Source organism: Arthrobacter sp. TB 23, assembly GCF_000294595.1.
In the GTDB taxonomy this organism is placed as follows: Bacteria; Actinomycetota; Actinomycetes; order Actinomycetales; family Micrococcaceae; genus Arthrobacter_D.
Map to the genome: position 1 here is coordinate 1 of NZ_ALPM01000069.1, position 48,378 is coordinate 48,378.

Genomic DNA, 48,378 nt, shown 5'->3' on the forward strand with positions numbered 1-48,378 from the left:
CCCGCGCCGGAGCGGTCCCGAGCCGCTGGGGTGCCATCCGCAGCGCCCTGACCGCAGCAACTGCTTCGAGCGCGACGACGACGGGAGCCTCCGCAGCGAACTGGCGCAGCAGGCGAGCGCCCTGCGTGGCGAAACCGGCGTGCTCCTCAAGGCCCAGCGAGACGTTGATCCCCGGCCCGTTCACCGGCGTCGCCGCGGTACGCAGGATCGACAGCACATCCTGGGCGACGTACTCGGCAATCATGAGGCCAGAACTTCCCCGGGGACCCGTCGAGAGGAAAGACGGGAGACTGCTCAGCTCCGGTCGGAACAGGTGGGACAGCCTGGCCGCGGACAGTGAAATCACCGGGTAGACAGCCGTTCGGGTGCTGTCCAGCGCCGCCGCCAGCATGGCCAGATGGAATTGGCCGTGATGGAACAGGCCGTCGGTGGTCATCAGCGGGTTCTCCGCCGCACCGTTCAGCTCGGTTTCCAGGATGGAGCGCAACCGCTGGAGGGCATCGAGCGCCGGGGCGTGCACCTGGGGCAACGCCCTGAGGGCGAAAGGATCCTGCAGCCTGGCCGGCGCGGCCGGCGTATCGGGCCCGGTCAGGCGCCGCATCGCCGCCGCCACCGCCACCTGGTGCGGGTGCACCCTCGCCCGGTGAACCGCCTCGGCATACGGTTCGTCTGAGCCCTCCAGCGCCAGCATGGTCAGCGACGCCACCACCAGCGCACTCTTCATCAGCTGCTCCATGGCAACGGCACCCTGCGTCGCTGTGGCGAGGGTCAGTGCGCTGGAGCTCATGAACGGCAGCGAATCGGTGTCCTCGAACTGCACCGGGGCGATTCCCCCCAGCCGCCACGGCCGGTCCCCACTCAGGGTCAGTGCCAGCTCAGCCATGGCCGCCAGATCCCCGGTGCCGAGGCCGCCCAGACTGTGAATGGTGGCGACCGATCCATTGTCGAGGGCTTGCAGCAACCCCTTCACGACACCGGGACTGATACCGGACCCGCCGGCGAGGAACTGGTTGAGCCGGATTGCCATGGCAGCACGAACCGTGGTCTCCGCATCGACTCGACCAGCCCCCGCACAGTGGCTCAGCAACAGGCGCCGCGCATGAGCTGCCCGCCGCTCAGACGGCGACCGGCCCGGCTCCACATTCAGGGCGCGATTTGCGCCGACGCCGGTATTGGCGCCATATACCCGCCCCGATTCGCGGGCCTGAACCAATTGTTCTTGGGACCGCTGCAGGCCGTCGATAATGCCGTCGGGAACCTTTACCCGGGAGGAACCAGTTGAAATAGTAATAAGATCGTCAAGTGTCAGCGAGGCGCCGTCCAGCACCACCCGGTCGATGTTGTCCTCGGAAGTCATGGGTGAACCGTCGTCCTTTATCTATCGATATGTAAGTCTTCTCACATATCGGGGTGACTGTCTATTCATTCGCTGAAACTATGAATCAACTTATTCACTGCCTGCTATTGAGGCTGGTGCCAAGGAAACTGGAGAGCCACCGTGATTACGTTCGACAAGGTAAGCAAGACTTTTCCGGATGGCACCCTCGCCGTCGACAACCTGAACTTTGAATTGCCCACCGGCAAGATCACCGTCTTTGTGGGCCCCTCCGGCTGTGGCAAAACCACCTCACTGCGCATGATCAACCGCATGATCGAGCCGACCGGCGGCCGCATCCTGATCGATGGTCAGGACGTCACCCAGCAGGACGCGGCCCTGCTGCGTCGGTCCATCGGGTACGTCATCCAGCATGCGGGTCTCTTCCCGCACCGCACAGTGATTGAAAATGTCATGACCGTGCCCAATCTGATCGGAACCGACAAGAAGAAGTCGCGGGCCACTGCCATGGAGCTGCTGCTTCGGGTGGGGCTCACCGAGAGCATAGCCAACAAATACCCGGTACAGCTCTCGGGCGGTCAGGAACAGCGCGTGGGAGTTGCTCGCGCCCTTGCCGCCGATCCCCCCGTGATGCTGATGGACGAACCCTTCAGCGCCGTCGACCCCATTGTCCGCGCCGGCCTGCAGACCGAATTCCTGCGGCTGCAGGGCGAGCTGGGCAAAACGATTGCGTTCGTGACGCACGACATCGACGAGGCCATCAAGCTCGGTGACATGGTCGCCGTCTTCAGGGAAGGCGGGCATCTTGCCCAGTACGCCGCCCCGCAGGAGCTGCTGGAAAACCCGGCCAACGACTTCGTGGCCGATTTCGTGGGCCGGGACCGCGGCTTCCGCAGCCTGTCCTTCGACTCCTCCGAGGTGCTCGAGCTGGACCCCGTGGATTCGGTACGGGTGGGCAATGAAGTGCTGGTCCTCGACGACGCCGGGCGCCCCCTTGGCTGGGCCGGCCCGGGAATCGCCGACGAAAACTCGCCCCTCTCGGTCGCTGGCACCTTCACCGCTGCGGATTCCCTGCGGGTGGTGACCGACCTGGCGATCAGCTCTCCCGTCGGCATCGCGGTCCGGGTCAATGCATCGGGTGTGGCCGACGGCGTCATCCGGCATCCGAGCCTGGTCCGCCAACTGGATGAACGACGTCGGCTGCGCGCGGGGACCACCGCATGATCGACTACATTTCCGGCAACCGGGAGATCATCTGGACCGCCTTCCAGGAGCACCTGTATCTGGCGTTGATCCCCGTCATCCTGGCGGTCTTCATCTCGCTGCCACTGGGGTATCTGGCGGTCCGCTACAAGAAGCTCTACTACCCGCTGGTCAACATCAGCAGCATTCTCTACGCAATCCCTTCGCTGGCCCTGTTTCTCCTGTTGCCACCGATTATCGGTACCGGCGTCCTGTCCCCCCTGAACATCATCATCGCGCTCACCGTTTACAGCGTTGCGCTCATGGTCAGGGTGGTGGCCGACGGCCTGAACTCGGTTGATCCGGCCATCACCCAGGCCGCCACCGCCATGGGTTACCGCCGGGTCAAGCGCCTCCTACGGGTGGAACTGCCGATCGCCCTGCCGGTCATGCTGGCCGGACTCCGGGTTGCGACGGTTGCGAACGTGAGCATCGTCAGCGTTGGTGCGCTCATCGGCGTCGGCGGGCTGGGTGCCCTGTTCCTCCGCGGGCTGCAGCTCGATTACCTGGCACCGATCTGGGTGGGAATCATCCTGTCGGTGCTGCTGGCGGCCACCTGCGACATCATCATTGTGCTGGTTCAACGACGATTCACGCCCTGGGTGCGTGCGGGAGGACGAGCCTGATGGACTACCTCGAATATCTGCTGGATCCCGAGCACTGGGATCTCGCCATGAACGGGAACATCCCGTCACTCGTCGTCGAGCACCTCTATTACACGGTCCTGACGCTCGTCATCGCCGCACTGATCGCCATCCCGGTGGGGTTGTACATCGGCCACACGGGCAGGTTCTCGTTTGTGGCGATCAACGCGGGGAACGCCGGCCGGTCACTGCCGACCCTGGGCCTGATCATCCTGCTGGTGACGGTGATCGGCTTCGGGCTGCTGCCGGTGGTGATTGCCCTGGTGATCCTCGCCATTCCGCCCATCCTCACATCAACCTACGCGGGGCTCCGGGCGATCAACCCCGCGTCGGTGGACGCCGCGAAGGGGATGGGCATGCGGCCCATCCAGATCCTGTTCCGGGTCGAAATTCCGATGGCGTTGCCGCTGATCCTCAGCGGTCTGCGCAGCGCCACCCTGCAGGTAGTCTCGACCGCCACCGTCGCCTCCTATGTTGGCCTCGGCGGATTGGGCAGGCTACTGGTTGACGGTCTGGCACTGAATCAGTACGACCGGGTGATTGCCGGCGCCGTCGTCGTCGCCCTGTTGGCCATCATCCTGGACCTGATCGCTTCCGGTCTGCAGCGGCTGATGGTATCCCCCGGCGTATCCGGGCGCGCACTGACCCGGTCCTCCAACAAACCCGTGACCACCCCCGCGGAGACGTCACCAGCGCCTGCGGGATAAGCTTGTAAAACCTGACCGAAAGGCACGACCCATGATTAAGAAACGCTCAACCAAACTGATGAGTAGCGTTGCGCTCTTCGGAGCAGCGGCCCTCGCTCTGTCCGCTTGTGGCGGCGATCCGCTTGAGTCCGACGCCGGCGGAGAGTCAGTTGACGCAGAGACCATCGCGATTGGCTCAGCAAACTTCCCCGAAAGCGAACTCCTCGCCGAGATGTATGCGCAGGTGCTGGAAGCCGAAGGCATCGAGGTGGAGCGTAGCTTCAACATCGGTGCACGCGACCTGTACCTGGCGGCGCTCGAGGACGGGTCGATCGACCTGCTCCCCGAGTACAACGGTGCACTGTACTCATCCCTCGTGGAGGGTGGCGCCCCCGAGGGTGTGACCAGCCCCGAAGAAGTGTACGACGCCATGGTTGAGGTGCTGCCCGAGGGCATCATCGCACTGGAACAGTCCGAGGCCGAGGACAAGGACACCCTTGCGGTTCTCCCGGAGACCGCCGAGGAGCTCGGCCTGGAAACGATGGACGATCTGACCGACATTGCTGGTGAGCTCACGCTCGCAGCCGGTCCCGAATTTGTCGAGCGCTACCAGGGGCTGATCGGCCTTGAAGAGGTTTACGGCATCGTGTTCGCCGAGTTCCGTCCCCTGGACGCCGGTGGACCGCTGACCCGCGAAGCACTTTTGAGCGGCGAAATTGATGTAGCCAACATCTTCAGCACCGACTCGACGATTGAGACCGAGTCTCTGGTGGTCCTCGAGGACACCCAGAACCTGTTCCTGTCCCAGAACATCGTGCCGATCGTGCGCGAGGCCAAGGTGACCGATGCGGTAACTGAATCGCTCAACGCGGTGTCGGCTGCCCTCACCACCGAGAACCTGACCGAGTACCTCGCACGGGTTCAGGTCGACAAGGAGTCCAGCGCGACTGTCGCCACGGCCTTCCTTGAAGAGTACGACCTGCTGTAGGTAGCGATTGCCCATCCCGGCTTCGGCCGGGATGGGCCTTGCTCTTTCTGTCAGCCCTTTCACCCGAGCGCCCTGAAAGTAAACCAGTGACCACACAGCGCTCGGCCGCCACCGCGGCAGTCATCAACCTGCTCCCCGGAGTATTGGTTATGGCCGCCGCCGTCGCCCTCTCCCTCTTCATTGCCAGCCTCCAGGGCTTCATCGGCGCCCTGGTGGTTGCCCTCGCCCTCGGCCTGCTGGTCCGCAACACCGGGCTGTTCCACCCGCGGATCCGGCCCGGCATTCAACGGGCCACCAAACGGTTCCTGCGGCTCGGCGTCGTCGTTCTGGGCTTGCAACTCTCCCTTCCCGAGATCCTGGGCCTCGGGTTCCCCGTCCTCGCCCTGATCATTGCGTCGGTGTTTATCAGCTTCCTGTTCACGCGGTACATCGGTGAACGGCTGGGACTCAGCCGGGCCGCGTCGACCCTGATGGCGGCCGGGTTCTCCATTTGTGGCGCGTCGGCGATCGCTGGCATGCAGAGCATTGTGAACGCCGACGACGACGAAGTGGCCAGTGCCATCGCCATGGTCACCCTGTATGGGTCGGCCGTGATCCTGGGGCTGCCGCTCATCAGCAACCTGCTGGGGCTCTCCCCTGAAACGTTTGGTATCTGGTCCGGGCTCGCCGTCCACGAGGTGGCCCAGGTGGTGGCGACCGCCAGCACTGCGGGGGCTGTGGCGCTCGCCGTCGCGACCGTGGTGAAACTTGGCCGGGTGGTGCTGCTGGCCCCCGTGGCTGCGTTTGTCTCCATCGGTATCCGGCGGGCCGAGGGCGCCCAGCCGTCAGTTCCGGGGCGGGTGGCGCCGATCGTGCCGCTGTTCGTGGTCGGATTTCTGGCCCTGGTGCTCCTGCGCTCCACCGGGGTGGTCCCCGAGCCCGTTCTGGACGCCGCCTCGCTGACGGCCACCCTGCTGCTGGCCGCCGCGATGTTTGGCCTCGGCACCGGGATCGACATTCCACACCTGGCACGCACCGGCGGGAAAAACCTTGCGCTGGGCGGCATCTCGACCGTGTTCCTTGGCGGCATCACCCTCGCTGGCGCAGTACTTGTCACCGCCTAGGTTCTGGCCTGGTCCGTTCCTGAGTCCCACCCCGGTTTTTTAGTGAGGAACCTGGACATCGGAGGCAAGATTTCCCTCACCGATGTCTAGGTTGACCTGACCTGTCTGGGTTGCTCACCATAACGACGGCGGCGCGAGCTGCACTGACCTAGCGGAGGCCCGTCTTGCGACTCAGGGCCAACTCGATCAGCTCGTCGATCAGCTCCGTATAGGTGAGACCGGACTTGGCCCACATCTGCGGATACATGCTGATTGGCGTGAAGCCCGGCATGGTGTTGATCTCGTTGATGATCAGACCGCCGGACGGGGTGTAGAAGAAGTCGACCCGGGACAGACCCTCTGCACCGACGGCGTCGAACGCTGCGGCGGCAAGCGCCCGGACCTGCTCGCTGGTGGCTGGCGGCAGGTCGGCCGGGCAGCTCAGTTCGGCGGCGGCGCCGTCGACGTATTTGGCTTCGAAGTCGTACCAGTCGTGCTCCCCTGGCTGGACAGCGATTTCCCCGGGCAGCGACGTCCGCGGTTCGTTGGTGCCGCGACCCTGCAGCACAGCAACCTCGATTTCCCGACCGATGATGCCCGCCTCCACGAGCACCTTGGGATCGAACTCCCGGGCAGCCTCGATGGCGGCGGCAAGATCAGATTCCGAAGCGACCCGCGTGATCCCCATCGAGGATCCGGCGCGGGCAGGCTTGACGAAGGAGGGAAACCCCAGGGCCGCCGCTCGCCCGAGGCACCCGTCACGGTCGTTGGCCCACTGCCGGTCAGTGATGACCTCATAGGGTCCCACCGTCAGACCGGCGGCGGCGAAAACCACCTTCATGTAGTGCTTGTCCATGCCCACAGCAGAGGCCAGCACACCGGCGCCAACATAGCGGATGTCGGCCATTTCGAGCAGGCCCTGCAGCGTGCCGTCCTCACCGAATGGGCCGTGCAGCAGGGGCACGACGACGTCGATCCCGCCGAGGCTGCGCGGCATCTGTTCGGCCGCGGTCACCATCAGCTCAGTGGATGCAAGGTTCTGGCCAGCCCCTGACGCTGCCAGGACCAGGGACTCGTCAGAGGTGTGGACCTCGGGAAGCGTTGCCGAACGAAGGGACCACTGGGACGGGTCACCCGACACCTGAACCCACTGGCCGTTCTTGGCGATCCCTACCGGAATGATCTCGTACTTATCCCGGTCGATCGCCTCGAGCACGCCGGCCGCGGTGATGCAGCTGACCGCGTGTTCACTGGATCGTCCACCGAAGAGCACGAGCACCCGCGGCCGACGCGTCGGATCAAGACGGGCGGTTTCAGGGGGAACAACAGTCACAGTCAGCCTTCGGATTTCAGTTCGCGGGACAGTAGACGCGCCCCCAGGTCATGGACGGAGACGGTGCCCTGAAGTACCGCCACCACGTTCTCGGTGATGGGCATATCGACTCCCAGTTGGCCCGCAAGATCAAGGACGGCCTGAGCCGATTTGATCCCCTCGGCCGTCTGGTTCATCTTCCCGGTGACCTCATCGAGGGTCAGTCCGTGGCCCAGCAACCGGCCAGCAGTGTGGTTACGGGACAACGGCGAGGAGCAGGTGGCGATCAGGTCGCCCATCCCGGCGAGGCCGGCCATCGTCTCAGCTTCCCCACCCAGAGCCACAGCGAGCCTGGTGGTTTCCGCGAGTCCACGGGTAATCACTGAAGCCTTGGTGTTATCGCCCATCTGCTTGCCTTCGCAGATTCCGACGGCAAGGGCAATCACGTTCTTGACGATCCCGCCGATCTCCACGCCAACCACGTCGGGGTTGGTGTAGGGCCTGAAGTATCTGGCGGTGCAGGCGGCGGCAATCCACGCGGCCACTTGCTCATCCGGACAAGCCACCACCGATGCGGTGGGTTCCTGACGTGCGATTTCCAGCGCCAGGTTAGGCCCCGAAACGACGGCAATGCGGTCAGCTGGCATCTCCAGTTCGGCAGCAATGACCTGGCTCATGCGGGCATCGGAGCCCACCTCGAGTCCCTTCATCAGCGAGACCACCACCGCGTCGTCGCGCAGGAGGTGTTTCCACGCCTGGAGCTGGGGCCTCAGCGACTGGGCGGGAACGGCGACGGCGACCAGTTCAGCGCCGTCGAGCACCTCGGCAATGTCGGTGGAACAGGTGATGTTCTCGGGCAGCACCGTGTCGGCGAGATACCTGCTGTTGCGCCTGGTGGTGTTGATCTCCTCGGCCACGTCCTCGCGGCGGGCCCACAGGCGCACCTGCGTACCGTGTGGGGCACCGGCGTCGGCCAGGATCTTCGCGAAGGTGGTCCCCCAACTGCCGGCGCCCAGGACGGCGACGACGGCTGGCGGTGTCCGGGTCACGAGTTCTCCTCAGGCTTGCTCTCGAAATTCCTGCCGGTGCTTTTCTGGTGTTTGTCCGCCGGGTTCCAGCGTTCGGTGGGCGGTGCTTCCTGACGCAATTCGGCGACCAGCGCGGTCAGCGCGTCGAGAATCCGCTCGGTTCCGGTGTCCAGCACTGTCTTGGTGATGGGCTTGCCCATGAGGTCGGAGAAGTCGACCGGGTCCCCAACCACCACCCGGGAGGTCTTCCGGGGAAAGAGGTAGAAGCGTTTCGCGTACCGGGGAAACACCTCGTGGGCTCCCCAGTGGGCAAGCGGGACGATCGGAGCGCCGGTCTGCAATGCGAGCCGCGCGGCGCCGGTCCGGCCCTTCATGGGCCACATGTCGGGATCCCGCGTCAGGGTGCCCTCCGGGTACACCACAATGCCGCCGCCGGAGCTGATTGCTTCACGCGCTGCCTCAAGCGATCTGTTGGCGCCGGCAGTGGTCCGATCTACCGGTACCTGCCCGGTAGCACGGAGGATCCAGCCCATGACCGGCACCTTGAACAGCGACGCCTTGGCAAGGAAATGCGGTGTCACCTTCTGATTGAACAGAAAATGTCCGATCACCACCGGGTCAATCTCGGTGATGTGGTTGGGGCACACAATGAACCCGGTGTCCCGCGGCAGCTTCTCCGCACCCGACCACTCCTTCGACATCAACGTGTTCATGATGGGACGCACTGTGACGGAGAGCACGGCGAACGTGGCGCGGGACCTTCTGGATTCAGTCATAAACGAGTGCCGCGAGCCTAGCGGCCGCCCTCCACCGATGCCACAGCAGCGTCGGTCACAGGAGCGTCGGTCGCAGCGGCGTCTGATTCAGCAGCGTCCGTCACAGGAGCGTCCGGTTCAGCAGTATCAGAGGAGATATCGAAATCGGCTCCCAGGCCTTCGAGCTTGTCCTGGAAACGTTCGTAGCCGCGGTTGATCAGCTCGATGCCGGTCACCCGTGACGTGCCCTTCGCCGCGAGGGCGGCGATGAGGTGGCTGAAGCCGCCGCGCAGGTCGGGGATATCAATGTCCGCGCCATGCAGCTGCGCCGGACCGGAAATGACCGCCGAGTGGAGGAAGTTCCGCTGCCCAAACCGGCACGGGACGCTACCCAGGCATTCGCGGTGTACCTGGATGTTGGCACCCATCCGGATCAGCGCATCGGTGAAGCCGAAACGGTTCTCGTAGACGGTCTCGTGAACAATCGACACGCCCTCCGCCTGGGTGAGGGCGACGACGAGCGGCTGCTGCCAGTCGGTCATGAACCCGGGGTGCACATCGGTTTCCAGGACCAGTGGGGACAGCTTTCCGCCGGGATGGTAGAAACGGATGCCGTCGTCGTCGACGTCGAACGCTCCACCGATCTTTCGGTAGGTATTCAGGAAGGCGGTCAGATCGAGCTGACGCGCACCCTCAACATAGATGTCACCCTGGGTGACCAGCGCTGCTGATGCCCAGGATGCGGTTTCGTTGCGGTCGGAAATGGCCTTGTGGTTGAAGCCACTCAGCTCGCTGACGCCCTCGATGCGGATGGTGCGGTCGGTCTGCACCGTGATGATCGCGCCCATTTTCTGGAGGACGGCGATCAGGTCCATGATTTCGGGTTCGACGGCGGCACCCTTGAGTTCGGTGATGCCCTCCGCCCGGGTAGCGGTCAGCAGTACCTGCTCGGTGGCACCGACGCTCGGGTACGGCAGTTCGAGCTTCGCGCCGTGCAGACCCTTGGGCGCCGAAATGGAGATGCCACCGGGACGCTTGTCCACGACGGCGCCGAAGTTGCGCAGCACCTGCATGTGGTAGTCGATCGGGCGGTCGCCGATTTTGCAGCCGCCCAGGTCGGGGATGAAGGCTTCCCCGATGCTGTGCATCAGGGGGCCGCAGAAGAGGATGGGGATGCGTGAGTCGCCGGCGTGGGCGTCGATGTCCTTGGACTGGGCCATCTTTGCGCCCTTGGGGTCCATGCTCAGGTCACCGGTGACGGGGTCCTTGGTGACCTCAACGCCGTGGAGCTTCAAAAGGCTGGTGACAACCTCGACGTCCTTGATCTCAGGGACATTCCGCAGGACCGAGGGAGCATTACCCAGCAGGGTCGCCACCATCGCTTTGGGCACCAAGTTTTTGGCTCCACGAACGGAGACCTTGCCGGTCAGAGGGACTCCACCACGAATGGTCAGCACGCTTCCCATGAACACCTATTTTCTTCGATTTGCACACAACAGAGATTGCCCCCAAAGCAGCAATTGCCTCCCGCTAAGCATAGGAGCATGTCTAGGAAGACTGAAATAGACTCCCCGGGGCTACTGTCGAAAACTCTCGATCTGCACCATTCATTCCCCGCCGTTCCGCAGGAAAGGTCCGCCGCCGATGACCTTGCTCACCGTCGGGCGTGCCTCAGGTGCGCATGGGGAGGGTCTTCGGCTTCCACGCCGGGCGGGAGGCCTCATATCTGGTGATGGTTTCCTCGTGGGTCAACGTCAGACCGATGTCGTCGAGGCCCTCCAGCAACCGCCAGCGGGTGTAATCATCGATCTGGAACGGAGCCGTCACGCTGCCGCAGCTGACGGTGCGTTCCTCCAGGTTGACGGTGACCTCGGTGCCGGGATGATTCTCGAGGACCTTCCAGATCAGCTCAATGTCATCCTGGGCCAGCTGCGCCGCGACCAGACCCTGTTTGCCGGAGTTGCCGCGGAAAATGTCGGCGAACCGGGACGCCAGCACGGCCTTGAACCCGTAGTCCTTCAGCGCCCAGACCGCGTGTTCACGAGAGGAGCCGGTACCGAAATCCGGCCCCGCGACAAGGACCGAACCGGCGCTGAACGGAGCCTGGTTGAGGATGAAGTTCGGGTCCTTCCGCCACTCGGCGAACAGGGCATCCTCGAACCCGGTCCTCGTGATGCGCTTCAGGTACACCGCCGGGATGATCTGGTCGGTGTCGATATTGCTCTGGCGCAGCGGCACGCCGATTCCGGTGTGGGTGATGATCTTTTCCATGGGAAGCTCCTAGGCGGCGTTCGCGGCTGAGGCAACGACGTCGTCGTGCTGGCCTGTTGTGGCGGGCGGCAATGGCTCGAGATCGGACGGCGAGCTGAGGGTTCCGCGGACCGCGGTGGCGGCGGCGACCACCGGGGACACCAGGTGGGTGCGGCCACCCTTGCCCTGCCGGCCCTCGAAGTTGCGGTTCGACGTCGATGCGCACCGCTCCCCCGGCGCCAGCTGGTCCGGGTTCATGCCCAGACACATTGAGCAGCCAGCGAAACGCCATTCCGCGCCGAAGTCCTTGAACACCTGGTCCAGGCCCTCGGCCTCGGCATCGAGGCGAACCCGGGCCGACCCGGGAACCACCATCATGCGGATGTTCGGGTCCTTGACCCGGCCGCGGATGATGTCGGCGGCAATCCGCAGGTCCTCGATCCGGCTGTTGGTGCAGGAGCCAAGGAACACGGTGTCCACCCTGATGTCTTTCATGGGGGTGCCGGCGTCCAGTGCCATGTACTCGAGGGCACGTTCGCAGGCCGCCTTGTCATTCTCGTCGGCGAAATCGTCAGGGGACGGCACGGCCTGCGACAGTGAGACACCCTGGCCGGGGTTGGTACCCCAGGTGACGAAGGGCTCCAGCTCATCGGCGTCGAGGAACACTTCGGCGTCGAACACGGCGTCGTCGTCGGTACGCAGCGTCCTCCAGTTCTCGACGGCGGCATCCCAGTCCTCGCCCTGCGGTGCGTGGGGCTTGTCTTTCAGGTACTCAAAGGTGGTGTCGTCCGGGGCGACCATGCCGGCACGGGCGCCGGCCTCGATGGACATGTTGCAGATGGTCATCCGCGCTTCCATGGACAGCGCACGGATGGCAGAGCCACGGTATTCGAGCACATAGCCCTGCCCGCCGCCGGTGCCGATCTTGGCGATGACCGCAAGGATGATGTCCTTGGAGGTCACACCGGGCTTCAGGGTGCCCTCGACCGTGATGGCCATGGTCTTGAACGGCTTGAGCGACAGGGTCTGGGTGGCCATCACGTGCTCCACCTCTGAGGTGCCGATGCCGAGCGCCAGGGCACCAAACGCCCCGTGGGTGGAGGTGTGCGAATCGCCGCAGACCACCGTCAGGCCCGGCTGGGTGAGGCCCAGCTGCGGGCCGATGATGTGAACGATGCCCTGTTCAGCGTCGCCCAGTGAATGCAGGCGCACCCCAAACTCTTTGCAGTTCGCGCGGAGGGTTTCGATCTGGGTGCGGCTGGTGAGGTCAGCGATCGGCTTGTCGATGTCCCAGGTGGGGGTGTTGTGATCCTCGGTGGCAATGGTGAGGTCCGGCCGGCGCAGCGGGCGACCCGCCAACCGCAGCCCCTCGAAGGCCTGCGGAGAGGTGACTTCATGGACCAGGTGGAGATCGATGTAGAGCAGGTCCGGCTGGGATTCGGCACCCTGCACCTCGCCCTTGCGCACAACGTGTGCGTCCCAGACCTTCTCTGCGAGCGTGTTGCCCATGACCGGTTTCCCTTCGGAGCTCTTCTACTGACGTCTCGGACGGATGCATCCCAAAAAAGTTACATCCCAGACAGTTGCCCAGACAGTTGCATCTCAAATGCTGAGACGGCAATATCATCCTATGGACAATATTAGCGGTGTAGGTGTGATAGACAAAGCGGCGACCGTGCTCGACGCCCTCGAAGCGGGTCCCACCACCCTGGCGCAGCTCGTGGCGGCAACCGGGCTGGCCCGTCCCACTGTGCATCGCCTGGCGCAGGCCCTGGTTCATCACCGGCTGGTCAGCCGCGATATTCAGGGCCGCTTTGTGCTCGGCAGCCGCCTGGTTGAACTGGCTGCCGCTGCCGGTGAGGACCGGTTGATTGCATCGGCGTCCCCCGTCCTGCTGCACCTGCGGGACGTGACCGGTGAGAGCGCGCAGCTGTTCCGTCGGCAGGGCGAGTGGCGTGTTTGCGTGGCGTCGGCAGAACGCCCGATCGGTCTCCGCGACACCATCCCGGTGGGCACCCAGCTCTCCATGAAAGCTGGCTCCGCGGCCCAATGCCTGCTGGCCTGGGAAGACCACGACCGCCTCCTCAAAGGATTACAGGAAGCCCGGTTCACCCCGACGGTACTGGCCGGAGTACGACGTCGGGGCTGGGCCCAGAGCCTCGGCGAACGGGAGGCGGGGGTTGCCTCGGTTTCAGCGCCGGTCAGGGGGCCATCGGGACGGGTGATCGCGGCGGTGTCCATCTCGGGACCAATGGAGCGGTTGACCCGTCAGCCCGGACGCATCCACGCTCAAGTGGTCCTCAACGCTGCCCAGCAGCTCACCCACGCCGTCGGCAAAACCGCCGACTGATCGCCTCGAAGCCCGCACCTCGATAGGGTGTGGCATGACTGAGGGTGTGGCATGACTGAGGGTGTGGCATGACTGAGGGTGTGGCATGACTGAATATGCAATCTTCCTCCGTGGAGTCAACGTCGGCGGAATCATCCTCAAAATGGCTGACCTGCGCGCCGCCGTCGAGACACTCAACGTCAGCAGGGTGACAACGCTCCTGGCGTCAGGCAACGTCACATGTACCACCGATCTGGCAGCTGATGAGCTCAAGGAGTCGGTTGAGAGGCTGCTGCGCGTTACCTTCGGGTATGACGCGTGGGTGGTGATCATCGAGGCCGGCAGGCTGCGCGAACTGGTGGAGGCCTGTCCTTTTCCCGCCGACGACCCCGCTAACCACACCTATCTCACCCTGTCCTCGGATGCGGCTGCGCTCGCCGATCTCGTGGAAGCGAGCGCAGGACTTGAGCCGGGCCTGACAGTGCTGGGTCCCGAGGCCGCCACCTGGTGGGCGCCGCGTGGTGGAACCCTTGAGTCTCCACTGAGCAAGCTGACCGCCAAGCCGCGGTTCAAGAACTCGACCACCACCCGGAATCTGAGGACCCTGCAGAAGGTACTTGCGGCCTTCAACGCCTAGCCCGGTCAGGTTTAGCCGGGTCAGGTTCAGCCGGGTCAGGTTTAGCCGGGTCCAGTCCTAGCCCCGGCCGCGAGCTGCGGTGACAGCCTTCCGGAACCCGTTGTACCTGGTGATCTCGGCCTCGACCGGAGCCACCACGTCCCGCGCGGCGACCTGGGCCACCGCGGCGTGGAGCCGCCGTCGTGCGCGGCGTCCCCGCGAACCAGCCGACACTTTGGCTGCAACAGCAGAGAGCAACGACACCGCGATTCCCAGTACCGCTCCCCCGATCGCCAGCAGCGTGGGCAGCGGGAAGCCCTCAACCATCGGCGTCTCGGGTGCTGGGAGCTGCAGGAAGCCCAGCGCGGCGAGCACGCCAAGCCATCCCAGCCCGGCGACAGCCGTAGCGAACAGCAGCCATTGCAGCAGGCCGATCACCGGCCACCACCAGGACCGTGTACCCCAGCGAAGGTCGGTTTGCGCGATGGCCTGGTCCAGTCCGTCGGCGAGTGATTCGTTCGCCCCCTGGGCTGCACCGCGGATCTGCTCGCGCCAGGGTCCGCTGACCGTTTGGGCTGCAGCGTCGGCGTACTCCCGCAGTGCCCCGTCCATGGCGGCGCGTTGCGCCGGTCCCGGGGTGGGCAGTGAGGTGCGATTGACTGCTGCGTTCACATCCGACCGGCGCAGGTTCAGGCGACGCAGCGGGTCGGGCCTAAGCTTGCCCAGCCAGCGGGTGACCGGCCACCCCGTCGCGGCGTGGGCGTCCCGCCGGTAGGAACCTACGACCGCATCGACCACCGTCTCGGTGCCGACGGCTCCAGCCAGCCGCTCCACCAGCCGTGACCGTGCCGCTTTGGGCGGCAGGACGGCGTCGGTCGGTCCAGCGTGCCCGGCCAGCTGCGTGGCAGCCGCCGTTACATCCGCCGTGAGCCGCGCAGTGGCAGCCTGCCGACGTTTTACCGTCTGCCCAATCTCCGTCACGAGCTGGTCCAGTCCGGCGCCGGTGGCAGCCGAGACCGGGTGCACTGCCACGGAGGGGAGTCCCTCGTCGGCCAGGATCCCGCGCAGCGAAGCCGTCACCTGGTCCACGTCATCCCCGATCAGGCGATCGGTCTGGTTCAGCGCCATCATGGTGACGGCGCCGTGGGTGGACATGCGTCGGAGGAAGCCGTGGTGCAGGGCGGCGTCGGCGTATTTCTGTGGGTCGACCACCCAGAGCAGGACGTCGACCTGCCCGGCCAGACGCTCCACCACCTCGCGGTGGCTTGCAGCGGTGGAGTCGAAATCTGGGAGGTCCAGCAGGATCAACCCGTGGCCGTCGTCCGCGGAGGTTCGCCCCCCGAAGGCCAGCCGCGAGTGATCGGGCAGTTCGTGCCGCTGGGCCACCTGCAGCCAGTCCAGGAGCGGGCCGCTGCCCTCGGATTTCCAGAGCACGGCGAGGGGTTCGGAGGTGGTGGGTCGGCGTGCCGCCACCCGCGCGACCTCGGTCCCGGTCAGCGCGTTCAGCAGTGAGGACTTGCCACTGCCGGTGGGGCCAAAAATGCCGACGACGGTGTGGGCGGCGGACAAGGAGCGGCGGCTGCTGGCACGGTCCAGCACCTCGTAGGCGGCCTTCAGGTCCTGCTCGGGGAGGCGCCCCGCGGCCAGCTCCCGTGCGGTATCCAGAGCTTCAAGCTGGTTCTGGACTGCTGACTCGGCCAGCTTGCCCTTGTGCCGGCTCACCGGCCGTGTCCTTCATCAGCGTGGCCGGCGTCGTCGTTCCCACGGTCAGGGGCATCGTCGCTGTTCAGGTCAGGCTTATCCGAACCGCGTGAGTCAAGGTCACGGGCATAGGCCCGCAGGGTGTCGGCCGGGAGCTGCCGGGCTACCGGCTCCAGCAGTGTGAGGTAGCGCTGCTGTTCGGTGAGAAGGAGCGACTCACACCGGCGCTGCAGGTTGTCGCGGGCAGATTTCGCCAGCCGTCGGACAGCGTCCTCGCCGAAGACTGCTTCGAGGAGTTTCTGCCCGACGACGGCGGAGCCACCTGCCACCCCGATCTCCAGTCCGCTCAACCCTGCGGTGGAGGCGAACACCACCACCATGAGAGCGACTGCTACGCCGTTCACGCCGAAGGACAGCATCCGGGCAGTGAAGCGCTTGTTCGCGCCCTCGGAACTGACCAGGTCCAGCAGGTCCTTCTGCCAGGCGCGGATCTCCCGCGCCACGGTGTCCGGGAAGTCGTCGCCGCGTGGCGGTAGCCCGGTGAGCAGTTCCCGGCCGGCGTCGCCGTCCCGCCAGGAATGTTCAGTCTTCTGTGCTGCCTGCGCCGCCTGTTCCACGATGACAGCGTGGAGCCCGGTCTCGATGGCCGTCTCCACGGTCACCGCCCGCGTCGGCCGACCGGTGAGGAACGAGCCCATGGCGTCGCGCACCCGGCCGACCCGCGATTCAAGGCCCCGCATGAACTCCCCCGTGCCGACAAAGTCCTGCCAGCGCGCCAACACCTCACCGCGGAGCAGTGTCCCGTCCTGGGTGGATTCGAGGATCCCCTGGAGGGCGTCGTCGTACGCGCGGGTCGCCGCATCGCGCAGCCGGAGATATTCGGTGTGCTGCTCGTCCTGAGCGTCGGCTGCGTCGTGGACCCGTCCCGCCACAGAGCGGACTGCCCCGTAGAGGGTGCGGCGGGCAATTTCCTGCCGGCCGGTGGCGTCGGCCGCCAGCGCCCGCAGCCACCGGCGGATGGGGTCAACCGCATCTGCCGGGAGCATTCCCGCCGGGTCGAGCGGCAGCTCCGGGATGATGAAGATAGGCGCGTGGCCGAGATCGGCGTTCGCCAGCAACGTGTGCAGGTCGCTGCGGACTTCCTCCTCCACCCCGGCGGGGACCCGGTCCAGGACTACGGCGAGGAGGATGTCGCGTGCCGCAGCATCGGCCAGCAGTTTCCACGGCACAGCATCGGCGTAACGGTTCGCGGTGGTGACGAAGACCCACAGATCAGCCGCTGCGAGGAGCTGGCCGGAAAGCCGCCGGTTCTCGTCGGCGATCGAGTCGAGGTCCGGGGCGTCCAGCAGCGCGAGGCCCAACGGAATCATCGGGTCGGGCCGGAGCAGTAAGGCCCCTGCACCAGCGGCCAGGGTATCGGCGGGCTGTTCGGTCCCGGGTTCGACGGCGCGTACCCGGCTCAGTGTGGCCAGGACCCGTTGGTCCGAGAACCAGTGACCATCGGCCGGGTGATGCAGCAGGACTGGTTGCCGGGTGGTGGGTCGGATGGCCCCGGAGCGGGTGACTGGATGTCCCACGATGGCGTTGACCAGGGTGGACTTTCCGGCTCCGGTGGATCCGCCGACGACGGCCAGCAGCGGGGCGTCAAGGCTGAGTAACCTCGGAAGTACATAGTCCTCGAGCTGGGCCGCGGTTGCCGACGCGTTGAGCTGGGCGCTGTCCGCGCCATGCACCGCCAGAGGAAAGGACAACCCACGCAGCGCCTCCCCTGTCTGGCGTAGCGTCGCCAGAAGCGGCTGGGCATCGGCGGCAGGAAGGGTGTCAGTCACCACCCCATTCTGCCGTACGGCTCAGGGTGCCTGCGGTAGGGCAAAGAAAAACCCCCGGAATCCATAGGATTCCGGGGGTATCTGTGACCCCAGCGGGATTCGAACCCGCGTTACCGCCGTGAGAGGGCAGCGTACTAGGCCGCTATACGATGGGGCCAGTACTGTGTGCTGTCTGGCCTGCGCCAAACGAGCTAGATGATTGTTTCACATCTGATAGATCCGGCCAAATTGTCCGGATCTAACGCTGGGGTACCAGGACTCGAACCTAGAATGTTGGTACCAGAAACCAGTGTGTTGCCAATTACACCATACCCCAATGGCACATACCGGAGCGCTCCTGACGGAGCATCCGGGCCGCGGAAACCGCTCTGCGCCGAGAGATCACTTTACCGGATGTGCGGCAGTAACTGCAAAACGCCCGCCAGTGAGGTGATCCGGCGACCTGTGAAGTCCCCGGTCCCGGCGTCACGCCGGTCCAGCCACACCCCGATCAACCCCGCAGCGTCGGCGCCCTCGGCGTCGACCACCCTGTTGTCTCCCACATAGAGGGTGCGCTCCGGCAGGGTGCCCAGCTGCCGTGCACCTTCCAGGTAGATCGCCGGATCCGGTTTTGCCACGCCAACCGTGTCGATCCCGACGAGGACCTCGAACCGGGACAACCCCGACCGGTTGAGCTTGGCGCGCTGGTAATCGTGCACATTGTTGCTGACCGCCCCGTAGGGGATGCGTCGGCTCTCCAACGCGTCCAGGAGGGGGACGACGTCGTCGTACGGTGCGAAGTGCAGGGGCAGCGTCGCCTCATACGCGGTGTTCCAGTGGCGGGCAGCCTCACCCTCGAGTGGTTCCTCGACGAAGGCAGCCTGCGCATGCCGGACCCGATCCAGCCGCTGCTCGGTGAAGGTCAACTCCCCCGCGAGGAACCGGTCATAGGAGCCCAGCGGGTCGTGGGCGTACAACCGCTTGTACTCGGTCCAGTCCGCGTCGCTGAGATGCGCGAGGGTGTCCGCCCCCACATGGTGGAGGGTCCTTCCCATCGCGGTTTCCAGATCCACCAGGGTGTCGTCGATATCGAACAACACCCCGGCGATGTCCGGGAGGTGCTCCATGATCAGCCGGCCACGCTTCGGAAGGCGGCGATCCGGGCCAGCGAGGATTCCTTGCCGAGAATGACCATCGATTCAAAGAGCGGCGGCGAGATCCGCTTGCCGGAGACGGCTGTCCGGACCGGGCCGAAGGCCAGGCGTGGCTTCATGCCCAGTTCTTCGACCAGGGCCTGACGGAGCGCATCCTGAATGGTCTCGGTGGTCCAGTCGTCGAGCGGCTGCAGCGCGGCCTGCGCTGCGTCGAGGACTTCCCCGAGGTTTGCTGGCAGACCCTTGCGGGCGTCGTCGGCAATCTCGATGCCGGCGTCGGCGGTGAAGAGGAAACCCAGCATGTCCGGGGCTTCGCCAAGGAGAGTGATGCGCTCCTGGATCAGAGGAGCAGCCTCGATCAGGATCTGGCGTTCGCGATCGCTCAGGGTCTCGCCGAGGAAGCCCGCACCCTGAAGGTAGGGAATGATCCGCTGGCGGAAGTCTTCGGCCTCGAGCAGGCGCACGTGGGTGCCGTTGATCGCCTCGGCTTTCTTGAGGTCGAAACGGGCTGGGTTCGCCAGCACGTCGTGGACATCAAACTTCTCCACCAGGGTGTCAACAGTGAAGATGTCCTCATCAGCCGACAGGCTCCAGCCCAGGAGTGAAAGGTAATTGAGCAGGCCTTCGGGGATGAAACCGCGTTCACGATGCAGGAACAGGTTTGATTCCGGATCGCGCTTGGAAAGTTTCTTGTTGCCCTGACCCATGACATAGGGCAGGTGCCCAAACAGCGGCATGTAGCTGGCTACGCCGATGTCGATCAGCGCCCGATACAGGGCAATCTGGCGAGGGGTTGATGAGAGGAGATCCTCGCCCCTGAGCACATGGGTGATGCCCATCAGTGCGTCGTCCACCGGGTTGACCAGGGTGTAGAGGGGAGCACCGTTGGCACGGACCACTGCGAAGTCGGGGATGCTCCCGGCACGGAAGGTGATTTCACCGCGCACCAGGTCGGTGAAGGTGATGTCATCGTCGGGCATCCGCAGCCGCAACACAGCACCACGGCCCTCACTCCGGAAGGCCTCCTGCTGGTCCTTGGTGAGGGTGCGGTCGTAGTTGTCGTAGCCCAGCTTCACGTCCCGACCCGCTGCCCGGTGGCGTTCCTCAACCTCTTCGGGCGTGGAAAAGGACTCGTAGAGGTGGCCGGCTGCCCGCAGCTTGGCGATGACGTCCTGGTAGAGATCGCTGCGCTGCGACTGCCGGTAAGGGGCGTGGGGTCCGCCCACCTCGACGCCCTCGTCCCAGTCAATGCCGAGCCACTTCAAGGCATCCAGCAACTGGGTGTAACTTTCCTCGCTGTCGCGGGCCGCGTCAGTGTCCTCGATCCGGAACACCATGGTGCCCCCTGTGTGACGGGCGTACGCCCAGTTGAACAGGGCGGTGCGGATCAGTCCGACGTGCGGGGTTCCAGTGGGTGACGGGCAAAACCGCACACGCACAGGGGTCTGATCGGTGACAAGGGGGATCTCAGCAGCATTAATCATGATGGGTCCAAGTCTACGGGGCTTTGGTCCCCGACCCCGAGCGAAGAGCTAGCCCGCGACGAACCACCAGGCGCCGAAGATCAGCACCGCAACAAGGGCGCCGACTCCGAGCTGAACCCGAAGCGGTGTCTTTGGCCGGAAATAGCGAATGGGCAGGACGGCGGCTGCACCGAACCCCAGCGCTGCGAGAGCGGAGATCCACATCTGGGGCGCACCACCGATGGAGGCCGCACGGGCCAACACCAGCGGCAATGCACAGGCCGCGATGGCAAGGTAGCGCCCCAGCCGGCGGCGCTCGGCGCTCGGGCTCCCCTTTTCCACCGGACCCCGCGGCACCCGCCTCATGGTCAGCGACGCGCCGGGTTGGACAACCGCCCGATACCCTCGATCTCGACTTCGTAGGTCTGGCCTTCGCTAATGAGCCCGACGCCGGCTGGTGTCCCGGTCAGGATCAGGTCACCTGGCAGAAGCGTGAAGGCCTGGGATACGTAAGACACCAGTTCCCGTACCCCCCAGATCATCTGGCTGGTTGAGCCGTCCTGCTTGAGTTCACCGTCGAGCCGGCCGCTGACCCGCAGATTCTCGGTGTCCAGTGCTGTTTCGATCCAGGGCCCAACGGGGCAGGAGGTGTCGAAACCCTTGGCGCGCGCCCACTGGTTGTCGGTTTTCTGGGCGTCTCTGGCGGTGAGGTCGTTGGCACAGGTGTACCCGAAGACCACTTCGTCCACCCGATCCAGCGGCACGTCCTTGCAGATCCGCCCGATCACGACGGCAAGCTCGGATTCGAAGGAGATTTCGTCGGAGAAGGCCGGCAGCGCAATTGGATCGCCGGGGCCGATGACTGAGGTGTTGGGCTTGAAGAACATCAGTGGTGCTGGCGGAACCTCGTTGCCGAGTTCCTTGGCATGCTCCGCGTAGTTGCGGCCGATCCCCACGATCTTGCTGCGCGGGATTACCGGGGCGAGTAGACGGACATCAGCCAACTGGTGGCGGACGCCGGTGAGTTGCACACCTGAGTAGAAGGGGTCGCCAGCCATGACTGCGATCTCTTCCTCGCCTTCCTCTCCCTCAACCACTCCGAATGCTGGGTCACTGTCAACGACAAATCGGGCTATACGCATGAATCCCACGTTACCGTGACCTGAGCGCCTGTGCAGGAATCAGGCGCTCAGCGGAGTAGCAATTCCACAGTGAATTGCCCCGGACAAGCAAATGACCGTGAACCTGTCCCCAGTGGGCAAGTTCACGGTCATCAGGCAAACACTCAGCGCACGAGCGCGCTAAATGTCATTGGCGGAGCTTAGTGAGGCCAGTCACCAATGTGAGGCCAGTCACCAATCTTGGTGATGGTGCTCTTGAACCCGATAGCAGCGTCGGCAGCAGTCGCTGTGGAGACACCGCCGATTGTAAACACGGCTACAACCAGAAGGGAGGCAAATAATCTTTTCATACGAGAGTCCTTTGCTTATACGAGAAAACGTGAGGCACCGAACCTCACGTAGTTTTATCAGTATACGAACTAAAAACAAAAAACCAAGCGTTTGGAAAGATGAACTTTTGGGAGCATTACTCGCCGAATATCCCCTAAACTTATGCAGTCGGGTCCCTTCCCATCGAGGGAACTCCGCTGCACCACGCGAGGTCCACTCATAACTGTACGAAGGGGCTACCAACCCATGGCAACAAATCAGCCCGGCGACCAGCTGTTGTACGAGCTGCGGGCCAGAGAAGCATGGAGCCAGCGGGACTATGAGAGAGCCCGCGTCATCGCCGGTCAGGCCGTTGACCTCGCGCTGAAAGATAACGACGACGTGGCCTGGTGGAATATGGCTTTCCTACAGGCTGAGTGCTTGCGCGCGGAAGGCGCCCTTGAACAATCGGTCGAATTGGCACAGAAACTTCGAGATCATTCCCTTACCAGCCAATCGCCCTCGCTGGCGGTAAGAGTACTTACCCTGCTTGCTGTCGGCCTTCAGGGTTTGGGTCAACTCCCCGAGGCGGTTCGTCAAGCCACTGCTGCAGTAGAAATGGCAACCGATGCGGTTGATGCTCCTGAACTGCGCGTCGAAGCCCATCAGGCATTGATTGCCTCGCTCGCCGAAAGCGACAGACTGGACGAGGCCTGGACCCGCTGTCTCGCGCTCTCGGTACTGCTCTCCACCGAGATGCGGTCCCAGACCGCGGGGAAAGCCCACTGGGCTATCGGCAACGTAGCCTTCATGCGGCGCGAGGTGGCAGACGGCACTAAATTCCACTCATTGGCCGCCGCACACCTTTCCCCAAACAATGACCTCGACCTGTGGGCCCGGTTTAACCGCGCCTCAGCAGCGAAGCGGCTTGCCGCCGGCGTCGTTGACGCTGAAACTCTCGAGTGCATCGAACGCGCTGAGACCGCCAGCTCAATTGTGGGCGGTAACGACCGTGACCAGCTGGAGCTGTCCCTGACCCGGGCTCACTGGCTGGTACTTACGGGCCAGCTCAACGCGGCAGTCAAGCGCCTCAAACCGATCTGTGCCGACAGCACCATCCTGGCTTCGCAGACTGCCGGTGAAGCAAATTTGTTACTCGGACGTGCGCTGGCCGGGCGCGGCGACGACATTGAGGCAATGAATTACCTCGACGCCGCCAAGGCGAACTTCATCCAGTCCGGAGCCCACGATCGGGCGGCGCACGTCGCAGAATTGATCGAATCCCTCATGCAGCCCGAATCAACCACTACCTAAGAGCCAGGCTTCCGGCCTTACGGGGACTCGCTGCGAGTTGCCGTCGGGGTGGGTGTTGCCGACCGGGTGGGCCCTGAGGCGTCTTCATCCTCAAGACCCTCGAGAAGCTCAATGACGTCGTCGTTTGACAGCCGATCCCACGGAGATCCAGCCGAACCCTGCAGGGCAGCTTCCGGGCTGTCGCCCTGGCTCCACCACTTGCATTCGAACACGTGATTATCGAGCTTGACGAGATCACCGCTCTCATACACCTCTTCCGGATCCCATTCGTCGACGGTTCCGGCGGGAACGGTTGGCGCGGAGACTGGTTTTTCACCCGGCAGAACTGGCCCGATCAGCGTCCACGGCGTCTCATCGGCTCGCAGCACTGGGTTGTCCGGTGTGGAATCTTCGTTCCACCATTTGGCCACATACACGTTGCCATGCCAGACCACTCGCTGCTCAGCCACGTAGGTGGCGTCCTCGGACCAGATAGGGTACGGGCTGGTCTCGGGATTGTCCTCGACCAGTTCCGGAGTGGGTTCGGGCGAGGCCGAAGTGGTGGCGATGGTCTCGGAAGTTCCCTCGAACTCCTGACCCAGGAGCTGCGCGAAGCTCTGGCCGTCCTGGTCAATTCCGCTGCACCCAACCGAGACCACAGTCACGTCGGCGTAGTTGTCGCTGCAGGTGGCATCACGGTTCAGGGACCACATGGACATCCGGCCAATACCCTTTTCGACGGCGAAGGCGTTCAGACCCGCAGCGTGATCCAGCGAGAACACCTCGCTGACGACGTCGTTCTGGCCGATCATCGGGGTGAGGCCGAGCTTGGTCCAGAGCGCCTGCGGACCGAGTGGCAGATCAGCGCGGCTGTACAGAGTGGACAGCTGTGAGTGGGTGGCTTCGGCGGCGGCAATCGACGCTTCAAGCATGCTCATTGTTTCGGGCCGGCTTTCACCGAAGTCCATGGTCATGATGTTCACCCCGGCGAGGTCCACTTCGCCTTCGAGCATTTGGGTGACTGCGGTGGTCCCCGGCTCGGTCAGGCCCGTCGGAGCAACCGGTAATGTCAGCCAGACGTTCAGGGGCTCATCGGCCGCCAACCGTTCCTGCTGCAGCAGCGCGATAGCCTCAGCCCGCCGCTCCCCTGCTTCGGTGTCGAGGAGGTTCTCGCCCTCGACGTCGAGGTCAATCGTGGAGAGATTGTACCGCTCGACCACTGAGGCGTAGGCATCTTTCAGATCATTGACGTCGGTGCAGGAGGTAGCCAGCTCGTCATTGAGCAGACCACCGAAGGACACTGCCACTTCCCCGCCGCTCTGCAGCAGACGGGCGATCCGACGATCCAGGTCCATGGTGGATTCGGCTTCATCAAAGGAGTACGCCGCACCCCAGGATGGTTCACAGGGACTTTCCGGGTCGGCAACGACGAACGACAGAACGATACTGCCGCCCTCTTCGGTCTGCGGGCGTTCAAAGGCGTAAAACGGAGTGGCAGTCGCATCGACGTAGCCGGCGAACCAGGAGCCGCTATCTTCGGCGGCCCGGGCGTCCTCAAACCGGCTCCAGCCGGTGACGGATCCGGCAACCACCGCTGCCACGACACCGATCACCAGCACGAGTCGAACAAACGAGAGTTTCCGACCCGGAAAGTGCCTTGACAATGTGTTCTCCCCAGGGTCGTGGCCCCCGCCAACCGAGGGAAAGTTGAAATGTAAACTGTTACGTCACTAACACACTATAGTGTCGAATCGTAGTGCTAGTGTTGCACCGTCATAGGACGACTGCATCCGGCGTACCGCCGCTGCGTGGAGTCGCTCAATGATCGTAGATCATCCCACTCGTCGGGTGGAAAGGCGAAAGCCATCTGCGATGGGAGCGGCAAAGTCCGATCCTGCAATCGAGTCGCTGGGGAGCGAGATGAAGGATCACAAAGTGGCTGCTGCCTCTGAGCAACAAAGTAAAGAATCAGTCCCGGCCGCGCGCAAGCGCCAGTGGGGTGCCGAGAAGCGGTCCGAGCCGCTCTCCATCGTCCACCCCACGCCGTCGCGTCGAAAGATCGCGCTAGGCCGCCTGGCCATTGTGGCCACCATGGTTGGGTGGGGCTCCTACGTTGTCACCACCATCCTGCGACAGCTCATCGACAACCCCACCGCCGGCTTCCGCTTCCAGTTCGAAGCGGTGTCGTACCTGATTGTCGTCACCTTCCTCACCTTCTCCGCCCTGCTGTACCTGGTGGCACGCCAGGGTGCCCTGTACCGGTTCCGGGACCACAAGCGGGTGCCGCGCGGCGAGCTTGACCGCCACTTCGCCCACTACGACGAGGGCATCACCGTCCTGGTGCCGTCCTACGCCGAAGAGCCACAGGTGGTGCGGGCAACCCTCTGGTCGGCTGCGCTCCAGGAGTTTCCCGACCTACGCGTTGTCCTGCTCCTCGATGACCCCCCGCACCCCACCGATCCGGTGGTGGCCGAACGCCTGAAAATCACCCGCGAGCTGTCTGAGGGCATCGAGTCCCAGTTGCTTGAGCCCTCCACCCGTTTCAACGACGCGTTGACCAGCTACCGTGAACGACTTATGTCGCCGGGCCCAACCGGAGTGGACGAACTCGAAGTCCTCACCAACGAGTACATTGCAGCGGCCACCTGGCTGGAAGACATGGCAGCCCTCGAGCGGGTTGAAGACCACGTGGATGAGTTCTTCGTCGACCTGGTGCTGATGGGCCTCGCCCGGGAGCTCCGCCTGACGGTGCTCGGCCTCACCGCAGCGCGTGCGCAGGGCGAGCAGCCCAACGAAGACCGGGTCACTGAGCTGTACCTCCGGCTGTGCCGCATCTTCACCGCCCGGCTGGAAACGTTCGAACGCAAGATGTTCGCCTCGTTGTCCCACGAAGCCAACAAGGCGATGAACCTCAACTCCTACATTTCCCTGATGGGGAAGCGGTGGCACCGCGAGGAGTCCCCGAGCGGAACCATCCTGCGCCCAGCCGAAGGCCCCGCCCAGGTGGATCTGGACGTGCCAGACTCCACGTACCTCCTGACCCTCGACGCGGATTCGCTACTCCTCCGGGACTACTGCCTGCGTCTGGTCTATCTGCTGGAGTCCCCCGGAAACGAGCGGGTCGCAGTAACGCAGACCCCCTACTCCTCCTTCCGCGGAGCCCCGACCCGAATTGAACGAGTCGCCGGCGCGACCACCGACATCCAGCACATCCTGCACCAGGGCATGTCCTACTACGGCGCCACCTTCTGGGTGGGTGCCAACGCCGTGATCCGCAAGGAAGCGCTGATGGACATTCTCGAAGTCGAGGATGTTGGCGGGTTCGAGATCCACACCTACATCCAGGACCGCACCGTCATCGAGGACACCGAGTCCAGTGTTGACCTCGGTGCCCACGGGTGGACGCTGGTCAACTATCCAGAGCGCCTTAGCTACAGCGCGACTCCCCCGGATTTTGGCTCCCTGGTGGTCCAACGACGCCGCTGGGCCAACGGCGGGCTGCTGATCCTTCCGAAGCTGTGGAACCAGCTGCAGGACCGGCGCTACCGCCGGGACCGGATCCTGGTCCGCGAGGTGCTGCTCCGGGTCAACTACATGGCGTCAATCGCCTGGGCGAGCTTCGGCCTGCTGTTCCTCCTGGGGTACCCCTACGACAGCAGGCTCCTCAGTCCACTGGTCTTCATGACCGCGATGCCGTACTTCCTCGCGATGGGTAGCGATCTCCGCGATTGCGGGCACCGCTTCAGCGACATCTTCAGGATCTATGGTTTCAATATTGTGCTGCTTCCGGTGAACCTGGCCGGGGTCCTGAAATCCATCCAGCAGGCGTTCACCGGCGAGAAGATCCCGTTTGTTCGCACGCCCAAGGTCAAGGACCGCACCGCCGCCCCTGCCCTCTACGTGTTCATCCCCTACGCGATTGTCGCGTTCTCCCTCCTGACCCTGTGGCGCGATGTGCAGCAGGGGAACTGGGGCAACGCTGCATTCGCTGCTTTGAACGCGGTGCTGGCGGCTGGAGCAATTCGCGCCTACATTGGGGTAAACAATTCAATTGTGGACATGGTTCTCGGCGTCCTAAACTGGCTCTACGTACCGCCTCGCAAGAAGCGCGAGACGAAGTCACCGGTTATTGAAAAGTCACCTGAAGAAGCAGATTGGTCCTCCATCCTGTACCACGGAGACCGCCGCCTCAACCGTGACCTCCGGGGATCAAACGACCGCCGCCGACGCATTTCTTCGAGGTAGCCGTCAATCCGCTACCTACCTGGTTGGAGGGCAGTCGCAGTCGAAGTGAAGGGGAACATGTCGGCTATCAATGTGCAGAGCGATCAATCAGGCGAAGGCCACCCGGGCAACGTCATCCGGCTGGTCATGCCGAAGGGCGTGGACATCACCGGTGAGATCGCTGAAACGCACGCTGCGCGCGCGCGGTCGATCGCCAATGGCAGTCTACGACCGGTGCTGCTGGAGATCTCGGGGGTCGGGTCGATCAGCCGCGATGCACGGGCAGTCTTCACCAGCTCCCGCACTTCCTCGGCGATAGCCGTGCTGGGTGCCTCCCCCGTGGACCGCGTTATGGCCAACTTTTTACTGGGCGGTGACCCGCCGCCCTGCCCCACCCGTTTTTTCACCACTGAGTCCGAGGCAATGGCCTGGTTAGGTAGTTGCCCGCATGCCTGACAATGAAACCGATCCCCGACTGGCCATGCTGGTCGATGGGATCGTTCGGCTCTCCCGCGGCGATCTCAGCACCCGGATGGAGCCCTCCGCGGCGCGGGACGACGTCGACGCCGTTATCACCGGCTTCAACCTGCTTGCCGAAGAGCTTGAACTGGTGCACCGTGACTTCGAGGATCGGGTTGAGAGCCGCACTGCGATGCTCCACCAGGCGCACCTGGACATGCGCGCCATGGCCATGACTGACGCGCTGACGCAGCTGGATAACCGGATTGCGCTCCTCGCCAAACTGGAGGATGAGCTGGCGGCCGATGGTGATGCCACGCCGCCGGCCCTGATCCTGCTGGACCTTGACTCCTTCAAGGACGTCAATGACAGTTTTGGGCACGACGCCGGCGACCGGGTTCTGCAGGAGGTCGCCAACCGTCTGGTCGGCGTCATCCGGGACACCGATACCGTCGCCCGCCTGGGCGGGGACGAATTTGCCATCCTGGTCCCCGAGGCGACCCTGGAAATCGCGCTCCGGATCGCCAACCGCGCTCTTGCCGCCCTGGGCGACCGCATCTCGCTGGACGAACTGCATGTCTTTTCCCGTGCCAGCATCGGGGTCAGGCTGGCCGAGCCTGGCCAGAGTCCCGAGAGCATCCTGCTGGACGCGGACACCGCCATGTACGTGGCGAAGCGGGAGGGCCGCAGCACCATCAAGGTCTTCGAACCGGTGATGTTGTTGCAGCGGCAGCTCAGAAGCCAGATTGCCTCCGAGCTCCGCGACGCCATCCGGTCGGATCAGCTGAGCCTTCACTACCAGCCGGTGGTCGACCTGCGGGACGGCCGGGTGCTCGGCCTGGAAGCCCTGGTTCGCTGGAACCATCCCACCCGCGGTTTCATCATGCCGGATGAGTTCATCCCGCTGGCCGAAGAAATCGGCGCGGTGATCGAGCTGGACCGGTGGGTGATGGCTTCGGCGATCCGCCAGTACTCGCTGTGGCGTGCGGAAATGGAGCTCGACGACGATTTCCAGCTACGCCTGAACCTTTCGGCTGTCGAACTGCAGCAGCTCGACCTGGTGGACTATGTGCGGGGGCTATTGCGCCGGTTCGACATCCCGCCCGTCGCGCTGGTACTGGAAATCACCGAAACAGCTCTGGTAACGGGCGGCGAGGTGGAAACGTATTCGCTCCTGAGCCTGAAACAGCTTGGCGTGTGCATCGAGATCGACGACTTCGGCACCGGTTACTCATCCATCAGCTACCTGCGGAAACTTCCCGTCAGCATGGTGAAGGTTGATCGTTCACTGCTCAGCGAGCTGTCCACCGGTTCAATCCAGTTCGGCTTCATTGCTGCGATTCTGCAACTCATCCGGGCAGCGGGCCTGGAGGCAGTGTTCGAGGGAATCGAGACCCTTGAGCAGGCCGAGAAGCTAAAGGAAATGGGCTGCGTGGGGGGCCAGGGCTACTACTTCAGTAAGCCGTTGACCGTCGAGGACACCTCAGCCCTTTTGCGTTCCTCAGCGAAGCTGCCGCTCGCCTCCTAGGGGCCGGCTCACCACAATGGCCCCCACCCACGTGCTGCGGGGTGGAGGCCATCGGATGGTCGCGAGCTAGACCAGGCGGGTCAACCAGCCGTGGGTGTCAGGCGAAGTACCCGTCTGGATGCCCAGCAGCTGTTCCCTGATGGACATGGTGACCGCACCGGCCTTGGAATCAGGGGCACCGATCACTTCCGAACCGTCCTTCAGCTGACCGATCGGGGTGATAACCGCGGCGGTACCGCAGGCAAACACTTCAGTGATGTCTCCGGACGCCACCCCATCACGCCATTCATCGAGCGTGATCCTCCGCTCGGTGACCGTGAGTCCGCGGTCCTTGCCCAGTTGGATCACCGATGAGCGGGTGACACCTTCGAGGATGGTCCCGGATAGCGCAGGCGTGACCAGTGAGCCGTCCTTGAACACGAAGAAGACGTTCATTCCGCCGAGTTCCTCGACGGCGTTGTCATTGAACTGGTCCAGGAACAGGACCTGCTTGCAGCCCTGGGCCTCGGCCTCCAGCTGCGCTGCGAGGGACGCGGCATAGTTGCCACCGCACTTCGCGTTGCCGGTGCCGCCACGCCCTGCGCGCGCGTAGTTGCGTGAGACCCAGATGTCGACCGGCGCCAGTTCCCCACCGAAGTAGTTTCCGGCCGGTGAGGCAATGACGCGGAAAGATACTTCCCGTGCCGGCCGTACCCCCAGGAATGCCTCGGTGGCGATCATGAAGGGCCGCAGGTACAGGCTCTCCCCTTCGCGGGTGGGGATCCAGTTCTGGTCCGCCGCCACCAGCTGGCGGAGGGATTCGAGGAAGATGTTCTCGGGCAGCTGTGGCAGGGCCAGCCGTGCTGCAGAGCGGTTCAACCGCGCAGCGTTCTGGTCCGCCCGGAACGTCCAGACCGATCCGTCCTCGTGACGGTAGGCCTTCATGCCCTCGAAGATCTCCTGACCGTAGTGCAGCACTGCTGCCGCCGGGTCCAGTGCGATAGGCCCGTAGGCTTCCAGACGCGCGTTGCCCCAGCCGCCGGCACCGGTGGTGTCCGCCTTGAAATCGACCACAACCGTGTGATCGGTGAAGTGGTTTCCAAACCCGGGGTCCGCGAGAATCTCGGCCCGTTCCTGATCGGATTTGGGGTTGGCAGAAGGGTGCTGGCTAAATTCCAGGTCGGTGGCTGTCATGGTTAACCAGCTTAGGACACCAGAGCGGCGATCGCATCGCCGATTTGGGCCGTAGTACGCGGCGCACCGGTGCGGGAGGCGACGTCGTCGTCCACTGCGCGCTCAACCCGCGCGGCGGCGTCGTCGAACCCGAGGTGGCGGAGCATCAAAGCGACGGACAGGATTGCCGCTGTGGGATCGGCCTTCTGCTGCCCGGCGATGTCCGGCGCCGACCCATGAACCGGTTCGAACATGGACGGGGCGGTGCGGTCCATGTTGATGTTGCCCGAGGCTGCCAGCCCGATTCCGCCGGTGATCGCCGCGGCGAGGTCGGTGATGATGTCGCCGAAGAGGTTGTCGGTGACGATGACGTCGAACCGCGCCGGGTCGGTGACCAGGAAGATCATGGCGGCGTCAACGTGCAGGTAATCGTGGGTGACGTCGGGGAATTCGGCGGCAACCGCTTCGACCGTCCGGCGCCACAGGTGGCCTGAGTAGACGAGAACATTGTGCTTGTGGACGAGCGTCAGGTGGCGGCGGGGACGGTCATTGGCCCGGCGAAACGCGTCCCGAACTACCCGCTCCACGCCGTGGGCGGTATTGAGGGAGACTTCGGTGGCAATTTCGTGGGGGGTGCCACCGCGGAGAATGCCGCCGTTACCGGCGTAGGGCCCCTCGGTTCCTTCACGGACCACAATGAAGTCGATGTCGCCGGGTGCGGCGAGGGGGCTCGCGATGCCCGGGTAGAGCCGTGAGGGGCGCAGGTTCACGAAGTGGTCGAGGGAGAACCGGAGCTTCAGCAGCATCTCGCGTTCGATGATGCCCGAGGGGATGCGGGTGTCGCCCGGGGCAGCACCGACCGCACCGAAGAGGATCGCGTCGTGTTCGCGAAGCTTTGCGAGGGTCTCATCGGGCAGGGTCTCACCTGATGCGAGCCAGTGTTCGGCACCGAGCTGGTATTCGGTCAAGGCGAAAGTGGTGTCGAGGTTCGCGGTGACACTGTGGAGTACCTTGACGGCTTCTGCGATGACCTCAGGGCCGATTCCGTCGCCCGGGATGACTGCCAGCTGGACTGTTGAAGATGGTTCGCTCATAGGAACAGATTATTCAGGGTTCATATGATGGACAACTCGTCTCACTTAGTGAGATGCGCTGACAGCTCGCCGCCGGGTGGTCTCCACCCAGGGACTGATGTCTAGGGGATTAGCACCGCCTAGAGTTGACTCCCATGGACCTCCACCACCGTCTCGCTCGTGTGCTGCGCGCCCACCCGGGCCGCGTGGACCTGGCGATTACGGCGGTGCTGCTGGTGATCCTCGTCGGGCCAACCCTGCTCTCCTCCGCCGTGCCGCTCGAAATGCTCGCCGCAGCCGGGCTGGTTCTTCCCCTCGTCTGGCGGCGGTCCCGACCCGTCCACGCTGCGGGACTGATCGCGGCCGTCTCGGTGCTGCAACTCATCTTCTATGTGATGCCAGTTCCAGCTCAGGCGGCGGTGCTGATAGCCCTCTATGCCCTGGCTGCCTACGCTCCCCGCTGGGCGAGCCTGGGCGGACTTGCGGTGGCTTCAGTCGGCTGTTTCGCCGGTCTACTCAGGTACAGCGCCTACTTCGGAATCAGCCCCTTCGAGATGCGGGACGCGTCACTTCCCCTGTTCGTCGTGATCGCCGTCCTGGTCCAGTCTCTGGTTCTCCTGTGCTGGGCATTCGGCGATCTGGCACGCAACCGCCGACTCACCCTGCAGGCCCTGGAAGACCGCACCCGACGCCTTGAGGTGGAGCGCCAGCAGGAACGGGATCTGGCTGCCGCCGACGAACGCAGTCACATTGCCCGCGAGATGCACGACATCGTGGCCCACTCCCTCTCGGTCATCATCACCCAGGCCGACGGCGCCAGATACGCGAGCGTGCAGGACCCCACGGTGGCGCCAGCGACACTCGGCACCATCGCCGACACCGGCAGGGCCTCACTTCGGGAGATGCGCCGCCTGCTGGGCGTCCTGCGTGGCGATGAGGAAACATCGACGCGGCCGCTCCCGACCCTCGCAGATGTCCGGGCCCTGATCGAAACGGTCCAGCATGCCGGGCTGACCACCGCCTACTCGGTGGACGGCACCAGCCGACGTGAGCTCCCCGCCGGGGCCGGGCTGACCGCCTACCGCGTGGTCCAGGAGTCCCTCACCAACGTGCTGAAACATGCGGGACCCGACGCTCGCGCCGTCGTCGCCCTGGCCTGGACCCCGCGGGGCCTGAACCTCACCATTGACGACGACGGTCGCGGAGCCAGCGCCGATCCCACCTCTGCGGACGCAGGGCAGGGCATCAAGGGCATGCAGGAACGGCTCAGACTCTACGACGGGGAGCTGACCGCCGTCGCCCCTGCTGGCGGCGGATACCGCATCGCCGCATTCATCCCCTACACGGAAGCATGACAGTGACAAACTACCCAGTGACGGATAACCCAGTGACGGATTGCCAGCTGACGGATGACCAGCTGACCGGCGAACCGCTCATCCGGGTGGCTCTCGTGGATGACCAGCGGCTGGTCCGCAGCGGCTTCACCATGCTGATCAATTCCCAGCCCGACCTGCGCGTCGTGTGCGAGGCGGGAAACGGGACCGAAGCGGTGGCCGCGTTGAACGCCACCAGTGCCGACGTGGTGCTGATGGACGTCCGGATGCCCGGAATGGACGGCATCGAGGCAACCCGCCGCATCCTGGAGCAGGCGTCGCGCCTGACCGGGGCGGCGGAACGGACCGGTCCGAAGATTGTGGTTCTGACCACCTTTGATCTCGACGAGTACGCACTGGCCGCGATCCAGGCGGGTGCGAGCGGGTTCCTGCTCAAGGATGCGCCGCCGGAGGAACTGCTCGAGGCGATCCGCACCGTGTATCGCGGTGACGCGGTGATTGCTCCCTCCACCACCCGACGGCTGCTGGATCATGTGGCTCCGATGCTGCGCCGGTCCTCCCCCGCTGCGGGCGCCAACGCCGAGTCGGTCAAGTCCCTGACGGCGCGTGAGCGGGAGGTCTTCGGACTGATCGCGCGAGGCCTGTCCAACCCCGAGATTGCCGGCAGCCTCTACCTGTCCGAAGCGACAGTGAAAACCCATGTGGGCCATATTTTGGCGAAGCTGCAGGCCCGGGACCGGGTGCAGGCTGTGCTGATCGCCTATGAAACCGGCGTGGTGCACCCCTAGCCCTGAACCTCCTCGTCCCGGCGCACTGGGATGACTCATCCCGCGGGATGAGGAAGGCAGCAGCGGAGACCGGACCGTAGGCTGATCCGCCACGAAGACTGCCGCCCTAGCGTTGAAGCATGAGAATTTCTGCCAACACCGCCGACCACCCTTCGACGTCGTCCGCTGCCTCCCAGCCGGCCGCGTCAGCCGACTCACTCTCCAAAACCTATGGGCGTGCCGACACCCGCGTGCACGCCCTGAAGGAGGTCAGCGTGACCTTCGAACGCGCCCGGTTCACGGCGATCATGGGCCCCTCGGGGTCCGGCAAGTCCACCCTGATGCATTGCCTGGCAGGGTTGGACACCGCGGACTCCGGCCGCGTCCGGATTGGGGACACCGAACTCACCGGACTGTCCGACAATGAGCTGACCCGGCTGCGGCGGGACCGGATCGGTTTCGTGTTCCAGGCCTACAACCTGATCCCCACGCTGACCGCCGAACAAAACATCACCCTGCCGGTGGCGCTTGCTGGTGGCACGGTGGACAGTCAGTGGCTGACCGAGGTCTGTGCCACCCTGGGATTGGCCGACCGGCTCACGCACCGGCCGCATGAGCTGTCCGGTGGCCAGCAGCAGCGGGTGGCGGTGGCCCGCGCCCTCCTGACCCGCCCCGACGTGTTGTTCGGCGATGAGCCCACCGGCAACCTCGATTCCCGCTCCGGCGCCGAGGTGCTCTCCCTGCTGCGCCGCAGTACGCGGGAAATGGGGCAGAGCATCATCATGGTGACCCACGACCCCGTGGCCGCTTCCTATGCCGACAGCGTCCTGCTGATGAACGACGGCGAATTGGTGGGCCAGCTGGACCGCAGCACACCCGACGTCATCTCGCAGGCTCTCGCCGGGCTGGGGGCCTAGGCGATGCTGCAGGTTGCACTTGCCCAACTCCGGATTCACGCCAGGCGGTTTGTTGCGGTGGGGCTGGCCGTGATGCTCGGCGTCGGCTTCCTGGCCGCGACCCTGATGGTCTCAGGCACTACGCAGGCCACCCTCCAACAAAGCATCGGGGCCACCTACGCGAAGGCTGACCTGGTGGTCACCGTCGGCGACGGCGGTCAGTCAGCGCTGGAAACCGAGCAGCTGCTGTCCGGTATTGACGGGGTGTCGGCCGTCCACGCCGCGCAACGGACCCTCTCGACGCTGCAGCTTCCTTCGGGGCCGGCGGACGTATTCGTCCTGAGCACCGCCCCGGTTGAACTTCAAAACTCGACCATGGTCAAGGGGGCCCTCCCCGCCGACGGTTCGGGAATCAGTATCGACAAGACGTCGGCCACCGAGCTGGGGATGACGGTGGGCGACACCTACGCTCTGGAGCAGTCCTACTATTCGCCCGTCGGCGGCGACGCACCCCCTCCCATGACCGTCACGGTGACGCTCACGGGGATCACCGAGGATTCGGCCGACCCTTATCTCTCCGGTCTGCCGCAGGTCTACGCCGTGCCGGACCTGGTGCAGACCCTGAGCGTCCTGTCCCCCGGCGAGCAACCGCCCCAGGCCACCACCGCCCAGCTGGCCCTCCTCGGAACCGCCGATCCCTCAGCCGTCAGTGCCGATGCCACAGCTGCGCTCGCAGCAGCAGGCGTCTCGGCCGAGGTTCGCACCAGCGCCGAACAGGTGACTGCAGACGTGGCGGCTCTTTCGGGAGGGACTGACCAATTGACGGTGATCCTGCTGGCCTTCGCCGTCGTCGCCGTCCTGGTGACCGTGCTGGTCATCTCCAACACGTTCTCCGTACTGGTGGCACAGCGAACCCGTGACCTTGCGCTGCTGCGCTGCATTGGCGCCTCAAGGCGTCAGATCCGCCACTCGGTCCTGCTCGAAGCCGCTGTGGTGGGGCTCGTGTCCTCGGTGCTCGGGGTGCTTCTCGCCGCAGGAGTGATGTTTACCCTCGTCTCTGTTGCAGCCGCGCAGGAGGGTACCGAGTTCGCCACCCTGGCCATCCCGGTCTCGGCCATCCTGGTGAGCCTCATCGTCGGCCTCGCGATGACCCTGGCCGCCGCTTTTGTCCCGGCCCGGGCCGCGACCGCTGTCGCACCCCTCGAGGCGCTGCGTCCCGCCGAGGACGCCACGACTGGGACCCGCAAGGGCAGGGTACGGCTGGCCATTGGATTGCTGCTCGTGCTGCTCGGCGCCGGGCTGCTCGGTGTGGGCGCCATTTCATCGGCACTGCTGATCGCGTTACCTGGCGGTGTGTTCTCCTTTGTGGGCGTGCTGCTGTGCGCCTCCCTGTTCCTGCCTGCGCTCGTGACAGCCGTCGGCCGGCTCGCGGCACCACTGGGAGTGCCGGGTAGGCTCGCGGCGCTCAATGCGGTCCGCAACCCGGCCCGGACCACTGCCACCGCCAGCGCACTGCTGGTGGGCGTCACCCTGGTGACCATGATGATGGCCGGCGCCCACACCTCGCGGGCCGCGTTTGAAGCCGAGCTCGGCGCCAATTACCCGGTGGACCTCGCGGTCCAGGAGGTTGGAAACGCTGCCGCTGCTGACGCTGCTGTGACAACAGTTCAGCAGCTGGCGGGCGTGGATGCGGCGATGGCCCTGTCGGTCGCTGCTGTCTCCGACGAGGCAGCCGGCACCCTGCCCGTGTACGCCATCTCCCCCGACGAGGCGGAGTCCGTGCTTCGCAATACTGGACTTGAGCTGGTGGACGACGTGGTGTTCATGCCGCAGGACTCCGGGCTCACCGAGGTGACGCTCGAGGGTGCGACAGGACCGGTCATTCTCCCGGTCCGGGAAGCCCAGACCCGGATTTTCGTTCCGGCCATCACTGAGGCCACGGCGGCGGCGCTCGGGGCGGCTCCCCTGCCGGGCGTTGCGGCATTGGGCGATGAGACGAGCATTCTGTGGCTGAAACTCGATGACTCACTTGATGCTGCCGGAGTGACTGGGCTGCGGTCCGAGATTGTGGAGGCGCTGAGGGTTTCCGAATATCAGGTCAATGGCGCTGCTATTGAACGGGTCTCCTTCAACGAGATCATCGACGTCATCCTGCTGGTGGTCACGGCGCTGCTGGCCGTCGCGGTGTTGATTGCGCTGATCGGCGTCGCGAACACACTGTCGCTGTCGGTGCTCGAACGCACCAGGGAATCATCCCTGTTGCGCGCGCTGGGCCTGACCCGTGGTCAGCTGCGCGGGATGCTCGCCGTCGAGGCGGTGCTCATTGCCGGCGTCGCTGCCGCCTTCGGGTGCCTGCTCGGGGTGGTGTATGGGTGGCTGGGCGTGCAGTCGGCGCTTGGTGCAATCACCCCGGTCACGCCGTCGATCCCCTGGGCGCAGCTGGTGGGGGTGGTCGCCGTCGCCGTCGTCGCGGCACTGTTGGCGTCGGTGCTGCCGGCCCGCCGGGCGGCTCGGCTGTCACCGGTCGAGGGACTCGCGACGGCGTGACCCTGACGGCGTGAATCCCGGGTGTGCCGAGCCGGGCCAAGCCGGGCGGAACCTGCGAAGATGGGGGTCATTATTCTTTGCAGGTTCCGTTCGAAAGGTTTACCCATGGATCACTCCCCGGCTCCCCGCAGCAACTCGAATCCGACCGATTCCAGCAGGCTGTCGGCCTACCTGGATGACCATCTGGTGGCATCTGCTTCCGGAGTGAAACTGTTTTCGACGGCCCAGGAGTCCTGGCGCGGCACCAAGCATGAGCAGACCTTCGCCTCGCTGACCAAGGAGATCTCGGGCGAACGGGACGAACTCGCGCAGATCATCAGCTCGCTCGGCTACACGCCGAGCAAGGTCAAGATGGTCATCGCGCAGGTTGGCGCGCAGCTGAGCAAACTCAATCCCCTGAACCTCCGCCGCTCGGACAAGGGCGGCGGCGCACAGCTGGAACTTGAGGCGCTGCAGAGTATTGTCCGCGGCAAGGAATGCATGTGGGAAACCCTGGGCGCCCTCACCGAGGCTGGCTCGACCGAGTTGGACGCCGAACAGCTGCGCCACCTGGCCGATCGGGCCCGCAAACAGCAGGAACAACTCGCGCACGTGATGCGGGAGACTGCGCCCGAGCGTTTTCTCTCCGGCGACCACTAGCCGCCTGCCAACCAAACCCGCCGAGACGCGAGACCTGGCGGCCCGCTCAACCCGCCCCAAAGCTCGTGCGAGTCGCCAGCCCTCACTGTTCGACGAGGTTAGCCCTCGGCGGGCTCTTCGTACTTCGGGAAGATCGGCGCCGGTGCCGGCAACGCCGTGCCGGCCACCAGCGGCGTGGCGATTGCGCTGAACTGGCGGGCGACGTCGTCGGGCCCGGTGCCCTGGCCCAGCGCCGAGAGGAGCCGTCCGGTGCCGTCGGGCATGACCGGCTGAGCGAGGATCGAGACGATCCGGAGCACCTCCAGCGTCACGTACAGCACCGTGTTCATGCGCTCGGGGTCGGTCTTCCGGAGCACCCAGGGCTGCTGGTCGGCGAAGTACGCGTTCGTGTCGCCCAGCACTCCCCAGCTCAGTTCCAGCGCGCGGGAGAATTCCTGCCGGTCGAACGCGGTACGGGACGACTCCAGGAGCCCGTTGGCCTGCGCCAGGATCGCCTCGTCGGCTGGCGCGAACGACGACGGCGAGGGCACCTGCGCGTCGCAGTTCTTGGCCACCATCGATAATGATCGCTGGGCGAGGTTGCCCAGGTTGTTGGCGAGGTCGGAGTTCATCCGGCCCACGATCGCCTCATGGCTGTAGGACCCGTCAGCACCGAAGGGCACCTCACGCAGCAGGAAGAACCGGACCTGGTCGAGGCCGTACTGCTCCACCCAGTCCTTCGGCGCGACCGTGTTGCCCAGCGACTTGGACATCTTCACGCCCTTGTTGAACAGGAATCCGTGGATCATGATCCGTTTCGGCAGCTCGAGCCCTGCGGACATCAGGAACGCAGGCCAGTAGATGGCGTGGAAGCGTGAAATGTCCTTGCCGATAACGTGGACGTCGGCTGGCCAGTACTTTTTGAAGCGTTCCGACTCGGTATCGGGGAACCCGACCCCGGTGAGGTAGTTGGTGAGCGCGTCCACCCAGACGTACATCACGTGGTCTTTGTTGCCGGGGACCGGCACTCCCCAGTCGAAGGTGGTGCGGCTGATGGACAGGTCCTCCAGGCCGCGCTTCACGAAGCTGATGACCTCATTGAAGCGGGACTGGGGCGCGCCGAACTCGGGCTGGTCGGAGTACAGGGCAAGGAGCTTGTCCTGGTAGGCGGACAGGCGGAAGAAGTAGCTTTCCTCTTCCGTCCAGGTCACCTCGGTGTCGGTTTCGGTGGCGTAGCGGACGCCGTCGTCGCGCACCTCGGTGTCGTCCTCGCTGTGGAACGCCTCGTCCCGCACCGAATACCAGCCAGCGTATTTGTCCAGGTAGATGTCGCCGCGGGCTTCCATCAGCTTCCAGATGGCGGAGGCAGCGGCGTAGTGGTCGGCGTCAGTGGTGCGGATGAAACGGTCATAGGAGCTGCCGACGTCGTCGTTCATGGCCTGGAACGCCTGGGCGTTGCGGGTGGCCAGGTCCCGGACGGGGATGCCTTCGCGGTCGGCGGTCTGCTGCATCTTCAGGCCGTGCTCATCGGTGCCGGTCAGGAACATCACGTCGTAGCCGTCGAGGCGCTTGAACCGGGCCAGTGCATCGGTGGCGATCGCCTCATAGGCGTGGCCGATGTGCGGGATCCCGTTGGGGTAGGAGATCGCGGTGGTGAGGTAATACGGGGGCAGCTGCTCTGTGGATGTCACCTAAAGAAATTACCCTGTTTTCCTGTCCCTTGTCGCTTCGTGACCGGGCAGCCCGCTGGTAACGTCCGTGGCATGGTCCCTGATCTGGCGCACGACGACGACGGTTCCGCCCCCGGGCCCGCGTCTGAAGCAACACAGTTGGTCGCTGCCGTACGCGACCGGCTGCGAACCGTTGCCGACCCCGCGAAGGCGCCCCGGATGCAGGCGTACATGAAATCGGCGATGCCCTATCTCGGGGTGTCGTCCCAGCCGCTCAAAGTGATCTGCCGGGAAGTCTTCACTGCGCACCCGCTTCCGGACCGGAGCCAGTGGGAGTGGGCGGTCCGCCAACTGTGGGACGGGGCAACTTTTCGGGAGGAACGGTACGCCGCCGTCGCCCTTCTGACCCACCGCCGCTACAGCGGCTATCAGGATGAGCAGACGCTCCCGCTGTACCGTCAACTGGTGGAGACCGGCGCCTGGTGGGACTTCATCGACGTGATCGTCAGTCGCGGTGTGGGACCTATCCTGCGGGCCGCGCCGGAAACAGTGACGCCGCTGATGCGGTCCTGGGCCCGCGACGGCCACCTCTGGGTACGCCGGACGGCGATCCTGTGCCAGCTCCCCAGCAAGGGGGAAACCAACGCTGCGCTGCTGGCCGACGTCGTCGGGGTGAACCTTGAGGGCAGTCTTTACGGCAAGGAATTCTTTATCCGCAAAGCGATCGGGTGGGCGCTGAGGGAATATGCGAAGACGGACCCCGGCTGGGTGCTGGCCTTCGTTCAGGACAACGAAAAGGGCCTCTCGCCGCTGTCGCGGAGAGAGGCCCTGAAGCATTTGGGTGGCTAGCTCTGCAGATCCACTTCGCGTGCCACCGTCGCGCCGATCGCTTCCTTGAGGGCGTCAAGCACGTCCTGTGGAACCGCGCTGTCGACGGTCAACAGGGAGAGGGCCTGGCCGCCCTCCGTGTTGCGGGCCACCTGCATGCCGGCAATGTTGATTTCCTTCTCCCCCAGCAACCGACCGAGGGTACCGATCACGCCGGGACGATCCTGGTACAGCAGGACCAGCAGGTGCTCGCTGATCGGGATTTCCAGGTCGTAGCCGTTGACGCCCACCAGCTTCTCGATCTGCTTGGGGCCAGTCAGGGTGCCCGCTACCGAGATCTGCGATCCGTCCGACAGCGCGCCCCGGATGGTAAGCACGTTGCGGTACTCCTCCGATTCGGGGGTGGTGACCAGCCGGGTGTTGATGCCCCGCTGTTCGGCGAGGATCGGAGCGTTCACATAGGAAACCTGCTCGGAGACGATATCGGTGAAGACCCCCTTGAGGGCTGCGAGCTCCAGCGCCTTCACATCCAGGGAGGCGATTTCGCCGGCGACCTCGACCTCGATCTGGGTGAGCGAGTCGTGGGTCAGCGCGGTGAAGATCCGGCCCAGCTTCTCGATCAGCGGGATTCCCGGGCGCACCTCAGGTGCGATGACGCCGCCGGCCACGTTGACGGCGTCGGGCACCAGTTCACCAGCCAGGGCGAGGCGGACCGACTTGGCAACAGACACGCCGGCCTTTTCCTGCGCCTCATCGGTGGACGCGCCGAGGTGCGGGGTGACCACCACGTTGTCGAGGGTGAAGAACGGCAGGTCGGTGCTGGGCTCGGTGACGAAAACGTCGACGCCGGCGCCGGCAATCTCGTTGGACTGCAACGCGGTGAACAGCGCTGCCTCATCCACGAGACCTCCGCGGGCCACGTTGACGACGTAAGCCGAGGACTTCATCTTCTTGAAGGCGGCCTCGCCAAGCATGCCCAGCGTCTCGGGGGTTTTCGGCATGTGGATGGTGATGAAGTCTGACTGTTCAAGGAGCTCGTCCAGGGTGACGAGCTGGACGCCGAGCTGGGCGGCGCGGGCCGAGGTGATGTACGGATCGTAGGCGAGGATCTCGGTATCGAAACCCTGCAGGCGGGCCGCGACGAGGGCGCCGATGCGCCCGAGACCGATGATGCCGACCTTCTTCTCGTACAATTCGATGCCCGAGTACTTGGAACGCTTCCACTCGCCGCCCTTGAGCGCTGCGCTGGCCTGCGGGATGTGGCGGGCGAGGCTGAGGATGTGGCCGACGGTCAACTCGGCGGCGGAGATGATGTTGGAGGTGGGCGCGTTGACCACCATGACGCCCGCCTGCGTGGCGGCTTTGATGTCGACGTTGTCCAGGCCGACGCCGGCGCGGGCAATGACCTTCAGGTTCGGCGCTGCGGCGATGGCTTCGGCATCCACCTGGGTGGCGGAGCGGACGAGGATGGCGTCGACGTCGACAATTGCGGCGAGCAGCTGGGCCCGATCCGAACCGTCGGTCTGCCGGATCTCAAAGTCGGGGCCCAAGGCCTCAACAGTGGCTGGGGACAGCTCTTCGGCAAGGAGAACTACGGGTTTGCTGGTCACGGGGGTGATCCTTCGCTGCTGTGCTGTGTGAGTTAGACAATTCGGGGGGATGTGGCAAGTCTAAATGGGCGGTGCGCCCGGGCCCGCTTTGTTACTCAGCGGGCCGGACGACGCCACAGCGCAGCACTCGGCCAGGACTCCGAAGGGCCCTGGCCGAGTGCTGTTGCTGTGTCGAAGAAACGACCGTATCTAGCGGGCTACTGAGCCTTCGTTGTAGTCGTCGTTCGTCTTGATCCAGGAGAAGAGCTTCCGCAGTTCGCGGCCGGTGGCCTCGATCGGGTGGTCCTCACCCTTCTTGCGCAGCTCGGCAAATTCCTTGCCGCCGTTGTCCTGGTCGTCGATGAAGCGCTTGGCGAAGGCACCGCTCTGGATGTCGGCGAGGACAGCCTTCATGTTTTCCTTCACCGAGGGGTCGATGACGCGGGGGCCGGAGACGTAGTCGCCGTACTCAGCGGTGTCGGAAACGCTCCAGCGCTGCTTGGCGATGCCACCTTCAACCATCAGGTCGACGATCAGTTTCAGCTCGTGCAGGACCTCGAAGTAGGCGACCTCCGGCTTGTAGCCGGCCTCGGTCAGGGTTTCGAAACCGTACTGGATGAGCTGTGATGCGCCACCGCAGAGGACTGCCTGCTCGCCGAAGAGATCGGTTTCGGTTTCCTCGGTGAAGGTGGTCTCGATGACTCCGGCGCGGGTGCCGCCGATGGCCTTGGCGTAGGACAGCGCCAGTTCACGTGCCTTGCCGGACGGGTTCTGCTCGACGGCGATCAGATCGGGGACGCCTCGGCCGGCTTCAAACTCGCGGCGCACGATGTGGCCGGGGCCCTTGGGCGCAACCAGAGCGACGTCGACGTCGGCGGGTGCCTTGATGTAGCCGTAGCGGACGTTGAAACCGTGGCCGAAGAACAGGGCGTCGCCGGCCTGCAGGTTGGGGGCAATGTCCTCCGCGTACACGTGGCGCTGCACCTGGTCCGGGGTGAGAACCATGATGAGGTCGGCCTCGGCGGTGGCGTCAGCGACGCTCAGCACGCGAAGACCCTCGGCCTCCGCCTTGGCGCGGGACTTCGAGCCTGCTTTGAGGCCAACACGGACGTCGACGCCGGAGTCGCGGAGGCTCAGCGCGTGCGCGTGCCCCTGGCTGCCATAGCCAATAACAGCCACGGTGCGGCCCTGGATGATTGAAAGGTCTGCATCGTCGTCGTAGAACAACTCAGTCACTTGGTTTTCTCCTGTGTGTTTTCTTGCTGGAGTCCAGCTTGTGGTCTTTTGGGTGGAACTGCCGTTAGGTGTCAGGCGCTGCGTAGGGCGCGGTCGCTCATGGACTTTGCCCCGCGGCCAACGGCCAGGGTTCCTGACTGAACAATTTCGCGGATCCCGAACGGCTCCAGCACTGACAGGAGTGCTGTGAGCTTTTCGGCGGTGCCGGTGGCTTCGATGATCAGGGCGTCGGTTGAGACGTCGACCACCGATGCGCGGAACAGGTCGGCTGCCTGGGTTACCTGCAGCCGTGTTGCGGCATCTGCCCGTACCTTGACCAGGATGTGGTCGCGCTGCACGGAGGAATCGGGAACCAGCTCAACAATCTTGATCACGTTGATGAGCTTGTTCAGCTGTTTGGTGACCTGCTCCAGCAGGTCACCCTCGGCCTCGACCACTACCGTGATCCGGGACATACCCTGGATCTCGGTGGGGCCAACTGCCAAAGAATTGATGTTGAACGCGCGGCGCGCAAAGAGACTTGCGACGCGGGTCAGGACGCCGGGAACGTCCTCCACCAGAACGGAAAGCGTGTGACGAGCCATGTTAGTCCTCCTGCTCCCAGTCTGGGGTCATATTGCGGGCAATCTGGATGAGGTCGTTGCTGACCCCCGAGGGGACCATCGGCCACACCATTGAGTCGCGGCTGACAACGAAGTCGATGACCACCGGACGGTCGTTGATCTCCAACGCCTGCGCGATGGTGGCATCGATGTCTTCGTCCCGTTCGCAGCGGAGGCCCGCACACCCGTAGGCGTCGGCAAGCTTCACAAAGTCGGGTACCCGGACGGTGTCATGACCCGTGTTCAGGTCAGTGTTCGAATACCGGCCCTCATAGAAGAGAGTCTGCCATTGGCGGACCATCCCGAGGGACGAGTTGTTGATGACTGCCACCTTGATGGGGATGTTGTTGATCACACAGGTGGCCAGTTCCTGGTTGGTCATCTGGAAGCAGCCGTCGCCGTCGATCGCCCAGACCACCCGGTCCGGATTACCCACCTTGGCACCCATTGCTGCGGGCACTGCGTATCCCATGGTGCCGAGGCCACCGGAGTTCAGCCAGGCGTGAGGGCGCTCGTATTTGATGAACTGTGCAGCCCACATCTGGTGCTGGCCCACGCCTGCGGCGTAAACCCCTTCGGGTCCGGTCATCTCGCCGATCCGCTTGATCACGTGCTGCGGTGCCGACAGGCCGTCGTCGGGCTGGGTGTAGCCCATGGGGTAGGTTTCGCGGAGCCGGTTGATCATGGTCCACCAGGCGTCAATGTTCGGCGCACCGGTGGCGGCGAACTGCTCGCGCAGGGCGTTGGTGAGCTCGGGCATGATCTCTTTGACCGAGCCGACAATCGGAACGTCGGCGGTGCGGTTCTTGGAGATCTCGGCGGGGTCGATGTCCGCGTGGATCACCTTGGCACCGGGTGCGAAGGTGGACAGGACACCGGTGACCCGATCGTCGAACCGGGCGCCCAGTGTGATGAGCAGGTCCGATTGCTGCAGCGCGGTCACGGCTGACACTGAGCCGTGCATGCCGGGCATGCCGACGTGCTGCTGGTGCGAATCGGGAAACACGCCGCGCGCCATCAGCGTAGTGACTACGGGTGCGCCAACAAGCTCGGCCAGTTCCAACAGTTCAGCGGCACCGTGGGCTTTGATGACACCGCCACCCACGTAGAACACCGGGCGCTGGGATTCGCTGATCAGCCGGGCTGCCTCGCGAACCTGCTTCGAGTGACCGCGAACCACTGTCCGGTAGCCGGGCAGGTCGATCTTCGGCGGCCAGGAGAACGTCGTCGTCGCCTGCTGCGCATCCTTGGAGATGTCGACGAGCACCGGGCCGGGGCGGCCGGTGGATGCGATATGGAAGGCCTCGGCAATGATCCGAGGGATGTCGGCAGCCTTGGTGACCAGGTAGGAGTGCTTGGTGATGGGCATGGTGATGCCCACGATGTCGGCTTCCTGGAACGCGTCCGAGCCGATCACCGCGCTGTTGACCTGGCCGGTGATGATGACCATCGGAACGGAGTCCATGTGGGCGTCGGCGATGGCGGTGACCAGGTTGGTGGCGCCGGGGCCGGAGGTGACGATGCAGACACCCGGCCGGCCGGTCACCATGGCATAGCCCTGGGCCGCGTGCCCGGCGCCCTGCTCGTGGCGCACCAGGATGTGCCGGAGTTTCGTGGAGGCGAGCAATGGATCGTAAGTCGGAAGGATGGCTCCGCCGGGAAGGCCGAAGATGTCGTCGACACCTAGCTCCTCGAGAGAGCGGACGATCGCTTCCGATCCGAGCATCTCTGTGGGCGGAACTACAGTGTTGGGGCCTCGGACGTCAGTGGGCTGGACGGCTTGCACTGAGTCACGGGTGTGGCTGCGCGCCGGGGCCGCCGGAGCGGTTGGTTTGGCCATCAGCGTGGGGCTGGAGGGCGATCCCTTGGACATTGGTGACTTCCTTGATGAATCGATACTGCTCGTGTAATGCGGGTGTCGTGCGCTTTGCGTCGGATGGGAACAAAAAAACCCCTCAGCCTGGTTGGCTCCGTGAGGGGTTGCGCGTGACGTAGTGTTACCAGTCGGGCTTTAGGCCACGCGCTTGGTAAGAAGGACTACTACGGATTCGAACTGCATATCTGTAGTTTCCACTCACCTTTTGGGGGTGTCAAACGGCGACACCTGGCGTCTCACTATATGGACACCTCGTCCAGTTAGTGGACACTAACTGGGTTGGCTTTTGGGCCGCCCCCTCCCCCACTGAAACGTTCGACTTGGCTGGCCTAGACGCCTCGAACCCGCAACACCTGCACACGGGATTCCGCCCCACAGCCCTGACTAACCATAAATGCTGGCACCTCCAGTATTGGCACTTGCGGTGCAGGACGATTCGGCCGATGAAGATCTGTGGGTCAGCAGCCGATACCTTGTGGGTTCTCCAAACAGGTCTCCGCCACGCTATGCCGCTCACTGCGCCAAATGCTCATCAAATGCAGCTCCGAAGTAACCCTTGCCTGACCCGCAACAGGCAACCACGGACCACCATCCACCGAATAATCCCCAGCGAAGAGCGTATCCAGCCCGACCAGGTAGTCGCCCGTTTCGGAATACCTGTGGCTAGTTAAAGTCTCAACGTCGAAGCCGTCCCCGGGCAGCGCCGACCCAGGATCGGTGGTGACCAGGCTCGAACCGTCACCATACGACCACTCATACGACACTGGCCACGCACGAAGCCGAATCTGAGCGTTCTGGAACTCAAACGTGAACTCCTGCTCCTGCGCCACGGCATAAAAATTGCTGTGCGCATTCCGCAGTCCGAAATGATCCGGCTGAGAAAACACGCCGGCAGCGATAATCGGTTGGCTCTCGAACTCGGTCAACGTAATGACGATAGGGGCTTCTTCCAGCGTCGCCGCCGTCGGGGCGGTCGGCGGGGCCCCCGGATACAAACAACCACTACGTCCCGTCGCGGTCCGCGTTGGCGGACTAACATTGCGATTCATCTCAATCCACTGCACCAACACCCCATCCGCCTGTGCATCACACTGGGCATTCAACTGCACGCAATACGCAGGGTCCATAAAATCCTGCGCCCCAGCAGTACACACCCGCTCATACGTGTAATCCACCCCGTCATCCACCGGAAGTTGAGCCAGATTTGCTGACGGACTGACGGAATCAGACCCCGAGGTCCCGGATGTCGTGTTTCGGACGGTGTTTGTGGCATTTACGACGCCACCGTCGCCGAATCCGGCCTCCGGTGTTTCCTGTTCAGCAAGTGCCAGGGGGAGACCAAACAAGCTGACAGTGAAGGTTGCTGTGGTCATCCCGATAAGGCAAGGCCTCGAAGGCCGAAGCATGCTCTCACGTCCCTTCTGGCGAACCGAAGTCAAGCATGATCCATTGCGAATTTTCATATAGCGCGATCGTCGTATAAACGGTCGCGTCGACAGTCGGCGAACCACCGGCCAACTCGCCAGTCTCATCAAAGTACGAAATGGAAGTCTGCGCGACTTCGCTGAACGAGTTCACGGAACCTTCAGTGTTCAGCTCGAAAAGGCTCATAAATGAGACCAGTGTGGCATCGCCTCCCGAGATCCACCCCCCACTTTCGAACTGAGCTTCAACCTCGCCGACTATGTTCCCGCAGGTTGCACAACCAGTGTCAGTGATCTCTAGGAACTCAGCCCAGTCGTTGGTGATATATCCGTAGCTGAAAAGCTCAAACCAGTACTCGGTGAAGGCTTCAAGGCCCTCGACCGAATTCTCATCGGCCAGGGGCGGCTTCTCCGGCACCGGGATGTTCGCCGCCGGGCCATCAGACGATGCGGGGCTCGGCTCGGGCGTGGTGGGTGCCGTGATGGTGGGGGCCTGGGAGGGGCTCGGCGACGTGTCGGCCGAGGTAGAGACGACCGGAGTTGGCGACCCCGGCGCACCGGGATCGCCCTGGCACCCCACCATCAAAAGACCAGTGATCATGACCAGCGCGGCGGTCGTACGCCGCGAACCGAAGATGCTGCGAGGCTGTGGCATCGTGACTCCCGAGAAACGGTGCGAGTCGAACCAATCGAAGACACCAGAATAACCGAATCCAAAGATTTGCAAACCGTTATCCACAACCCAAATGACGTCAATCTCAGCCTAGGACCTTCGCCCGGCCCCAGAAGCCCGAAGGTGAAAGCCACATCGGACAGTCGTCGGCTGGACTGGGGCTGGGGGGCACCGACGCTCCTGAACCGACGGTGGAGTCCCCTGGCAGTGCGGTCAGGTCTGTCTCAGTAGATCGAGACACTTGGGCAGCACTGGAAAGGACTGACTTGCTAGAAGGGCGGAGGTATGTCGGGTGGTGGTGCTGGTGGTGGGTCGGGTCTGGTGAGGTAGGTTTCACCGGCAGGCGAGATCGCGATGATGGTCCCGGGCTCGGGTTGTTGGTAGTGCCAGTAGCCTTCGGTTTTGAACATGTGGTGGCGTTTACACAGGGCCGCCAGATTCCCGTAGGACGTTTTGCCGCCGTGTGACCAGGGGGTGGTGTGGTCGAGTTCGCAGAACACCGCCAACCGGTTACACCCAGGATGCCGACACGTCCCGTCCCTAACCCGGACCGCATCCTTCAGGTCCTGCGGGACCCGATACGTGGTCGCATCGGCGCCTAACCTGGCCCCGGTGAAGGGGTGGGTGAGGATCCTGGTGAACGATGGTGCGTGCCCGGCGAGTTTCCGGGCGGTCTCGGGATCAATCGGCCCGTAGCCTTCCAGCTCACCCGGGGTATCCCCGCCGAGGAGAGTCATCACCGGAACGGTGACGAACACCTTCGCC

42 protein-coding genes and 2 tRNA genes are annotated in these 48,378 nt (G+C 64.3%); 17 read left to right on the forward strand and 27 right to left on the reverse strand.

Features of this window, described 5'->3' with window-relative positions; translation table 11 throughout:
* The coding region (locus B384_RS0110165) for an aromatic amino acid lyase (RefSeq protein ID WP_019483010.1) at positions 1-1,357 on the reverse strand (1,357 nt) is incomplete at its 3' end.
* A 141-nt stretch (positions 1,358-1,498) separates the two neighbouring features.
* Between B384_RS0110165 and B384_RS0110170 the strand changes: the two genes are divergently transcribed.
* From B384_RS0110170 to B384_RS0110190, 5 genes are all read left to right on the forward strand, one after another.
* On the forward strand, positions 1,499-2,560 hold the full coding sequence (locus B384_RS0110170; RefSeq protein WP_019483011.1) for an ABC transporter ATP-binding protein: 1,062 nt from the start codon (positions 1,499-1,501) through the stop codon (positions 2,558-2,560).
* Positions 2,557-3,204 carry an ABC transporter permease gene (locus B384_RS0110175; RefSeq protein ID WP_019483012.1) on the forward strand — a complete coding sequence of 216 codons (648 nt, stop codon included), beginning with the start codon at positions 2,557-2,559 and terminating at the stop codon, positions 3,202-3,204. The genes B384_RS0110170 and B384_RS0110175 overlap by 4 nt, the downstream gene beginning before the upstream one ends.
* Entirely contained in the window at positions 3,204-3,929 is a 726-nt protein-coding gene (locus B384_RS0110180) for an ABC transporter permease (protein ID WP_019483013.1), read from the forward strand. The genes B384_RS0110175 and B384_RS0110180 overlap by 1 nt, the downstream gene beginning before the upstream one ends.
* A gap of 31 nt (positions 3,930-3,960) precedes the next feature.
* Positions 3,961-4,896 carry an ABC transporter substrate-binding protein gene (locus B384_RS0110185; protein ID WP_019483014.1) on the forward strand — a complete coding sequence of 312 codons (936 nt, stop codon included), beginning with the start codon at positions 3,961-3,963 and terminating at the stop codon, positions 4,894-4,896.
* Positions 4,897-4,982: 86 nt separating this feature from the next.
* Complete coding sequence (locus B384_RS0110190; protein WP_019483015.1) at positions 4,983-5,999, forward strand: YeiH family protein; 1,017 nt, start codon at positions 4,983-4,985, stop codon at positions 5,997-5,999.
* Positions 6,000-6,147: 148 nt separating this feature from the next.
* Here B384_RS0110190 and B384_RS0110195 read toward each other — a convergent pair whose 3' ends face one another.
* The 6 genes from B384_RS0110195 to leuC all read right to left on the reverse strand — a co-directional run bounded on the left by B384_RS0110195 (position 6,148) and on the right by leuC (position 12,832).
* Positions 6,148-7,311: a D-alanine--D-alanine ligase family protein gene (locus tag B384_RS0110195; protein WP_035766961.1), complete on the reverse strand. Its 1,164-nt coding sequence runs from the start codon at positions 7,309-7,311 to the stop codon at positions 6,148-6,150.
* A 2-nt stretch (positions 7,312-7,313) separates the two neighbouring features.
* A complete protein-coding gene (locus B384_RS0110200) occupies positions 7,314-8,339 on the reverse strand; it encodes an NAD(P)H-dependent glycerol-3-phosphate dehydrogenase (RefSeq protein WP_019483017.1) in 1,026 nt (341 codons plus the stop codon).
* Complete coding sequence (locus B384_RS0110205; protein WP_019483018.1) at positions 8,336-9,094, reverse strand: lysophospholipid acyltransferase family protein; 759 nt, start codon at positions 9,092-9,094, stop codon at positions 8,336-8,338. Before B384_RS0110205 ends, B384_RS0110200 begins: the two co-directional genes overlap by 4 nt.
* A 17-nt stretch (positions 9,095-9,111) precedes the next feature.
* Positions 9,112-10,539 (reverse strand): UDP-N-acetylglucosamine 1-carboxyvinyltransferase, encoded by a 1,428-nt coding sequence (murA, locus tag B384_RS0110210; RefSeq protein WP_019483019.1) that lies wholly within the window; start codon positions 10,537-10,539, stop codon positions 9,112-9,114.
* A 205-nt stretch (positions 10,540-10,744) separates the two neighbouring features.
* A complete protein-coding gene (leuD, locus tag B384_RS0110215; RefSeq protein ID WP_019483020.1) occupies positions 10,745-11,344 on the reverse strand; it encodes a 3-isopropylmalate dehydratase small subunit in 600 nt (199 codons plus the stop codon).
* A 9-nt stretch (positions 11,345-11,353) separates the two neighbouring features.
* Positions 11,354-12,832 carry a 3-isopropylmalate dehydratase large subunit gene (gene leuC / locus B384_RS0110220; RefSeq protein ID WP_019483021.1) on the reverse strand — a complete coding sequence of 493 codons (1,479 nt, stop codon included), beginning with the start codon at positions 12,830-12,832 and terminating at the stop codon, positions 11,354-11,356.
* Between the two features lie 121 nt (positions 12,833-12,953).
* Here leuC and B384_RS0110225 point away from each other — a divergent pair, with 121 nt between their 5' ends.
* Both B384_RS0110225 and B384_RS0110230 read left to right on the forward strand, forming a co-directional pair.
* A complete protein-coding gene (locus B384_RS0110225; protein WP_019483022.1) occupies positions 12,954-13,673 on the forward strand; it encodes an IclR family transcriptional regulator in 720 nt (239 codons plus the stop codon).
* A gap of 85 nt (positions 13,674-13,758) precedes the next feature.
* Positions 13,759-14,289 (forward strand): DUF1697 domain-containing protein, encoded by a 531-nt coding sequence (locus B384_RS0110230; RefSeq protein WP_019483023.1) that lies wholly within the window; start codon positions 13,759-13,761, stop codon positions 14,287-14,289.
* A gap of 57 nt (positions 14,290-14,346) precedes the next feature.
* Here B384_RS0110230 and B384_RS0110235 read toward each other — a convergent pair whose 3' ends face one another.
* The 9 genes from B384_RS0110235 to B384_RS20605 all read right to left on the reverse strand — a co-directional run bounded on the left by B384_RS0110235 (position 14,347) and on the right by B384_RS20605 (position 21,865).
* Complete coding sequence (locus B384_RS0110235) at positions 14,347-15,990, reverse strand: GTPase family protein (protein WP_019483024.1); 1,644 nt, start codon at positions 15,988-15,990, stop codon at positions 14,347-14,349.
* Positions 15,987-17,798 carry a dynamin family protein gene (locus B384_RS0110240; RefSeq protein ID WP_019483025.1) on the reverse strand — a complete coding sequence of 604 codons (1,812 nt, stop codon included), beginning with the start codon at positions 17,796-17,798 and terminating at the stop codon, positions 15,987-15,989. The genes B384_RS0110235 and B384_RS0110240 overlap by 4 nt, the downstream gene beginning before the upstream one ends.
* Positions 17,799-17,882: 84 nt before the next feature.
* Positions 17,883-17,955 (reverse strand) — tRNA-Glu (locus tag B384_RS0110245).
* An 87-nt stretch (positions 17,956-18,042) separates the two neighbouring features.
* Positions 18,043-18,114: transfer RNA gene (locus tag B384_RS0110250), tRNA-Gln, on the reverse strand.
* A 70-nt stretch (positions 18,115-18,184) separates the two neighbouring features.
* Positions 18,185-18,904 carry an HAD family hydrolase gene (locus B384_RS0110255; RefSeq protein WP_019483026.1) on the reverse strand — a complete coding sequence of 240 codons (720 nt, stop codon included), beginning with the start codon at positions 18,902-18,904 and terminating at the stop codon, positions 18,185-18,187.
* Between the two features lie 2 nt (positions 18,905-18,906).
* Positions 18,907-20,415 carry a glutamate--tRNA ligase gene (gltX, locus tag B384_RS0110260; protein WP_019483027.1) on the reverse strand — a complete coding sequence of 503 codons (1,509 nt, stop codon included), beginning with the start codon at positions 20,413-20,415 and terminating at the stop codon, positions 18,907-18,909.
* A gap of 48 nt (positions 20,416-20,463) precedes the next feature.
* Positions 20,464-20,751 (reverse strand): hypothetical protein, encoded by a 288-nt coding sequence (locus B384_RS18560; protein ID WP_133185544.1) that lies wholly within the window; start codon positions 20,749-20,751, stop codon positions 20,464-20,466.
* Positions 20,752-20,762: 11 nt separating this feature from the next.
* A complete protein-coding gene (locus tag B384_RS0110270; RefSeq protein ID WP_019483029.1) occupies positions 20,763-21,536 on the reverse strand; it encodes a fumarylacetoacetate hydrolase family protein in 774 nt (257 codons plus the stop codon).
* A 179-nt stretch (positions 21,537-21,715) separates the two neighbouring features.
* The gene (locus B384_RS20605) at positions 21,716-21,865 is read right to left on the reverse strand and encodes a hypothetical protein (protein ID WP_156809057.1); all 150 of its coding nucleotides are present in this window, start codon (positions 21,863-21,865) and stop codon (positions 21,716-21,718) included.
* A gap of 226 nt (positions 21,866-22,091) precedes the next feature.
* Here B384_RS20605 and B384_RS0110280 point away from each other — a divergent pair, with 226 nt between their 5' ends.
* On the forward strand, positions 22,092-23,138 hold the full coding sequence (locus B384_RS0110280) for a hypothetical protein (protein WP_019483031.1): 1,047 nt from the start codon (positions 22,092-22,094) through the stop codon (positions 23,136-23,138).
* A gap of 17 nt (positions 23,139-23,155) precedes the next feature.
* Here the strand turns inward: B384_RS0110280 and B384_RS0110285 are convergent, their stop codons facing one another.
* Positions 23,156-24,730 (reverse strand): carbohydrate-binding protein, encoded by a 1,575-nt coding sequence (locus tag B384_RS0110285; RefSeq protein WP_237715287.1) that lies wholly within the window; start codon positions 24,728-24,730, stop codon positions 23,156-23,158.
* 307 nt (positions 24,731-25,037) lie between these two features.
* On the opposite strand from B384_RS0110285, the gene B384_RS0110290 reads away from it, so the two are divergent.
* Genes B384_RS0110290 through B384_RS0110300 form a run of 3 tightly spaced genes read left to right on the forward strand, consistent with a single transcriptional unit; the run spans position 25,038 to position 29,328 of the window.
* Positions 25,038-27,362: a glycosyltransferase family 2 protein gene (locus B384_RS0110290; RefSeq protein ID WP_050994955.1), complete on the forward strand. Its 2,325-nt coding sequence runs from the start codon at positions 25,038-25,040 to the stop codon at positions 27,360-27,362.
* A gap of 57 nt (positions 27,363-27,419) precedes the next feature.
* Positions 27,420-27,797 carry an STAS/SEC14 domain-containing protein gene (locus B384_RS0110295; protein ID WP_019483034.1) on the forward strand — a complete coding sequence of 126 codons (378 nt, stop codon included), beginning with the start codon at positions 27,420-27,422 and terminating at the stop codon, positions 27,795-27,797.
* Complete coding sequence (locus B384_RS0110300; protein ID WP_019483035.1) at positions 27,790-29,328, forward strand: putative bifunctional diguanylate cyclase/phosphodiesterase; 1,539 nt, start codon at positions 27,790-27,792, stop codon at positions 29,326-29,328. Before B384_RS0110295 ends, B384_RS0110300 begins: the two co-directional genes overlap by 8 nt.
* 66 nt (positions 29,329-29,394) lie before the next feature.
* On the opposite strand, the gene B384_RS0110305 is transcribed toward B384_RS0110300, so the two are convergent.
* Positions 29,395-30,501 carry a branched-chain amino acid aminotransferase gene (locus B384_RS0110305; RefSeq protein WP_019483036.1) on the reverse strand — a complete coding sequence of 369 codons (1,107 nt, stop codon included), beginning with the start codon at positions 30,499-30,501 and terminating at the stop codon, positions 29,395-29,397.
* An 11-nt stretch (positions 30,502-30,512) separates the two neighbouring features.
* The gene (locus B384_RS0110310) at positions 30,513-31,574 is read right to left on the reverse strand and encodes a 3-isopropylmalate dehydrogenase (RefSeq protein ID WP_019483037.1); all 1,062 of its coding nucleotides are present in this window, start codon (positions 31,572-31,574) and stop codon (positions 30,513-30,515) included.
* 134 nt (positions 31,575-31,708) lie between these two features.
* Here B384_RS0110310 and B384_RS0110315 point away from each other — a divergent pair, with 134 nt between their 5' ends.
* From B384_RS0110315 to B384_RS0110335, 5 genes are all read left to right on the forward strand, one after another.
* Entirely contained in the window at positions 31,709-32,908 is a 1,200-nt protein-coding gene (locus B384_RS0110315) for a sensor histidine kinase (RefSeq protein ID WP_019483038.1), read from the forward strand.
* Positions 32,905-33,675, forward strand: coding sequence for a response regulator (locus B384_RS0110320; RefSeq protein ID WP_019483039.1), 771 nt, complete (start codon positions 32,905-32,907; stop codon positions 33,673-33,675). The genes B384_RS0110315 and B384_RS0110320 overlap by 4 nt, the downstream gene beginning before the upstream one ends.
* Before the next feature lie 119 nt (positions 33,676-33,794).
* Complete coding sequence (locus B384_RS0110325; RefSeq protein ID WP_019483040.1) at positions 33,795-34,571, forward strand: ABC transporter ATP-binding protein; 777 nt, start codon at positions 33,795-33,797, stop codon at positions 34,569-34,571.
* 3 nt (positions 34,572-34,574) lie between these two features.
* Complete coding sequence (locus tag B384_RS0110330) at positions 34,575-37,097, forward strand: FtsX-like permease family protein (RefSeq protein WP_019483041.1); 2,523 nt, start codon at positions 34,575-34,577, stop codon at positions 37,095-37,097.
* Between the two features lie 105 nt (positions 37,098-37,202).
* Positions 37,203-37,736, forward strand: a complete 534-nt coding sequence (locus tag B384_RS0110335; protein ID WP_019483042.1) for a hypothetical protein — start codon at positions 37,203-37,205, stop codon at positions 37,734-37,736.
* 98 nt (positions 37,737-37,834) lie between these two features.
* Here B384_RS0110335 and metG read toward each other — a convergent pair whose 3' ends face one another.
* Complete coding sequence (gene metG / locus B384_RS0110340) at positions 37,835-39,406, reverse strand: methionine--tRNA ligase (protein ID WP_019483043.1); 1,572 nt, start codon at positions 39,404-39,406, stop codon at positions 37,835-37,837.
* Positions 39,407-39,445: 39 nt separating this feature from the next.
* Here metG and B384_RS0110345 point away from each other — a divergent pair, with 39 nt between their 5' ends.
* Complete coding sequence (locus tag B384_RS0110345; RefSeq protein WP_237715288.1) at positions 39,446-40,234, forward strand: DNA alkylation repair protein; 789 nt, start codon at positions 39,446-39,448, stop codon at positions 40,232-40,234.
* On the opposite strand, the gene serA is transcribed toward B384_RS0110345, so the two are convergent.
* The 7 genes from serA to B384_RS18570 all read right to left on the reverse strand — a co-directional run.
* Positions 40,231-41,823 (reverse strand): phosphoglycerate dehydrogenase, encoded by a 1,593-nt coding sequence (gene serA, locus B384_RS0110350; RefSeq protein WP_019483045.1) that lies wholly within the window; start codon positions 41,821-41,823, stop codon positions 40,231-40,233. The genes B384_RS0110345 and serA overlap by 4 nt on opposite strands.
* A gap of 189 nt (positions 41,824-42,012) precedes the next feature.
* Positions 42,013-43,038, reverse strand: coding sequence for a ketol-acid reductoisomerase (gene ilvC, locus B384_RS0110355; RefSeq protein WP_019483046.1), 1,026 nt, complete (start codon positions 43,036-43,038; stop codon positions 42,013-42,015).
* Positions 43,039-43,109: 71 nt separating this feature from the next.
* Positions 43,110-43,622, reverse strand: a complete 513-nt coding sequence (gene ilvN / locus B384_RS0110360) for an acetolactate synthase small subunit (RefSeq protein ID WP_019483047.1) — start codon at positions 43,620-43,622, stop codon at positions 43,110-43,112.
* 1 nt (position 43,623) lies between these two features.
* On the reverse strand, positions 43,624-45,513 hold the full coding sequence (locus B384_RS0110365) for an acetolactate synthase large subunit (RefSeq protein WP_019483048.1): 1,890 nt from the start codon (positions 45,511-45,513) through the stop codon (positions 43,624-43,626).
* Between the two features lie 461 nt (positions 45,514-45,974).
* On the reverse strand, positions 45,975-46,889 hold the full coding sequence (locus B384_RS19725) for a PKD domain-containing protein (RefSeq protein WP_156809058.1): 915 nt from the start codon (positions 46,887-46,889) through the stop codon (positions 45,975-45,977).
* Between the two features lie 37 nt (positions 46,890-46,926).
* On the reverse strand, positions 46,927-47,595 hold the full coding sequence (locus B384_RS20610) for a DUF6318 family protein (protein ID WP_156809059.1): 669 nt from the start codon (positions 47,593-47,595) through the stop codon (positions 46,927-46,929).
* Between the two features lie 287 nt (positions 47,596-47,882).
* Positions 47,883-48,378, reverse strand: a 496-nt coding sequence (locus tag B384_RS18570) for an HNH endonuclease signature motif containing protein (protein WP_035766981.1), incomplete at its 5' end; no start/stop codon positions are given.

Coding starts and splice junctions, on each gene's coding strand:
- B384_RS0110175 (WP_019483012.1), top strand. CDS start 2,557: ATGATCGACTACATTTCCGGCAACCGGGAGATCATCTGGACCGCCTTC.
- B384_RS0110180 (WP_019483013.1), top strand. CDS start 3,204: ATGGACTACCTCGAATATCTGCTGGATCCCGAGCACTGGGATCTCGCC.
- B384_RS0110185 (WP_019483014.1), top strand. CDS start 3,961: ATGATTAAGAAACGCTCAACCAAACTGATGAGTAGCGTTGCGCTCTTC.
- B384_RS0110205 (WP_019483018.1), bottom strand. CDS start 9,094: ATGACTGAATCCAGAAGGTCCCGCGCCACGTTCGCCGTGCTCTCCGTC.
- murA (WP_019483019.1), bottom strand. CDS start 10,539: ATGGGAAGCGTGCTGACCATTCGTGGTGGAGTCCCTCTGACCGGCAAG.
- leuD (WP_019483020.1), bottom strand. CDS start 11,344: ATGGAAAAGATCATCACCCACACCGGAATCGGCGTGCCGCTGCGCCAG.
- leuC (WP_019483021.1), bottom strand. CDS start 12,832: ATGGGCAACACGCTCGCAGAGAAGGTCTGGGACGCACACGTTGTGCGC.
- B384_RS0110225 (WP_019483022.1), top strand. CDS start 12,954: ATGGACAATATTAGCGGTGTAGGTGTGATAGACAAAGCGGCGACCGTG.
- B384_RS0110230 (WP_019483023.1), top strand. CDS start 13,759: ATGACTGAATATGCAATCTTCCTCCGTGGAGTCAACGTCGGCGGAATC.
- B384_RS0110255 (WP_019483026.1), bottom strand. CDS start 18,904: ATGGAGCACCTCCCGGACATCGCCGGGGTGTTGTTCGATATCGACGAC.
- gltX (WP_019483027.1), bottom strand. CDS start 20,415: ATGATTAATGCTGCTGAGATCCCCCTTGTCACCGATCAGACCCCTGTG.
- B384_RS0110270 (WP_019483029.1), bottom strand. CDS start 21,536: ATGCGTATAGCCCGATTTGTCGTTGACAGTGACCCAGCATTCGGAGTG.
- B384_RS20605 (WP_156809057.1), bottom strand. CDS start 21,865: ATGAAAAGATTATTTGCCTCCCTTCTGGTTGTAGCCGTGTTTACAATC.
- B384_RS0110280 (WP_019483031.1), top strand. CDS start 22,092: ATGGCAACAAATCAGCCCGGCGACCAGCTGTTGTACGAGCTGCGGGCC.
- B384_RS0110290 (WP_050994955.1), top strand. CDS start 25,038: ATGAAGGATCACAAAGTGGCTGCTGCCTCTGAGCAACAAAGTAAAGAA.
- B384_RS0110295 (WP_019483034.1), top strand. CDS start 27,420: ATGTCGGCTATCAATGTGCAGAGCGATCAATCAGGCGAAGGCCACCCG.
- B384_RS0110300 (WP_019483035.1), top strand. CDS start 27,790: ATGCCTGACAATGAAACCGATCCCCGACTGGCCATGCTGGTCGATGGG.
- B384_RS0110305 (WP_019483036.1), bottom strand. CDS start 30,501: ATGACAGCCACCGACCTGGAATTTAGCCAGCACCCTTCTGCCAACCCC.
- B384_RS0110310 (WP_019483037.1), bottom strand. CDS start 31,574: ATGAGCGAACCATCTTCAACAGTCCAGCTGGCAGTCATCCCGGGCGAC.
- B384_RS0110315 (WP_019483038.1), top strand. CDS start 31,709: ATGGACCTCCACCACCGTCTCGCTCGTGTGCTGCGCGCCCACCCGGGC.
- B384_RS0110320 (WP_019483039.1), top strand. CDS start 32,905: ATGACAGTGACAAACTACCCAGTGACGGATAACCCAGTGACGGATTGC.
- B384_RS0110325 (WP_019483040.1), top strand. CDS start 33,795: ATGAGAATTTCTGCCAACACCGCCGACCACCCTTCGACGTCGTCCGCT.
- B384_RS0110330 (WP_019483041.1), top strand. CDS start 34,575: ATGCTGCAGGTTGCACTTGCCCAACTCCGGATTCACGCCAGGCGGTTT.
- B384_RS0110335 (WP_019483042.1), top strand. CDS start 37,203: ATGGATCACTCCCCGGCTCCCCGCAGCAACTCGAATCCGACCGATTCC.
- ilvN (WP_019483047.1), bottom strand. CDS start 43,622: ATGGCTCGTCACACGCTTTCCGTTCTGGTGGAGGACGTTCCCGGCGTC.
- B384_RS0110365 (WP_019483048.1), bottom strand. CDS start 45,513: ATGTCCAAGGGATCGCCCTCCAGCCCCACGCTGATGGCCAAACCAACC.
- B384_RS19725 (WP_156809058.1), bottom strand. CDS start 46,889: ATGACCACAGCAACCTTCACTGTCAGCTTGTTTGGTCTCCCCCTGGCA.
- B384_RS20610 (WP_156809059.1), bottom strand. CDS start 47,595: ATGCCACAGCCTCGCAGCATCTTCGGTTCGCGGCGTACGACCGCCGCG.